Source organism: Kitasatospora sp. NPDC051702 (genome assembly GCF_040681575.1).
GTDB lineage: Bacteria > Actinomycetota > Actinomycetes > Streptomycetales > Streptomycetaceae > Kitasatospora.
The window spans coordinates 1-56,555 of record NZ_JBFAZB010000055.1; the positions used below are offsets into that span (position 1 = coordinate 1).

A 56,555-nucleotide genomic window follows, 5' to 3' on the forward strand; every position below is an offset into this window, starting at 1 on the left:
TCCGCCGCGAACGGAGCGATCTTCGCCTCGGCCAGCGAACGCACCGCCTCACGGAGCATCCCGTGCTCCTCGGAGATACGGAAGAGATCGAAGTCAGCCGCGCCTGCGCCGCCCGCCATGTTGCCCGCCTCGCCAGTGGTCGAAGTCAATTCGGGTTAACTACCGTTCAGTAGAGATCCTAGGGCTCCGACCTGCGGCTGCCTAGCGTTCCCCGTGACCGGGCGATCCCTGCCGACTCCGGCGGGCGGATAGCATCAGGTGCACCCGTACAGGTCGAGTCCGCACAAAGGGGAACCCGTGACCCTCCGCATCTCCGTGATCGGCACCGGCTACCTCGGCGCCACGCACGCCGCCGCGATGGCCGAGTTCGGCTTCGAGGTGCTGGGCCTGGACATCGACCCCGACAAGATCGCCACGCTGACCGCCGGCCGGGTGCCGATGTACGAGCCGGGCCTGTCGGAGCTGTTGCTCAAGCACGTGGCCGGACACGAGGGCTCGACCGGCCGGCTGCGCTTCACCAGCTCCGTCCAGGAGGCCGCCGAGTTCGGCGACGTGCAGTTCATCTGCGTCAACACCCCCCAGCGCAAGGGCGAGTTCGCGGCCGACATGTCCTACGTGGACACCGCCATCGACGACCTCGCGCCGTACCTGACCCGCCCGGTCCTGGTGGTCGGCAAGTCCACCGTGCCGGTCGGCTCGGCGAGCCGGCTGGCCGAGCGGCTGGCCGCCCTGGCTCCGGTCGGCGCGGGCGCCGAACTCGCCTGGAACCCGGAGTTCCTGCGCGAGGGCTTCGCCGTCCGGGACACCCTGCGGCCGGACCGGATCGTCGTCGGCGCCCACAGCGAGAACGCCGAGCGGCTGCTGCGCGAGGTGTACGCCGAGCCGATCGCGGCCGGGGTGCCGTTCATGGTCACCGACTACGCGACCGCCGAACTGGTCAAGGCCGCCGCCAACTCCTTCCTGGCCACCAAGATCTCCTTCATCAACGCGATGGCCGAGGTCTGCGAGGCGGCCGGCGCGGACGTCACCCAGCTCAGCAAGGCCCTCGCCCACGACGAGCGGATCGGCGGCAAGTTCCTCAACTCCGGCCTCGGCTTCGGCGGCGGCTGCCTGCCCAAGGACATCCGCGCCTTCATGGCCCGGGCCGGCGAGCTCGGCGCCGACCAGGCGCTGACCTTCCTGCGCGAGGTCGACTCGATCAACATGCGCCGCCGCTCCCGGATGGTCGAACTGGCCCGCGAGCAGTGCGACGGCGGCTTCCTGGGCCGCCGGGTGGCCGTCCTGGGCGCCGCGTTCAAGCCCAACTCGGACGACATCCGGGACTCCCCCGCGCTCAACGTCGCCGCCCAGATCCAGCTCCAGGGCGCCCAGGTCACCGTCTACGACCCCAAGGCCGTGGACAACGCCCGCAAGATGTTCCCCTCGCTCGCCTACGCCTCCTCGGCCCTGGAGGCCGCCGAGGGCGCCCACGTCGTCCTGCACCTGACCGAGTGGAGCGAGTTCCGCGAGCTGGACCCGGCGGCGCTGGGCGCCGTCGTCGCCGAGCGGCGACTGCTCGACGGCCGCAACGTGCTGGACGCCGAGGCCTGGCGCGCCGCGGGCTGGACGTACCGCGCCCTCGGCCGCCCCAGCTGACGGCGCCCCCACCGCCGGTCGCGGGGGCGGCCGGATGGCTCATCCTCGTTGGCACCGCCGCCCGGCGCGCCGGATGCTCGTCGCACCGGGCGTCGGCTCCACCGTCACCGGAGCGGGCCGGATGAGGTGAGGGCATGGCCGCAGCGGACGCGTCGAGCGTCGTCCACGACGTGGTGACGTCGGCGCTCCCGGCCGTCGTGGCCGCGCTCCTCGGCGCCGCGGGGCTCTGGTTGCGGGACTGGCGCGCCCGGCGGAGCGCCGCGACCAGGCGGCGGCAGCAGCTGGACGAGGCGCAGGCCTACCTCGGCTTCCTCGGCCAGTGGTTCAGCACCTACGCGGCCGTCGCCCCGGGGGCGGACGCCGCCCAGGCACGGGCCTGGGCCGCCGGGTACCTGGAGGACCAGCTCCGGGCCCTGCAGACACCGGAGGCCGAGGCGCCGCGGGGCGAACCGACCCCGTTCCGGACGAGGACGAGGCTGGTGCTCCTCCTCTACCCCCTGCACTCCTTCGCCGGCTCGATGGTGCGACTCCTGTACTACGCCGCGCTGGGGCTCACGGTCGAGTTCACCTCGGCCTCCCTCGTGACCTCCGACGAGTGGCTCGTCAGGGTCGCGCTGGCCGCGTTCTTCCTGGTGGCCGGGCTCGTGGTGCTCGGCGTCCTGTGGCGGCTCGCCGTTCAGCTCTCGCCCGGGAACGCCGTCCCCGGGAGCCGTCACGAGGACCGCGCGCGGCGGGCCGGCCCGGCGCCGGACGGGAGCGGTGCAGACCACGACCGGGCGCCTCCCCCGCCGCCGTCCGCACCGCCGCCCGGGCCGCCGCGCTGATCTCCGGGATCCGCCCGCGTCCGCCGGACGGGCGCTAGCCGAACCGGCCGGCCAGGCCGAGGCGGGGGATCTCGATGGCGGGGCACTTGTCCATCACCATCGCGAGCCCCGCCGCCCGCGTCCGCTCGTACGCGGCCTCGTCGACCACGCCGAGCTGGAACCAGACGGCCGCGGCGCCGATCGCGGCCGCCTCGTCCGCGACCCCGCCGGCGAGGTCCGAGCGGACGAAGACGTCCACCACGTCGACCTCGAACGGGACGTCCGCGAGCGAGGCGTACCCCTGCTCGCCGTGCACCGTCTCCGCCTTCGGGTGCACCGGCACGATCCGCTTGCCGAAGCGCTGCAGCACCTCGGCGACGCCGTACGCCGCTCGCCGCCGGTTGGACGAGAGGCCCACGACGGCCCAGGTGTCACCCAGCTCGGTAAGGATCCTCCGGACCGTCTCCGGGTCGCCGTACATGTCCTGCCTCCTCGCAGCCGGGAACTCACCGGAGCCAGCGCCACCGCGGCCCCGGCCATTCCCGGCCGCCGTCAGCACGGGTCGGCGCGGGTCGGCACCGTCGACCCGGACGGTCGGGTCAGGCCTCCCCGTCCCCGGCGCCGTCCAGCTGCGCGATGGTGGCGATGGACGGGCGGCGGCGCGCCCGCAGCCCGGCGGCGGCCGACTCGGCGTCGCGCAGCACGCGGACGGCGTTGTGCCAGGTGAGCTTGGCGAGGTCGCCCTCGGACCAGCGGCGGCGCAGCAGCTCGGCGACCAGGTTGGGGTAGCCGGCCACCGAGTCCAGGCCCTCGGGCAGGAAGGCGGTGCCGTCGAAGTCCCCGCCGATGCCGATGTGGTCGATGCCGGCGACCTCGCGCATGTGGTCGAGGTGGTCGGCGACGGTGGCCGGGGTGGCGGCCGGCCGCGGGTTGTCGGCCTCGAAGGCGCGCTGGCGGTCCATCGCGGCCGGCGTGGTGTCGAGCGGGTGGAAGCCGTGGGCACGCATGTTGGCGTCGGCGGCGAGGGTCCACTCGATGGCGGCGGGCAGGATGAACTTGGGCACGAAGGTGGCCATCGCCACGCCGCCGTTGGCGGGCAGCTGGGCGAGCACGTCGTCGGGGACGTTGCGCGGGTGGTCGCAGACGGCGCGGGCGGAGGAGTGCGAGAACACCACCGGGGCCTCGGTGACCCGCAGGGCGTCGCGCATGGTGTCGGCGGAGACGTGCGAGAGGTCGACGAGCATGCCGAGCCGGTTCATCTCCCGGACGACCTCCTCGCCGAAGCGGGTCAGGCCGCCGGCCGCCGGCTCGTCGGTCGCGGAGTCCGCCCACGGGGTGTTGTCGTTGTGGGTGAGCGTCAGGTAGCGCACGCCGAGCTCGTACAGGGCCCGCAGGGTGGCGAGCGAGCAGTCGATGGAGTGGCCGCCCTCGGCGCCCATCAGGGAGGCGATCCGGCCCTCGGCGCGGGCGGCCTCCATGTCGTCGGCGGTGCGGGCGAGCCGGAGCCGGTCGGGGTAGCGCTCGACCAGGGCGTGGACGAAGTCGATCTGCTCCAGGGTGGCGCTCACCGCGTGGTCGCCGGCCAGCCGGGTGGGCACGTAGACGGACCAGAACTGGGCGCCGACCCCGCCCTCCGCGAGGCGGGCGAGGTCGGTGTGCAGGCGGTCGCTCTGGTCGGCGGCGAGGTCGAGCGCGCCGAGGTCGTACCCGGCCTGTTCGCGCATGGCCCACGGGAGGTCGTTGTGGCCGTCCACCACGGGGGCGGTGCGCAGCAGGGCCCGGGCGCGGTCCAGCGGGGCGGGGGAGTCCGGCTCAGAAGTCATGTGAGCCGTTCTACCCCACCCGCCCCGGTGGTCGGACTACTTGCCGAAGCCGAAGGAGGAGGATCCGGCCACCTTGGCCCGGAGCTTCTTGCCCTTCTCGGTGGCCTGGTTGTTCAGCTCGGCCTGGAACTCGGTCATCCGCTCGGTCAGCTCGGGGTCGAAGGCCGCGAGCATGCGCACGGCGAGCAGGCCGGCGTTGCGCGCGCCGGCCACCGAGACGGTCGCGACCGGCACGCCGGCCGGCATCTGGACGATGGAGAGCAGGCTGTCCATGCCGTCGAGGTAGCGCAGCGGCACCGGCACGCCGATGACCGGCAGCGGGGTGACGGAGGCGAGCATGCCGGGCAGGTGGGCCGCGCCGCCGGCGCCCGCGATGATCGCCTTCAGGCCGCGCCGGTGGGCGTTCTCGCCGTAGGCGACCATCTCGCGCGGCATCCGGTGCGCCGAGACGACGTCGACCTCGTAGGGGATCTCGAACTCGTCGAGGGCCTGGGCGGCGGCCTCCATGACGGGCCAGTCGGAGTCCGAGCCCATGACGATGCCAACAACCGGGGATGTCATTCGGTGATCGTTCCTCGCAGGTAGGCGGCCGCGTGGCGGGCTCGCTCGCGGACGTCGTCGAGGTCGTCCCCGAAGACGTTGACGTGGCCGACCTTGCGGCCGGGCTTCACGTCCTTCCCGTACATGTGGATCTTCAGCCCGGGGTCGCGGGCCATGCAGTGCAGGAAGGCGTGGTACATGTCCGGGTAGTCGCCGCCCAGGACGTTGACCATCACGGTCCACCGGGCGCGCGGCCTCGGGTCGCCGAGCGGGAGGTCGAGGACGGCCCGCAGGTGGTTCTCGAACTGCGAGGTGACCGCGCCGTCCTGGGTCCAGTGCCCGGAGTTGTGCGGGCGCATGGCGAGCTCGTTGACCAGGATCCGGCCGTCCCGGGTCTGGAACAGCTCGACGGCGAGGTGGCCGACGATGCCGAGTTCGCCGGCGATCCGCAGGGCGAGCTGCTGGGCCTCGTCGGAGAGGGCGGGGTCGAGGTCGGGCGCGGGGGCGGTGACCTCGGCGCAGACGCCGTCCTCCTGGACGCTCTCCACCACCGGGTAGGCGACGGCCTGGCCGCTGGGCGAGCGCACGACGTTGGCGGCGAGCTCGCGGACGAAGTCGACCTTCTCCTCGGCCAGCACGGCGACGCCGGCGAGGAACGGCGCGGCCGCCTCCTCCTCGCCGTCGACGACCCAGACGCCCTTGCCGTCGTAGCCGCCGCGGACGGTCTTCAGCACGACGGGGTAGCCGTCGCCCTCCGCGGCGAACGCGGTGACGTCGGCCGGGTCGGCGACGATCCGGTGCCGGGGGCAGGGCACGCCGATGGAGTCGAGCCTGGCCCGCATGACGCCCTTGTCCTGGGCGTTGACGAGCGCGTCCGGGCCGGGGCGGACGGCGATGCCGTCGGCCTCCAGGGCCCGCAGGTGCTCGGTGGGGACGTGCTCGTGGTCGAAGGTCACCACGTCGCAGCCGGCCGCGAAGCGGCGCAGCGTGTCGAGGTCGCGGTAGTCACCGAGGACGACGTCGGAGACCACCTGCGCGGCGGAGTCCTGGGGCGTGTCGGCGAGGAGTTTGAACCTGACTCCGAGCGGGATGCCCGCCTGGTGTGCCATGCGGGCCAGTTGCCCGCCGCCGATCATGCCCACCACTGGAAAATTCACATTGCCCGGGGAAGTCACGCCGCCAGGATATCCGGGCCGGTCGGGGGTGGTGGAGCCGCTGGTGGGCGGCATGGAGCGGACGCGCGTAGATGTCAACCCGGCGCCCTCGCGGCTGAGCCGTTCGGCGGAAGCGGGTAGCCTGGACGGCTAGGTCCTGGTCTACGCGGTCCGATCATGTGCGTGCACGCAGGGCTCAAGGGACGACCGCGATGCCGCGATCCGCCCTCTCGACCCGCACGCACATGGAGGCAGCCCGGTATGGCGACGACCGCAGCTTCGAGCACCTCGCTCGCGCAGAAACTGCGCGGGCTCTCGGGCGAAGTGGTGAAGTTCGGCCTGGTCGGCCTGAGTGGCGTGGTGGTCAACTTCGCCGTCTTCTGGATCTGCATCAACGGCCTGCACCTGGCCTCGCTGCGGTCCAACATCGCGGCCACCCTGGTCGCCATCGCCAGCAACTACCTCGGCTACCGCTACTGGCTGTACCGCGACCGCGACGCCGCCTCGCGCAAGCGCGAGATCACCCTCTTCCTGGTCTACAGCGGCATCGGCATGCTGATCGAGACCGGCGTGCTCGGCTTCTCGGTGTACGTGCTGGGCCTGGACTCGCACTACGAGCAGCTGGGCGCCAAGGTCGCCGGCCTCGCGGTGGCCACCGTCTTCCGCTTCGTCTCCTACCGGACCTGGGTGTTCAAGGAGCTGCCCGGGACGGGGCAGCCGGCGGACGCCGCCAGCGGGCAGGAGCTCGCCGAGCAGGCCGAGATGATGCTGGCCGCCGAGCAGATCCGGTACGCCAAGGCCGAGTAGGCCCCCCGCTTGCCGGACCGCCGTCCGCCGGAGGACAGTGGTGACCGAGGGCGAGCGCGGCAGGCGGACGATCGAGGCCGAGGGGGGTCCCCGGGAGGATCGCCATGGCGTTCGTCCAGATCATCGACTGCAGGACCGACAGGCTCGACGACCTCAACCGGCTGATGGACAGCTGGGCCGAGCAGACCAGGGGCCGGCGGACGGCCGGCCACGCGGTGGTCGCCACCGACCGCGCCGACAGCAAGCACGTCGTGGAGATCGTCGAGTTCGCCTCGTACGAGGAGGCGATGAGGAACTCGGGCCTGCCCGAGACCGATCGGATCTTCCGCGAGATGGTCGCGCTCTGCGACGCACCGCCGACCTTCACCGACCTCGACGTGGTCCGTGACGCGGCGTTCAACAAGGCCACCGCGGGCCGGGTGCTCGACGGGCTGGCCGCGGGCGACCTCGGCGTGATCGACGAGTGCATGACCGCCGGCTACCGCGACCACGACTACGCCAGCGAGGGCGACGCCGTCGGCCGGGCGGCCTTCAAGGAGCGCTGCAGCGGCTACCTCGCCGCCTTCGACTTCACCTTCGACGTGGAGAGCCAGATCGCCGAGGGCGACGAGGTCGCCACCCGGTGGACCTGGCGCGCCACCCAGAAGGCCGACTTCATGGGCACCACGAACACCGGCCGGTCCGTCACCGGCCGCGGCACGACGACCTTCCGCTTCGAGCAGGGGATGATCTGCGAGGGCTGGTGGCAGTGGGACGTCATGGGCCTGATGCGCCAGCTCGGCATGATGCCCGGCTGACGGCCGCGGCTCCCGCCCCGGTGATCAGTCCGTCTGGCTGCGGCCGAGGAAGATCGCGAACACCGGCGGCCGCAGCGAGAGCAGTTCGAGCCGGCCGCCGTCCGCCTCCGCGAGGTCGCGGGCGACGGCGAGGCCGATGCCGGTCGAGTTGCGGCCGCTGACCGCGCGTTCGAACACCCGGTTGCCGAGGTCCGGCGGCACGCCGGCGCCCTGGTCCTGCACCTCGACCACCACCGAGGTGCCGGAGGGCCGCACCCGCAGGGTGATCGTCCCGGCGCCGTGCATCAGCGAGTTCTCGATCAGGGTGGCCAGCACCTGGGCGACCGTCCCCGGGGTGCCGACCGCGGTGACCCCGTGCAGGCCCTCCAGGGACAGCACCCGGCCGGTCTCGCGCAGCGACGGGCCCCACTCCTCCACCTGCTGCTTGATCACCTCGTCCAGGTCGAAGGCGACGGCGGTGGGGCTGCGCGGGTCGCGCTGGGTGGTGAGCAGCCGCTGGACGACGTCGGTGAGCCGCTCGACCTGCTGGAGGGCGATGGTCGCCTCCTCCTTGACGGTCTCCGGCTCCTCGGCGAGGGCGGTGATCTCCTCCAGCCGCATGGAGAGCGCGGTGAGCGGGGTGCGCAGCTGGTGCGAGGCGTCGGCGGCGAGCCGGCGTTCGGCGGTGAGCATCCGGGCGATCCGTTCGGCGCTGGTGTCCAGCACCTCGGCGACCCGGTCGAGCTCGGGCACCCCGTAGCGGCGGTCGCGCGGTCGCGGGTCCCCCGAGCCGAGCCGTTCGGCGGTCTCGGCGAGGTCGGTGAGCGGGCGGGCGAGCCGCTTGGCCTGCCAGACGGCGAGCGCCACCGCGGCCTGGACGGCCAGCAGGGCGACCACGCCGAGCAGCAGCAGCATGTTGGCGATCTGGTGGTCGACGTCCTCGCGGGACTGCTCGACGGTGACGACCTCGCCGCTGTTGCCACGCTCGACGGCCTTCAGCAGGTGGTCCCCGGCCGGCCGCTCACCGGTGGAGACGACCTCCTGGCCGGGGATCTGCACCTCGACGTAGCTGCCCTCGGTGACCTGGTTGTCGAAGGCCCGGCCGGTGACCGGTTCGCCGGCGTTCAGCCGGTTCTCGACGAGCGCGAGCACCCGGACGGCGGCCGCGTCCACCCGGTCCTGGGCCGAGTTGACGATGGTGCGCTTCTCGACGAGGGCGAGCGGGACGCAGAACACCACGACCACCACCAGGACGACGCCCAGCAGCGAGTTGATCATCCGGCGTTTCACGCTGCCGCTCCCCGAGGTGTGCTGCTCCACCGGCCGGTGCCCGGCCGCGATCTCCGTACGGGGCTAATTCTTCTCGAACCGGAAGCCCACCCCGCGCACGGTGGCGATGTAGCGCGGGTTCGCCGCGTCGTCGCCGAGCTTCTTGCGGAGCCAGGAGATGTGCATGTCGAGGGTCTTGGTGGAGGTCCACCAGGTGGTGTCCCAGACCTGCCGCATGATCTCCTCGCGGGTGACCACCCGGCCGGCGTCCCGGACGAGCACGCGCAGCAGCTCGAACTCCTTGGCGGAGAGGGTGAGCTCCTCCTCCCCGAGCCAGGCCCGGTGGGACTCGATGTCGATCTTGACGCCGTGCGCGCCGGTGGTGAGCTGGTCGACGTTGCCGCGCCGGAGCAGGGCCCGGACCCGGGCGAGCAGTTCGGCCAGCCGGAAGGGCTTGGTGACGTAGTCGTCGGCGCCGGCGTCCAGGCCGACCACGGTGTCGACCTCGTCCGCACGGGCGGTGAGCACCAGAACGGGGCAGCTCTTGCCGTCGGCGCGCAGGCGGCGGCAGACCTCCAGGCCGTCCATCTCGGGCAGCCCGAGGTCGAGGACGACGAGGTCGACCTCCTCGGTCAGGCCGGCGGCGAGTGCGGTCGGACCGTCCTCGCGGACGAGCACCTCGTAGCCCTCACGTCGCAGGGCCCGGGCGAGCGGTTCGGAGATCGCCGGATCGTCCTCGGCGAGCAGCACACAGGTCATGTGGTGATGGTAGTCCGCCGGGGTATGCCCGACCGCCTTGTGAGGTAGTTCACAGAGTGTGATCGTTATACAAGGACTTCCTAGCACTCAACAGACCGTTGCCAACCGCCCGTTCGGCGAAGAATTCACCTTTGGATCTTGAAACCGAAGGAAGAGGTGCCCATCTACCATGGATAGACCGGGCAGATCTTCTGCAGGCTTTACCATTCCCATACCTAATTCGTGGCTTTTGTCATCCGATAACTCCAAATATGGCCACGTAGAGTGGTTCCGTCCACGTCCGCCGCCACCCCCCTTGGCGGACGCTGTCAGGCAAGGAACCCCTACACATGGCGTCTACGACCCTGGACGCCGACCTCGCGTCGGCCTCTCCCAGCGGCAAGACCTTCCTCGGCCACCCCCGAGGTCTCGCCACTCTCTTCATGAGCGAGATGTGGGAGCGCTTCAGCTACTACGGCATGCGCGCCCTGCTGGTGCTCTACATGACCGCCTCCATCGCGGACGGCGGCCTCGGCATGAAGATGGCCGTCGCCACCGCCATCTACAGCGTCTACACGGCGATGGTCTACCTGCTCGCCCTCCCCGGCGGCTGGATCGCGGACCGCTTCCTCGGCGCCCGCAAGACCGTGGCGGTCGGCGGCACGATCATCATGATCGGCCACTTCCTGCTGGCCGTGCCGTTCAGCGGCTCGTTCTTCGCCGGCCTCGCCCTGATCGCGATCGGCTCCGGCCTGCTCAAGGCCAACATCTCCACGATGGTCGGCCACCTGTACGACGGCCCGAACGACCCGCGCCGTGACGGTGGCTTCACCGTCTTCTACATGGGCATCAACCTCGGCGCCTTCGCGGCCCCGCTGGTCATCGGCACCATCGGCCAGAACGTCAGCTGGCACCTCGGCTTCGCCCTGGCCGGCGTCGGCATGGCCCTCGGCCTCGGCCAGTTCCTGCTCGGCACCCGCCACCTGAGCCCCAAGAGCGACGTCGTCGCCTCGCCGATCTCCGCGGCCGAGAAGCGCGCGATCTTCACGAAGGCCGGCATCTGGCTGGGCATCGCCGCGGTCATCTACGGCGCGCTCGTCGCGAGCGGCTCCTTCACCATCGACTGGGTGCTCTGGCCGCTGTCCATCGCGGGCATCGCGATCCCGGTCTTCGTCTTCGCCAAGGTGAAGCGCGACAAGGACCTCGACGCCACCGAGCAGTCCCGGATGAGCGGCTACATCTGGTTCTTCGTCGCCGCCGCCGTGTTCTGGATGATCTACGACCAGTCCGGCTCGACGCTGAGCATCTTCGCGGACGACCACACCGCGTCCACGCTGTTCGGGTTCGACTTCCCGTCCAGCTGGTTCCAGTCGCTCAACCCGCTGTACATCATGGCGCTGGCCCCGGTCTTCGCCTGGTTCTGGGTCGCCCTGGCCCGCCGGTCGAAGAACCCCAGCACCACCACGAAGTTCGCCTTCGGCCTGCTGATGATCGGTGCCTCCTTCATCGTCATGATGCTGGCGATGGCCGCCGCCACCGGCGGCACCAAGGTCACCCCGCTCTGGCTGGCCATGGTCTACCTGGTCCAGACCGTCGGTGAGCTCACGCTCTCCCCCGTCGGCCTGTCCGTCACCACCAAGCTGGCGCCCACCAAGTACGCCAGCCAGATGATGGGCGTCTGGTTCCTCGCCGTCACCGCGGGTGACTGCGTCGCCGCCATCTTCCAGCTCGTGCTGGGCGACGACGTGGTCGGCAGCACCTCGTACTTCGCGGTGCAGGGCGCCATGGCGATACTCGCCGGTGTCGCGCTGTGGCTGTACCGCAAGAGGGTCGTCAAGCTCATGGGCGACGTCCACTGACGTCCTGACGACCGGGCACACGCTCCGGGGCCGGTGCGGATTCCTGAGATCCGCGCCGGCCCCGGCCGTTTTCCCCCACCTCCCGCAGCCCCCCGCACGGCCCGACCGGCGGGTCCGGAAATCCACTCGACCGCGGCGGGCCCGGTCTGCCTATGGTGCCCGCCATGCCGACCGACTCCCTCCCCCGCCAGCTCGCCCGCACCCGGCGCCTCACCCTGGGCGCGCCCACCCAGCCCCTGATCACCGCCGACGGCACCACCGTCCTGTTCCTGCGCAGCCGGGGCGGCACCGACCCGGTCGCCCGGCTCTGGGCGCTCGACACCGCCACCGGCGCGGAACGCCTGGTCGCCGACCCGGCCGCGCTCGGCGAGGGCGGCGGCGGGCTCCCCGAGGCCGAACGGATCCGCCGCGAACGCGCCCGCGTCGCGGGCTCCGGCATCACCGCCTTCAGCACCGACGCCACCGGCCGGCTCGCCGCCTTCACCCTCGGCGGCTCCCTCTGGCTCGCCGACACCGCCGCGGGCACCGTCCGCGCCGTGCCGACCGCCCCCGGGGTGTACGACCCGCGGATCGACCCGACCGGCCGCCGGATCGCCTACTCCTGCGACGGCGCCCTGCGGGTGGCCGACCTCGACGGCGGACCAGATCGGGCGCTCGCCGAACCGGAGGCCGAGGAGGTGACGTACGGCGTCGCCGAGCACGTCGCCGCCGAGTCGATGCACCGCGACCGCGGCCACTGGTGGTCCCCGGACGGCACCGCGCTGCTGGTCGCCCGCGTCGACCCGCGCCCGGTCGGCCGGCTCTTCCTCGCCGACCCGGCCGAGCCGCAGCGGCCGCCGCGCGCGATCCGCTACCCGCTGGCCGGCACCGCCAACGCGGAGGTCTCGCTCTGGCTGCTCGGCGTCGACGGCGGCCGCACCGAGGTCCGCTGGGACCGCGAGGCACACGAGTACCTCACCGCCGCCGGCTGGGACGCGCACGGCCCGTACGCCGCCGTCCAGAGCCGTGACCAGCGCACCCTGCGCACCCTCGCCGTCGAACCGGACGGCACCACCCGGCTGCTCGCCGAACGGCGCGACGAGCACTGGGTCGAACTCGTCCCCGGCCTGCCGGTGCGCACCGCCTCCGGAGCACTCGTCGACGCCGCCGACGTCGACGGCACCCGGCACCTCACCGTCGACGGCGTGCCCGTCACCCCGCCCGGGCTGCAGCTGGCCCGGGTGCTCGGGACGGACGGCGAGCAGGTGCTCTTCACCGCCCAGGACGATCCCGTCGAGACCCACCTCTGGAGCCACCACCCGGCCGAGGGCGTCCGGCGGCTCAGCGAGGGCCCGGGGCTGCACACCGGCACCCGGCGCGCCGGCACCCTGGTGCTCACCACCCGCCGGGCGGGCCACCCCGCCGGCCTCGGCACCGTCCACCGCGACGGCCGGGCCTTCCCGCTCACCTCGTACGCGCAGCCGCCGGTGCTCACCGCCCGGCCCGAGCTGCTCCGCCTCGGCCCGCGCGACCTGCGCGCCGCGCTGTACCTGCCCACCGGCCACCGGGCCGGTGCGGGGCCGCTGCCCGTCCTGCTCGCCCCGTACGGCGGGCCCGCCCAGCAGATCGTCGACACCGGCGGCCAGTGGTACGACCTGCTCGCGCAGTGGTACGCCGACCAGGGCTTCGCGGTGCTGGTCGTCGACGGCCGCGGCACCCCGGGGCGCGGCCCGCACTGGGAGAAGAGCGTCCGGGGCGACAAGGCCGGCCCCGCCCTGGAGGACCAGGTCGACGGCCTGCGGCAGGCCGCCCGGCTGCGGCCCGGCCTGCTCGACCTCGACCGGGTCGGCATCCGCGGCTGGTCCTACGGCGGCTACCTCGCGGCGCTCGCCGTGCTGCGCCGCCCGGACGTCTTCCACGCGGCCGTCGCCGGCGCGCCGCCCACCGACCAGCGGCTGTACGACACCCACTGGCAGGAGCGCTTCCTCGGCCACCCCGCCGAGCACCCCGAGCACTACGACGCCTGCTCGCTGATCGCCGACGCGCCGCGGCTGGTCCGCCCGCTGCTGCTGGTGCAGGGCCTCGCCGACGACAACGTCCTGCCCGTCCACGCCCTGCGGCTGTCCGGCGCCCTGCTCGCCGCCGGCCGCCCGCACGAGGTCCTCCCGCTCTGCGGCACCACCCACACCCCGAGCGACGAGTCGGTGGCGGAGAACATCCACCACCACCAGGTGGAGTTCCTGAAGCGCTCGCTGGGGCTCGCCCGCGGCTGACCGGCCCCGGGCGTGACGGAGCCCCCGCGCCGGCCACCCCGGCGGCGCGGGGGCTCCCCCGTGCGGTGCTCAGACCTCCCGCACGCCCGACCGCCAGACCGCCGCCGTCAGCGGCACGCCCGGCCGGTAGGCCAGGTGGACGTGCGAGGGGGCGTCCAGCAGCAGCAGGTCGGCGCGCGCACCGACGGTGACCGACCCGACGTCGGTGCGCCGCAGCGCGTGCGCACCGCCGGCCGTGGCCGCCCAGACCGCCTCGTCCGGCGTCATGCCCATCTCGCGCACCGCGACCGCGATGCAGAACGCCATCGAACTCGTGAAGCTGGAGCCCGGGTTGCAGTCCGTGGAGAGCGCCACCACGGCGCCCGCGTCGAGCAGCCGCCGGCCGCTCGGGTACTCGGCGCGGGTGGAGAACTCGGCGCCCGGAAGCAGCGTCGCCACCGTCCCCGAGCCGGCCAGGGCCGCCACGTCCTCGTCCGTCAGGTGGGTGCAGTGGTCCGCCGAGGCGGCACCCAGCTCGACGGCGAGCTGCACGCCGGGGCCGTGGGAGAGCTGGTTGGCGTGCACCCGGGGGGTGAGGCCGCGCTCGATGCCCGCGGTCAGCACGGCCCGTGCCTGGTCGCCGTCGAAGGCGCCCTTCTCGCAGAACACGTCCACCCAGCGGGCGTGCGGCGCACAGGCGTCCAGCATCTCGCCGGTGACCAGGTCGACGTACCCGGCCGGGTCGTCGGCGTACTCGGGCGCGACCACGTGCGCGCCCAGGTAGGTGGTCTCCGGGGTGTACTGCGCGGCGATCCGCAGCGCCCGGGCCTCGTCCTCGACGGTCAGCCCGTAGCCGGACTTGCACTCGATGGTCGTGGTGCCCTGCCGCAGCGCCTCCCGGACGAACCGGGCCAGGTTGGCGTCGAGTTCGGCGTCGCTCGCGGCCCGGGTGGCCGCCACCGTGGTGCGGATGCCGCCCGCGCTGTACGACTGCCCGGACATCCGGGCGTTGAACTCGGCGGTGCGGTCGCCCGCGAACACCAGGTGCGCGTGCGAGTCGACGAAGCCGGGCAGCAGCGCCCGCCCGGCCGCGTCGAACCGCTCGTCGGCGGCCGGTGCCTGGGCCGCCGGGCCGACCCAGGCGACGGTGGCGCCGTCCAGCACCACGGCCGCGTCGGTGAGCAGGCCGAGCGGCCCGGTGCCGGACCCGGGGTCGTTGGTGACCAGGCTGCCGATGCCGGTGATCAAGGTGCTCAAGACAACGCCTTCCGAACGGGGTTGGGGATACGGATCAGCAGCTCAGCGCGCCGATGGCGGCGCCCAGGGCGCCCGGCACGTCCGCGACCAGCTGGTGCACGCCGTCCCGGACGACCTGCCGGCCGCCGACCACCACGTGCCGCACGTCGGCGGCGGAGGCCGCGAAGACGGCCGTCTCGGCGCCCAGCCGGGGCGGCGGCCCTGCGGTGCGCACCGAGTCCAGCGCGATCACGGTGAAGTCGGCCAGGGCGCCGGCCTCGACCCGGCCGGCCTCCGGCCAGCCGAGCGAGGCGTGCCCGTCCTCGGTGCCGGCCCGCAGCAGGGCGGCGGCCGTCCAGTGCCCGCGGGTGCGGGTGCGCAGCCGCTCGTCCAGCTCCAGGGCGCGGGCCTCCTCGAACGGGTCGATGACGGCGTGGCTGTCACTGCCCAGGGTGACCGGGCAGCCCGCCGAGGCCAGCCGGCGGGCCGGGCCGATGCCGTCCGCGAGGTCCCGCTCGGTGGTGGGGCACATGCAGATGGTGGTGGACGTGTCGGTGAGGAGCCGGACGTCCTCGTCGGTGAGGTGGGTGGCGTGCACCGCCGAGGTCCGCGGGCCGAGCGCGCCGTGGTCTGCCAGCAGCCGGGTCGGGGTGACGCCGTGCGCGGCGAGGCAGGCCTCGTTCTCGGCGGTCTGCTCGGACAGGTGGACGTGCAGCGGCGCCTTGCGCGCCGCCGCCCACTGCGCGACGGTGCCCAGCTGCTCGGCCGGCACGGCCCGCACCGAGTGGATGGCGGCGCCGATCCGGGCGTGCTCGCGGGGCTTGAGCGCGTCCGCCCGCTCGGCCCAGGCGTCGGCGTCGCCGTCGCTGAACCGCTGCTGGGGCTTGGTCGGCTCGGCGCCGAAGCCCGCGGACAGGTAGCAGGTGTCGAGCAGGGTGATCCGGATGCCGGCCCGCGCGGCGGCCTCGATCAGCGCCTCGCCCATCGCGTTGGGGTCGTCGTACCGGGCGCCGCCGGGCGCGTGGTGCAGGTAGTGGAACTCGCCGACGGCGGTGATCCCGGCCAGCGCCATCTCGGCGTAGACGGCGGTGGCGAGCGCCAGGTAGCGGTCCGGGTCGAGCGCCCCGGCGAACCGGTACATGGTGTCGCGCCAGGTCCAGAACGTGCCGGAGCCGACCTGGACGTGGCCGCGCAGCGCCCGGTGGAAGGCGTGCGAGTGGGCGTTCGCCTGGCCGGGCAGCAGCAGCCCGTCGAGGCGGACGGCGCCGGGCGGGCAGGGCCCGCTCTCCGGCGTCACCGCGGTGGTCCGGCCGTCGGGGCCGACGGCGATCAGCACGTCCCGCTCGACCACCGGACCGTTCGGGTGGGGCAGCCAGGCGTACTGCGCCCAGTAGGTCACTGACACGCCAGGTCCTCCAGTACGTCGGCGAGGGCGGTGACGCCGGCCAGGCAGTCCGCCTCCTCGGCGTGCTCGGCCGGGGAGTGCGACACCCCGGTGGGGTTGCGCACGAACAGCATGGCGGTCGGGATCGCCGACGCCAGGATCCCGGCGTCGTGTCCCGCCCCGGTGGGCAGCACCGGGGCGTCCAGCAGCTTGGCGAGCCTGTCGCGCAGCGGGCCGTCGAAGTCCACCACCGGGGTGTAGGACTCCCGGGTCAGCTCGACCCGGACACCGTCGCGCTCGCCGCGCTCGGCGGCGGCCTGCTCGATCTCGTCGACCAGCGCGGCCAGGGTGCGCTCGTCGGCGGCCCGGGAGTCCAGCCAGCCGCGCACCAGCGAGGCGATCGCGTTGGTGCCGTTGGGCTCGACCGCGACCTTGCCGAAGGTGGCCAGGGCACCCGCCAGCCGCGCCTTCTTGCGGGCGGAGAGCACGGTGTTGGCGTACGTCAGCATCGGGTCGCGGCGGTCCTCGATCCGGGTGGTGCCGGCGTGGTTGGCCTCGCCGTGGAAGTCGAACCGCCAGCGGCCGTGCGGCCAGATCGCGCTGGCCACGCCGACCGGCTGCTCCTCGGTGAGGAGGCGGCCCTGCTCGACGTGGAGTTCGACGAAGGCGCCGATCCGGGCCAGCCGGTCGTCGTCCGCGCCGAGCGCGGTCGGGTCGTAGCCGGCCCGCTCCATCGCGTCGGGCAGCCGGACGCCGTCGGCGTCGCGCAGCTCGTACGCCTGCTCGCGGGAGAGCACGCCGGCGGAGAGCCGGGAGCCGATGCAGGCCACGCCGAACCGGGCGCCCTCCTCGTCACCGAAGTTGACGATCGCCAGCGGCCGGTCGAGCTCCGCTCCCCGGCCGCGCAGCTCGTCCAGCGCGGCGAAGGAGGAGACCACGCCGAGCGGGCCGTCGAAGGCGCCGCCGTCCGGGACGGAGTCCAGGTGCGAGCCGGTGACGACCGCCCCGCCCGCGGCCGGATCGCCCAGCCAGGCCCACTGGTTGCCGTTGCGGTCCAGCTCGTAGGTCAGGCCGCGGTCACGGGCCTGCTGTTCGAACCAGGCGCGGCACTCGGCGTCGGCGGAGTTCCAGGCGAAGCGGCGGTAGCCGCCGGAGGCGGCGGAGCGGCCCACGGGGAGCAGCTCCGCCCACATCTCTTCGAAGGAGGACGTCACGCGACCGCCTCGCCGCGCCCGGCACCCGTGTCGCGCACCGCGCGGCTCTTCAGGCTCCGCTCGCTCACAGCTCGCCCATCGGGACGCGCACGCCGCGCTCGTCGGCGACCTCGACGGCCCGGTCGTAGCCGGCGTCGACGTGCCGGATGACGCCCATGCCCGGGTCGTTGGTGAGCACCCGGCGGATCTTCTCGCCGGCCAGCGCGGTGCCGTCGGCGACGGTGACCTGACCGGCGTGGATCGAGCGGCCGATGCCGACGCCGCCGCCGTGGTGGATGGAGACCCAGGACGCGCCGGAGGCCACGTTGACCATGGCGTTGAGCAGCGGCCAGTCGGCGATGGCGTCGGAGCCGTCCAGCATCGCCTCGGTCTCGCGGTACGGGGAGGCGACCGAGCCGCAGTCCAGGTGGTCGCGGCCGATCACGAGCGGTGCGGACAGCTCGCCGGAGGCGACCATGTCGTTGAAGCGCTCGCCGGCCTTGTCGCGCTCGCCGTAGCCGAGCCAGCAGATGCGCGCCGGCAGGCCCTGGAAGTGCACCTTCTCCTGGGCCATCTTGATCCAGCGGGCGAGCGACTCGTTCTCCGGGAAGAGGTCGAGGACGGCCTTGTCGGTCTTGTGGATGTCCTGCGGGTCGCCGGACAGCGCCGCCCAGCGGAACGGGCCCTTGCCCTCGCAGAACAGCGGGCGGATGTACGCGGGGACGAAGCCGGGGAAGGCGAACGCCCGGTCGTAGCCGGCCAGCTGGGCCTCGCCGCGGATCGAGTTGCCGTAGTCGAAGACCTCGGCGCCGCGATCCTGGAAGCCGACCATGGCCTCGACGTGCCTGGCCATCGACTCGCGCGAGCGGGTGGTGAACTCGGCGGGCTTCTCGGCCGCGTAGGTCGCCATGTCGTCGAAGTCGACGCCCACCGGCAGGTAGCTCAGCGGGTCGTGCGCGCTGGTCTGGTCGGTGACGATGTCGATCGGCGCGTCCATCGCGAGCAGCTGCGGGAACAGCTCGGCGGCGTTGCCCAGCAGGCCGATGGAGAGCGGCTGGCGCTTGTCGCGGGCGGCGGTGGCGAGCTCCAGGGCGTGGGAGAGGTTCTTGGCCTCGACGTCCAGGTAGCGGTGCTCGATCCGGCGGGAGATCCGGGACGGGTCGCAGTCGATGCAGATCGCCACGCCGCCGTTCATGGTGACGGCCAGCGGCTGGGCGCCGCCCATGCCGCCGAGGCCGGCGGTGAGGGTGATGGTGCCCTCGAGGGTGCCGTCGAAGCGCTTGTTGGCGACGGCCGCGAAGGTCTCGTAGGTGCCCTGCAGGATGCCCTGGGTGCCGATGTAGATCCAGGAGCCGGCGGTCATCTGGCCGTACATGGTGAGCCCGAGGCTCTCCAGGCGGCGGAACTCCTCCCAGTTGGCCCAGTCGCCGACCAGGTTGGAGTTGGCGATGAGCACCCGCGGCGCCCACTCGTGGGTCTGCATGACGCCGACCGGGCGGCCGGACTGGACCAGCATGGTCTCGTCCTGCTTGAGGGTCTCCAGGGTCCGGACCATGGCGTCGAAGGAGCGCCAGTCCCGGGCCGCCTTGCCGGTGCCGCCGTACACCACCAGCTTGGAGGGGTGCTCGGCGACCTCGGGGTCGAGGTTGTTCATCAGCATCCGCAGGGCAGCCTCCTGCTGCCACCCCTGCGCCGTCAGCCCCGTACCGCGTGCCGCACGCACCTCGCGCGGACCGCTCACCTGCTGCTGCACCATGTCCTGGCCTCCCTGCGGATGATTTCATTCAGACTTGGTTCGACTGAATATATCCAAACATTCAGTCCTCGACCAGACCCCTGGGCAATCCGATCAGCCCCGGCCCGCACCGGCCCCCAGGCACGCCGAAGCGCCCGTCCCGACACGTCGGAACGGGCCTGCCGGGCGGGCCTCAGGCGGCCGCGCCGCCGTCCCAGTCGATGCCGATCTCGGCGAGCCAGCGGCGGTCGTCGGCGTCGGGCGCGGGCGGGGACGGCGGGCGGGGGATGTTCTGCACCGGGCCCAGGCCGTACTTCTCGACCGCCTCCGCGGCGGCCCGGGCGTCCGGCTCGATGACGCCGACGTGGACGGCGGAGTCGTCTCCCGGATCGAGGACGGTCAGTTCGGGATCGGGCAGGCGCCGCAGGGTGACGCGGCGTCCGCAGGTGGGGCAGGACCATTCGTCGGCCCCCGAGGCCAGGCGGGCGACGAACTTCATCTCGTGGATCACGCGCATGGGCGGCACCCCCTGCAGTAGGGGATGCCCGGGTTCGTGACGACTACTCACGATCCGGCCCACTGCGGGCGCGCCCACCGGGCGGAGCCGGCGCCCGGGCGGGGTCGCGCCTACTCCAGGAACAGGCCGCGCGCCGCCGCCGACTGCTCGATGGCCTCCAGCCTGGCCTCCGCGCCCGGGATCTCGTCGCACATGCTCTGCAGCAGCACCCGGCCGAGCATCATCGGCGCGCACGCCGTGTCGAAGACCAGCCCGGTGCCGACGGCGGCCGGCAGCATCAGGTCGGAGAGCTTGGCGACCGGCGCGAAGGCGCTGTCCGCGACGGTCAGCACCGTCAGACCGCACTCGCGGGCCACCGCCAGCGCGTCCATCAGCTCCCGCGGGTAGCGCGGCAGGGCGAAGCAGAGCAGCGCGGTGGCGCCGGCGGCGCTCGCCTGCTCCAGCCGGTCGGCGAGCATGCTGCCGCCCTCGTCGAGCAGCCGGATGTCGGGGTGCACCTTGGCGGCGAAGTAGGCGAAGCCGCGCGCCTGCGCGGAGGCCGCCCGCAGTCCGAGCACCGGCAGCGGGCGCGAGGCGGCGAGCAGCCGGGCGGCCCGGATGATCGGCTCGGGGTCGGCGAGCAGTTCGGCGAGGTGGCGCAGGTGGGCGATCTCGGCGAGCACCGCCTGCTGGTGCTCGTTGCGCACCGCGTCGTCCGGGGTCTCCGGGGCGACGGCCTCGCCCGCGCCGAGTTCGCGCAGCTGCCGGCGCAGCGCCGGGTAGCCGTCGTAGCCGAGGGCGACCGCGAAGCGGGTGACGGAGGGCTGGCTGACCCCGGCCAGCTCGGCGACCTCGACGCTGGAGAGGAACGGCGCCTCGGTGGCGTGCCGGACCAGGGAGTGCGCGATGCGCCGCTGGGTCGGGGTGAGCCGGTGGCCCTCGAACAGCTGGAGCAGCCGGGAGGAGGGGCCGACCGAGCCGGCCTCGTCGATGGCGGTCATCAGCGGTACCTCCGGGTGCGAGCGGTTCGGACGACGACTGTGCAGCAGCGCGTCGCGCCTGGCAAAGACGTCTCGTACGGCGGAACGTCGCGTGGGACGTCCCGAGGGGTGGACGGCGGCTCGGGGTAACCCTGATTTCCCCCTGAGCCCGCCCGGATTCCCCGGCGAACGGATGGACCCGGCTCCGCCGCGGATTGCAGGCTTGCCCGTATGAACACTCGCCAGGACGAACTGCGCCGCGACCTCGACGCCACCCTGCAGGCCCGCAAGGAACTCGGCAAGGAGTACGAGTCGGAGCTGGTCGACTCGTTCCTGAGCCGGATGGAGTCCCGGATGGACGCCCGTCTGGACCGCCGGGTGGACGAGCGGATGGACGAGTACGGGCCCGCCCACCGCCACCACCCCCGCCGACAGGGCCGGGTGCCCGGCCGCCCGGGGACCAGGCTCGCGGTGATCTCGCTGGTCCTCGGCATCCCGCTGACCGGGATCGCGAGCAGCCCGTCGGGCGGCGGCTTCGTCGGGATCCTGGTCAGCTGGGCGGGCATCGTCGGGGTCAACTTCGCCGCTGCCTTCGCCGACCGCCGGGAGCACCGCGACGAGGCGCGGCGCTCCCCGCGGAGCGACTGGGACTGACGGGGCGGGGCCGGTCGGCCTGTTCAGCGCCCCGGCGGGTGGTCAGGCCAGCGGCCCGGTGACCCCCTCCACCGCCCGGACCAGCCCGCCGGAGGCGACCAGCGCGGCGGCGGCCTCCAGGTCCGGCGAGAGGAAGCGGTCGCGGCCGGCGCCGCCGACGCCCGCCTCCCGGGCGGCGGCCATGGCGGCCGCGGTGGCCGGGGCGACGCGGCCCGACTCGTCGGCCTGCTGACGGATCTCCAGCGCCCGGGCGGCCGCGGTGAGTTCCACGGCGAGGATCCGGCCGAGGTTGTCGACGGCCTGGCGCAGCTTGCGGGCGGCCGACCAGCCCATCGACACGTGGTCCTCCTGCATCGCGGAGGACGGGATCGAGTCGACCGAGGCCGGGACGGCGAGCCGCTTGTTCTCGCTGACCAGTGCCGCCTGGGTGTACTGCGCGATCATCAGGCCGGAGTCCACGCCCGGGTCGTCGGCCAGGAAGGCCGGCAGGCCGTGCGAGCGGGCCTTGTCGAGCAGTCGGTCGGTGCGGCGCTCGGAGATCGACCCGAGGTCGGCGGCGGCGATGGCCAGGAAGTCCAGCACGTACGCCACCGGGGCGCCGTGGAAGTTGCCGTTGGACTCGACCCGGCCGTCCGGCAGCACCACCGGGTTGTCGACCGAGGCGGCCAGTTCGCGGGAGGCGACGAGCTGGGCGTGCGCCAGGGTGTCGCGGCCGGCGCCGGCCACCTGCGGGGCGCAGCGGATCGAGTAGGCGTCCTGGACGCGCGGCGCGTCGTCCTGGTGGTGGCCGGTGAGGCCGGAGTCCTTGAGGACGGCCAGCATGTTGGCGGCGCTCAGCGCCTGGCCCGGGTGCGGGCGGATCGGCGCGTGCAGCTCGGGGGCGAGCACCTTGTCGGAGCCGAGCAGCGCCTCCAGGGTCATCGCGGCGGTGATGTCGGCGGTGGTGAACAGGCGCTGGAGGTCGGCGATCGCCATCACGAGCATGCCGAGCATGCCGTCGGTGCCGTTGATGAGGGCCAGGCCCTCCTTCTCCAGCAGCTCGACCGGCTCGATGCCGGCGGCGGCGAGCAGCTCGCCGGCGGGCTTCTCCACGCCGTCCGGGCCGGTGGCCACGCCCTCGCCCATCAGGGCCAGCGCGCAGTGCGACAGCGGCGCGAGGTCACCGGAGCAGCCGAGCGAGCCGAACTCCCGGACCACCGGGGTGATGCCCGCGTTGAGCAGGGCGGCCATGGTCTGCGCGACCAGCGGGCGGACCCCGGTGCGGCCGGAGGCCAGCGTCTTCATCCGCAGGAACATCAGCGCCCGGACGACCTCGCGCTCGACCGCGGGGCCCATGCCGGCGGCGTGCGAGCGCACCAGCGAGCGCTGCAGCTGCGCACGCAGTTCGGGGCTGATGTGCCGGACGGCGAGCGCGCCGAATCCGGTCGACACGCCGTAGACGGGGCGCGGCTCGGCCGCGAGGGCGTCGATCCGGGCCCGGGCGGTCGCCATCTCGGCCAGGGCGTCGGGGCCGATCTCGACCCGGGCGTTGCCCCGGGCGACGGCCAGCACGTCCTCCGCACTGACGTCGGCCTTGCCGACCTGGACCAGCGGAGCGTCGGGGGCCACAGCACTGTGCATATCCATATACACTATCACATCAGGTGAATGGGAATATGACAACAGCTGCTCGCCATTCGGATTTTCCGCCGCCCCGTCCCGCGCCGCACGCCGGGCCGGGACGGGGCCGTTGGCCGGCGGCCGCCGCCATGCCGCAGGCTGGTGGTCACGGGACACGTACGGAGGTGGCGGGGCGATGACGCGGGCGACGGCGAGGCGGCGCGTGGTGCGGCTGCGGGGGGACGGGCGCGGAGTGCGGCCGGACGCCCTGGCGGCGGAGGAACCGCTGGAGATCAGGCTCGGCGGCGAACCGCTGACCGTCACCATGCGCACCCCCGGGCAGGACTTCGACCTGGTGGCCGGGTTCCTGGTCGGCGAGGGGCTGGTGCACACCGCGGAGGAGCTCGCCGCGCTGCGCTACTGCGCCGGGACGGACGAGGCCGGCGCCAACACGTACAACGTCGTCGACGCCACCCTGCGCGGCGCGGCCCGCCCCCTGCCGCTCTCCGCGCACCGCAACCTGCTCACCACCAGCGCCTGCGGCCTCTGCGGCCGGGACACCGTGGACGCGGTGCGCACCCACGTCCGCCACCCCGTCGGCGAGGACCCGCTGACCGTCCCGCCGTCCCTGCTGTACGGCCTGCCGGACCGGCTGCGGGCCGCCCAGCGCACCTTCGAGTCCACCGGCGGCCTGCACGCGGCCGGCCTGTTCGACGCCGCCACCGGGGAGCTGCTCTGCGCCCGCGAGGACGTCGGACGGCACAACGCGGTGGACAAGGTGGTCGGCTGGGCCCTGCGCGAGGGCCGGCTGCCGCTGACCGGGCACGTCCTGCTGGTCAGCGGCCGGGCCTCGTTCGAACTGACCCAGAAGGCCGCGCTGGCGGGCGTGCCGCTGCTGGCGGCCGTCTCGGCCCCGTCCTCGCTCGCGGTGGACCTGGCCGAGGAGCTGGGCCTCACGCTGGTCGGCTTCCTGCGCGGGGAGAGCGCGAACGTGTACACCCGGCCGGACCGGATCAGCGAGCCCGCCGCCGCCCCGCCCGTCCCGGCCTGAGCCCGGACGGGCCCCGGGGGGCGCCGGCCCGGGGAGGCCCTAGGACCGGCCGTCCCGGCGCCTGAGCCGCACCACCAGGACCACCAGCACGGCGACCAGCAGGAGCACCACGAGGAAGCCGATGACCTTGCCGATCACCCCGGCGAAGAAGCCCTTCTTCTTCTTGCTCTTCGACTTGGACTTGGAGCCGGCCAGGTCCGAGATCCGGTGCGCCCCGGCCACCACCCGCACCTGTCGGGCGCCCTCCGCCGGCGTACCCGCCGCGCTGCCCGCACCCGCACCCGCTGTCAGCGCGTCCGCCGTCCGCACCACCGGCGCCGCCGAGGCGGGCGCGGCCAACGCCACCCCGCCACCGAGCACCAGCGCCCCGGCCACCGCCACGCCCACCAGTCGTCTGCCCACGGCCCGCACCCCGTCCCCGGCGCGCCCGCCGCGCCGATCCAGCGGACACCGTCCCACCACCGGGCGGCCCCCACCACCCCCCGGGCGCGGACCGCGACCCACCCGCAACACGGCGGTCACCGAACCGGCACAGAACCGCCGGGGGCCGGCTCCCGCGGCCCGCCGTCAGCCCGCCGGCGGCGAGGTCGGCCCGGACAGCGCCACGGCCACGAGGGCCCGCATGGCGCAGGCGGCCTGACCGAGCGGGAGGGTGGCGTCGTCGGCGAAGAGCTCGACCAGCCAGCCGCCCGCCGGGTTCTGGCCGCCCGCCGCGACCATCCCGCGGTAGCCGGAGACGACGAGCATGGCCTCCTCGGCCGGGTCGTTGCCGGCCGCGCCCGCCCGCAGGGCGAAGGCGCCGCCGCGGACGGCCCGCCGGGTCATCGGGTAGTGACGCAGGTCGAAGACGGCGTCGGGGGCCTCGATCTGGGCGCGCTGGGTCTCGGCCCGGACGCTGCTGGGGCCGCTGGTCATCCGGTAGACGGCGTGCTGGGCGGTGCGCATGAGCTGGGAGCCGGGCGGGACGTAGGAGATCCACCAGCCGACGGCGTCGAGCAGCCGGGCGGAGGACTCGGCGACGACCACGAGCTTGGCGAGGGTGTCGGCGGGGTGGACGGCCCTGGCGCCGGCGGCCCGGTCCAGGCCGGCGAGGACGGCGGTGAGCAGCTGGCCGGGGTCGGCGCTGTGGGCGGCGCCGCGGAACCGCCGCCGGTCGCCCGCGCCCGCCCGGCCGCCGCCGCGGGGCCGCCCGTCGGCCCGGTGGTGCGGGTCGGCGGCGTCGGCCAGCAGCACGGTCGGGTCCGGGGCGAAGCCGGGGCCGTGGCTGCGCCCGGCGACGACGGGGTGGGCGGCGCGGGCGGCCTTGGCCCGGTACTGGGCGGCGTCGGCGAGCCGGAAGAGCCGGTCGGGGGTGGTGACGGGGCCGATGGAGTCGCCGGTGGAGGCGACGCCGCAGGCGACCCCCTCCCCCTCGGACAGGGCGAGGGCGCGGGCGCACAGCTCCTCGGCGACGACGACCACCTCGTCGGCCTTCTGCCCCTCCGCCAGCAGGCAGAACTCGTCGCCGCCGAGCCGGGCGGCGAGGCTGCCGGGCAGCTTGGCGGCGGCCAGCGACAGCTGGTGGGCGAACCGTTCCAGCAGCCGGTCGCCCATCTCGTGGCCGAGCTGGTCGTTGACCCGCTTGAGCCCGTTGACGTCGCAGACCACGAGCGAGACCACGGTGTTGTCGCGGTTGTGGGCGGCGAGGGCGCTCTCCAGCCGGGCGTCGACGGCGCGCCGGTTGGCGAGGCCGGTGAGCGGGTCGGAGAAGGCGAGCTTGCGCAGGTCGGCGAGGCGTTCGGTCTGGGCCAGACCGGCCGACACCTGGGCGGCCAGCAGGGTGGCGTAGTCGGCGTCGGCCTCGGTGAACTCGGGCATCCCGACGCTGCGGGCGAGGTAGAGCTCGCCCCAGGCCTGCCCGTGCAGGACGATCGGCGCGACCACGCAGCAGGCCCGACCGCGCCGGCGCAGCGCCGCGGCGCGCTCCTGGCAGTACGCGCCGGCGGTGGGGTGCGCGTGCCCGGTGTGCGGTTCGGTGTTCTCGGCGGTCTGCAACCAGGCGCGCGGAAGGCGCCCGGTGGTCCAGCGCTCCTCCAGGTAGGTGACGATCTCGGGGAAGTCGGCGACCGGGTAGGACTCGTCCTCGGGCAGTTCCTCCTCGCCCGGCGCGAGCTCCCCGTGGTTGACGAGGACCCTCAGCCGGCCCGATTCGCGGTCCCAGACGGAGACCGCCGTCATGGTGGCGCCGAGCGCCTCGGTGGCCCGGACGGCGGCGGCCCGGACGGCCTCCAGCGGGGTGAGCGCTCCGGCCATGTCCTGGGCGAGCTCGACCACGGACTGCAGCCGCAGGTCGGGCAGCGGGTCGGGGTGCCGCGAGCCACCGCAGTCGCAGCCGCGGTCCGTCATGATCGCCTCGCCGCCCACCGGTTCGCCTCGCTCCCTGTGTCCGGTCCTGCCAGACCCCCGTCACGACCGCACCCGTCCGGCCGCTTGCAACCAAGACTATGGCGGTTTCGTTCGGTTATGCCCCGTTTGCGGGGACGAACCCGCACCAGGCCGTACGGGTTTCAACCATTCGGCACCGGGAGCACGCAACCCCCGGACCTACTCCGGCTTGAGCCGCCGCGACAGCAGCCACGGCTCGACCAGCCCGAGCCCGCGCACCGGCCGGCGCCACATCGGCTGGAGGTGGAAGCGGTGCCCGGCGTCCGGGCCCGGCACCGGCAGGCCGGAGGCGGGCATCCCGGCCGCCGCGGACAGCGCCTCCGCCAGGCCGGGCCCGTCCACGTCGGCCGGGGCGACGCTGCCGTTCTGCTCCAGCGCGGCGGCGAACTCGCCGTCGATCAGCACCGCGTCCTTGGGCGCGATCGAGGTGAGCCGGCTCGCCAGGTTGACGGTGGTGCCGAAGACGTCGCCCATCCGGGAGGTGACGGTGCCGAAGGCCATGCCGACCCGCAGCGCGGGGATGGTGTCGTCCTCGGCGAGCGCCTCGATCAGGCTGAGCGCGATCTCGGCGGCGGTCACCGGGTCCTCGGAGACGTAGAGGATCTCGTCGCCGAGCGTCTTGATGACCCGGCCGCCCTGACCGGCGATCAGGTCGGAGCAGGTGTTCTCGAAGGTCTCGACGAGCTCGCCGAGCTCCTCCTCCTCCAGCCGGCGCGACAGCCGGGTGAAGCCGACCAGGTCGGCGAAGCCGACCGCCAGCCGGCCGCTGGTGATCTCGTGGTCCTCGGCGGCCTGGACGACCCGGCCGGTGACGGCGGCGAGCTGCCGGCGCCAGACGTAGACCAGGAACTGCTCCAGCTCCGGAAGCAGCAGCTCGACCAGCGGGTACGCCACGTCGGCCCGGGTCAGCCCGGGTTCGACGGACTGGGTGAGGTTCTCCAGGAAGGTGTCCATCTGCCAGCCGGCCAGCCGCGCGGTGGTCTGCCCGGTGGACCGGGCCACCTGGATCGCCATCGACTCGCTGAGCAGACCGGACTCGACCAGGCCGGCCAGGCGGCGCAGCGCGATCACGTCGCCGTCGGTCAGCGCCCGGGACTGCCCGATGTCGGGGAAGCCCATCGCCCGCCAGAACCGGGTGGCCAGCTCCATCGGGACGTCGGCGGCGCGCGCGGCCTGGTACGGGGTGTAGCGGCGTGGCGCGTCCAGGATCAGACGTTCCAGTTCGAGCGCGACCGTGGGGTCGTGGGTGCCCGCCGTTCCGCCGCTGCTGCCGTCCTCTGCCACCGGTCCGTCCCCGTGCGGTCGCCGCACTCGCCTCGTGTCCTGCCTGTCCGGGCGCGCCCGCCACCCGGCGGGCAGTGGCGCGCCTCACACCGCTGCCAGGTGGAATGTTCGCACGGAATCACGTGATCCGGGGCATCAGCCCGGGTCAAGGGGAGGTGAAGAGTGCCGTTCAGCGGGGCTCGGGGCGCACGTGGACGACGTCCCCCGCGCCGACCGCCTGCCGTGCGCCGTCGGGGGTGCGGACCACCAGCCGTCCGTCGCCGTCGATCGCCACCGCCTCGCCGGTCAGCTCGCGGTCCCCCGGCAGGTGCACCCTCACCTGCCGGCCGAGCGTGGTGCAGCGGTCCGCGTAGGCCCGGAGCAGTTCGCTGGCGTGCGGGTCCCCGGCGGCCGCCGTCCAGTCGCGGTACAGCTCGGCGAACTCGCGCAGCAGCGCCCGCAGCAGGACGGACCGGTCGGTGACCGCGGCGCCGGCCAGCGCCAGCGAGGCCGCCGCGGGGACGGGCAGCTCCGCCTCGCGCAGCGAGACGTTGAGGCCGAGGCCGGCGACCACGGCGCCGCCGCCCAGCTCGGTGAGGATGCCGCCGAGCTTGCGCTCCCGGCCGTCGATCTCCACCTGGAGGTCGTTGGGCCACTTCAGCCCGACCTCGACCCCGGCCACCCGGCTCAGCGTGCTGGCCGCGGCCACCCCGACCAGGATCGGCAGCCAGCCGTACCGCTCGACCGGCACCTCCTCGGGGCGCAGCAGCACCGACAGGAACAGCCCGGAGCGGGCCGGGGCGGTCCACTGCCGCTCCAGCCGGCCGCGCCCGGCGAGCTGCTCCTCGGCGACCAGCACCGCGCCCTGCGGGGCCCCGGCCCGGGCGCGGGCGGCGAGGTCGCTGTTGGTGGAGCCGGTCTCGGGGACGACGTCCAGCGAGGTCCAGAGCCCGCCCGGCAGCAGCAGGTCGCGGCGCAGCGCCGCCTCGTCCAGCGGCGGGCGGTCCAGGTCGGCCCAGGGCGACGGCCCGGTGCGGCCGAAACCGCGCAGTCCACTGCGGCGGGGGGTGTCGGGTGCGGTCATGGGGGCCACCCTAGGACCTGGCCGCGGGCAGGGGGCGTAGGCCGCCCCATCGTCCCTCAGAACGGCCGTTGACACACTGTGTCGATGGCCATAACGCCAGGACGTGCCCTACCGCCCCGCGTGCTGGCTACGCTACTCAACGGTAGTTCGCAGCGCCGCCCTGCCCTCATGCCCGGGACCCACTCCGGCCCGCGCGCACTCGAACAGGTCGCGGCCCATGGATCAGGGAGAGCCACCGGATGACCGAGGCGCCGTACGACCCCCACACCACCGCCGGCAAGCTCGCCGACCTGCGGCGCAGGCTCGACGAGGCGGTGCACTCCGGCTCCGCCAAGGCCGTGGAGAAGCAGCACGCCAAGGGCAAGCTGACGGCCCGCGAGCGGGTGGTCGAGCTGCTGGACGAGGACTCCTTCGTCGAGTTCGACGAGTTCGCCCGGCACCGCTCGACCAACTTCGGGCTGGACCGGACCCGCCCGTACGGCGACGGCGTGGTGACCGGCTACGGCACCGTGGACGGCCGCCAGGTCGCCGTGTTCGCGCAGGACTTCACCGTCTTCGGCGGCTCCCTCGGCGAGGTGTTCGGCGAGAAGATCGTCAAGGTGATGGACTTCGCGCTGAAGACCGGCTGCCCGGTCATCGGCATCAACGACTCCGGCGGCGCCCGGATCCAGGAGGGCGTGGTCTCGCTCGGCCTGTACGGCGAGATCTTCCGCCGCAACGTGCACGCCTCGGGCGTGATCCCGCAGATCTCGTTGATCATGGGCCCCTGCGCCGGCGGCGCGGTGTACTCCCCCGCGATCACCGACTTCGTGGTGATGGCCGACCAGACCTCGCACATGTTCATCACCGGCCCGGACGTCATCAAGACCGTCACCGGCGAGGACGTCGGCATGGAGGAGCTGGGCGGCGCGCGCACCCACAACACCAAGTCGGGCAACGCGCACTACCTCGCCACCGACGAGAAGGAGGCCGTCGAGTACGTCAAGAGCCTGCTCTCGTACCTGCCCTCCAACAACCTCTCGGACCCGCCGTCCTACCCCGAGCAGGCGGACCTCACGGTCACCGACGAGGACCTCGAACTCGACACCATCGTCCCGGACTCGGCGAACCAGCCGTACGACATGCGCAAGGTGATCGAGCACGTCGTCGACGACGGCGAGTTCCTGGAGACCCAGCCGCTGTACGCGGGCAACATCATCACCGGCTTCGGCCGGGTCGAGGGCCACCCCGTCGGCGTCGTCGGCAACCAGCCGATGGACCTGGCCGGCTGCCTGGACATCGCCGCCAGCGAGAAGGCCGCCCGCTTCGTGCGGACCTGCGACAGCTTCAACATCCCGGTGCTGACCTTCGTCGACGTGCCCGGCTTCCTGCCCGGCACCGGCCAGGAGTGGGACGGCATCATCCGCCGCGGCGCCAAGCTCATCTACGCCTACGCCGAGGCGACCGTCCCGCTGATCACCGTGATCACCCGCAAGGCCTTCGGCGGCGCGTACGACGTCATGGGGTCCAAGCACCTGGGCGCCGACCTCAACCTGGCCTGGCCGACCGCGCAGATCGCGGTGATGGGCGCGCAGGGCGCGGTGAACATCCTGCACCGGCGCGAGATCGCCGAGGCCGAGGCCGCCGGGAACGCCGAGGAGCGCCGGGCCGAGCTGCTCGCCTCGTACGAGGACACCCTGCTCAACCCGTACCTGGCGGCCGAGCGCGGCTACGTGGACGCGGTGATCGCACCGAGCGAGACCCGCCGGCACATCGTCCGGGGCCTGCGGGCGCTGCGCGGCAAGCGCGAGGTGCTGCCGCCGAAGAAGCACGGCAACATCCCCCTCTAGGCCCCGTCGGGAGAGAATCTAGCCATGGCCCCGATCCACGTGCTGCACGGGCAGCCGACCCCCGAGGAGCTGGCCACCGTCCTGGCGGTGGTCCAGGCCCGGGCCGCCGCCGCGCAGGCCGCCGCGGAGGCGGCGCGCCTGGCCGGTGTCGGCCCGGCCTCCCCCTGGAACGACCGCTCCCGCCTGCTCCGACCCGCCGTCCACCCGGGCGTCAACGCCTGGCGGACGTCCGGGTGGGCGGGCTGATCCGAGCCGAGCCGAGGTGTGCGGAGTGGGAAGTCGACCCGGTCGACTTCCCACTCCGTACGCGTTCCACCGCCGTCCCCGCCGCCCTGACCGCCGGAAACTGAGTACGGATACTCAGGCGCCCGGGCCCCGGCGCGGCGCACTCTGGACGGGTGCTCTGGTCAGACCCTCGCGACGAGCCCTCCCCGGAGGCCCGCCGGATGCTGGAGCGGCTGCACCGGGCCGGCCGGGTGCTCGCCGCCCTGTTGCTGGTGGGCGCCGTGCTGCTCATGATCTTCCCCTCGTTCACCTGACCGGCGGACACCCGCACCCCCTACCCTGGTGGGCATGACCGACCAGCGCCCCCTCGTCCTCGCCTCCGCCTCCCCCGCCCGCCTCGGGCTGCTGCGCCAGGCGGGCCTCGACCCGCGCGTGGTGGTCAGCGGCGTCGACGAGGACGCGATCAGCGCCCCCACCCCGGCCGAACTCGCGCTGGTCCTGGCCGAGGCCAAGGCCAAGGCGGTCGCCGCCGCACTGACCGGCGCCGAGCTGGTGATCGGCTGCGACTCCGTCCTGGAGCTGGACGGCCTGGCGCTCGGCAAGCCCGCCGACGCCACCGAGGCGCTGGCCCGCTGGCAGTCGATGCGCGGCCGGTCCGGGGTGCTGCGCACCGGCCACTGCGTGATCGACACCGCGACCGGCCGGCAGTCCTCGGCCACCGCCTCCACCACCGTCCGCTTCGGGACCCCGGACGACGCCGAGATCGCCGCCTACGTGGCCTCCGGCGAGCCGCTGCACGTCGCCGGGGCGTTCACCCTGGACGGGCGCTCCGCGCCCTTCGTCGAGGGCATCGACGGCGACCCGGGCAACGTCATCGGTCTCTCGCTGCCGCTGCTGCGCACCCTGCTCGCCGACCTCGGCGTCCGGATCACCGACCTCTGGAGCCGGTAGCCCGCCCGGCGGCCCGCCCGGGCCGGTGACCCGCCCGGGCCGGCGGCTCACCCGGCGGGGGCGTTCCTCGCCAGGAAGGCCAGCACGTCCGGCAGGGCGCCGTCCGCGAGCAGGTCGGCGCCGTGGTCGCCGCCCGGGTAGATCTTGAGCTCGTTCACGGGGGACCTCCCGAAGTCGTGCATCTGCCGGGCGTTCCCGGCGAACGGGGAGTCGTCCTCCTCGGCCGCGAAGAACTCCGGGGCCCGGAGGGCCTTCAGGGCCTCGTGCGCGTCCTCGCCGTCCCAGGACCACGGGCCGCTGAGCGAGACCACCGCCGCCACCGGCAGCGGGGTCGGCGCGCCCGCCGCGACCAGCGAGCCGGTGGCCCCCTTGGAGGCCCCCAGCAGCACCACCGCGGTGACGCCCTTGGTGCCCAGCCAGCTCAGCGCGGCCGGGATGTCCCTGGACGGGCTGCCCCCGACGGTGGCGGCCAGCACCGCGTAGCCCGCCCGGGTGAACGCGGGCAGGTAGGGCAGCCAGTCGCAGAGCGAGCCCTCCGCCTGGTGCGAGAACACCACGGCGACCTTCGCCGCCCCGCCGTCCGCCTGCTGGAAGTACGCCGGCCGGACGCCCGAGGCGCCCTGCAGGTCGATGCTGCCGGCCCTGGCCCGGTCCTCGCCGAGGCAGCCGTCCGTCCGGTCCGGCCGCGGGGTCGCCCCGCCCTGCACCGCCCCGGCCGCCGTCGTGCCGCCCCGGGCCGACGCGGTCGCCGCCGCGTCCCCTCCCGGCCCGGGACCGCCGCACCCCGCCAGGGCGAGCAGTGCCAGCAGTGCCACCGCCTTCGCCGACTTCCCCGTTGTGTAGGTCATGTGACGAACGCTAGGGAGACCGTCACGCACGGTCAATGGTCGTGCGGGGCGGGCGCCGCTAGGGTGATGGCCGTTCGAACGGGGAGGGGACGCGGCGATGACCGACGGCGTGCTCAACGTGCTGCTGGGGCTGGTGGCCAGTGCCATCAGTGCCGCGCTCGGCTGGCTGGGGCAGGCGCTGCGGCGCCGCCGCCGGGTCGAACGGGTCCGGGAGTTCCTCGGGCTGCCGGCGGGCGGCGAGTGCCTGATCGTGGTGCCGCGCAGTGTCGGGACGGGCTCGCACGCCAACACCGTGACCCGCCGGGACGCCTACGCGCTGATGTGGTTGGCCGGGCTGGTCGAGGAGTGCGGGGCGCGCCCGGAGCTGGTCGCGCACGACGCGGCGCACCGGGGGCTGGGCGTCAAGACCGAGCTGTGCCTGGGCGGCCCGGTCAGCAACGACCGGATGGCCGCGCACCTCGCCTGGGGCCTGCCGGGGGTGCTGGTGACCTCCGGTCCCGGTCCGGGGAGCAACGTCATCGTGGTGGGCGAGCGCGAGTTCGCCGCCGACCGCGACCAGGTGCACACCCTGCTGGCCCGGATCGCCACCCCGGAGGGCGGGCGCCCGGTGTTCCTGATCTCCGGCCAGACCGGCACCGCCAACCAGGCGGGCGTCCGGTACCTCGTCGCCCACCACCGCGAACTCGCCCGGAAGTACGGCCGCAACGGAAGCTTCGCGATCGTCCTGCGGGCGCTCAACCCGGAGGCGTACGGGCCGGACATGGTGGAGGTCGCCGCGGACGTCACGGCCGAGGCCCTGCAGCGCCCGGCCGCCCGCACGACCGCCGCTTGAGCCCGCCGGGCGAGAGTGTGTCCGATGCCACCGGGGCGCCACGCCGCCGCACCGTCACCCGCAGCGAACCGGGCCTCCCCGGCGGCACCGGCCGCGACCTGCGACGTCACTCGGAGGGCGGCCGCGGAGGCCGCGAAATCCATCACCGTCCGTGTGGGATAGTTCACAACCTGGGGCTACTCGCCGGTACCGCCCAGGAATCCATAAACTCGACCAGGTTCAAGAAGGGAGCCACAGTGCGCAAGGTGCTCATCGCCAACCGCGGGGAAATCGCCGTCCGCGTCGCCCGGGCCTGCTCGGACGCCGGTATCGCCAGCGTCGCCGTCTACGCCGAGCCGGACCGGGACGCGCTGCACGTCCGCGCGGCCGACGAGGCTTATGCGCTGGGAGGCGACACCCCCGCTACCAGTTACCTGGACATCAGCAAGGTCCTGAAGGCCGCCGAGGACTCCGGTGCCGACGCGGTCCACCCCGGCTACGGGTTCCTGTCGGAGAACGCCGAGTTCGCCCAGGCCGTGCTCGACGCCGGTCTCACCTGGATCGGCCCGCCCCCGCAGGCCATCCGCGACCTCGGCGACAAGGTGACGGCCCGGCACGTGGCGCAGCGCGCCGGCGCGCCGCTGGTCGCCGGCACGCCGGACCCGGTCTCGGGTGCCGACGAGGTCGTCGTGTTCGCCCGCGAGCACGGCCTCCCGGTCGCCATCAAGGCGGCCTTCGGCGGCGGCGGCCGCGGCCTCAAGGTCGCCCGCACGCTCGAGGAGATCCCGGAGCTGTACGAGTCCGCGGTGCGCGAGGCGGTCGCCGCCTTCGGGCGCGGCGAGTGCTTCGTCGAGCGCTACCTGGACAACCCGCGGCACGTGGAGACCCAGTGCCTCGCGGACAAGCACGGCAACGTGGTGGTCGTGTCCACCCGTGACTGCTCGCTGCAGCGCCGGCACCAGAAGCTCGTCGAGGAGGCGCCCGCGCCGTTCCTGACCGCCGAGCAGAACGCCGAGCTCTACCGGGCGTCCAAGGCCATCCTCAAGGAGGCCGGCTACGAGGGCGCCGGGACCTGCGAGTTCCTGGTGGCGCTGGACGGCACGATCTCCTTCCTGGAGGTCAACACCCGTCTGCAGGTCGAGCACCCGGTCACCGAGGAGGTCACCGGGATCGACCTGGTCCGCGAGATGTTCCGGATCGCCGACGGCGAGGAGCTCGGCTACGGCGACCCGGAGGTGCGGGGTCACTCCTTCGAGTTCCGCATCAACGGCGAGGACCCGGGCCGCAACTTCCTCCCCGCGCCCGGCACCGTGACGCTGTTCGCCCCGCCGTCCGGCCCGGGCGTCCGGCTGGACTCCGGCGTGGAGAGCGGCTCGGTCATCGGCCCGGCCTGGGACTCCCTGCTGGCCAAGCTGATCGTCTCCGGCCGCGACCGCAAGCAGGCCCTGGAGCGGGCCCGCCGCGCGCTGAACGAGTTCAAGGTCGAGGGCATGGCCACCGCCATCCCGTTCCACCAGGCGGTCGTCACCGACCCGGCGTTCGCGCCCGAGGTGCACGGCGACGAGGGCCCGTTCAAGGTCTTCACCCGGTGGATCGAGACCGAGTTCGACAACACCATCCCGCCGTTCGCGGGTGCGGCCGGCGACGGTGAGGAGGCCGAGGGCCGCGAGACCGTCGTGGTCGAGGTCGGCGGCAAGCGGATCGAGGTCTCGCTGCCGTCCTCGCTGGGCGTCGCGGCGGCGCCGGCGGCCGGTGCCACGGGTGCCGCGAAGGCCAAGCGCCGGGTGGGTGCCAAGAAGGCCGGTTCGGCGGTCAGCGGTGACACCCTGGCCTCGCCGATGCAGGGCACCATCGTCAAGGTCGCCGTGGAGGAGGGCCAGGTCGTCGCCGAGGGCGAGCTGATCGTGGTCCTGGAGGCGATGAAGATGGAGCAGCCGCTGAACGCGCACAAGGCGGGCACGATCGTCGGCCTCAAGGCCGAGGTGGGTGCCAGCGTCAGCAGCGGTGCCGCGCTCTGCGAGATCAAGGACTGACGCCCGCAGGGGCTTCACCCGGCCGGTCCGTACGCCCCTCGGGGTGTGCGGACCGGCCGCGTTCCCGGGCCCGTCCGGCCGGGTCGCGGGCCCGTCCGAGCTGCCTCCCGGGCCCGTCCGGCCGTGGCTCAGCGCCCGCGCGGCAGGCCCATCTCGGCCAGCCGGACGGGCATGCCGCCGCCCGGGCCGGCCGGGCCCCCGTGCGCTCCGGGCCGCCGCTGGCCGGGCAGCGGGGCCCCGCCGGGGGGCGGGCCGGCCCGCCGGGGCAGCGGCCCGGGCTGGGTCTGGTGGACGGGGCCGCTGCCGGTGCCGTGCACCGGGGCGTCGCCGGTGGGGGCGGCGCCGAGCGGCGCCAGGTCGATCTGCACCCCGCAGTCGGCGAGCGCGTCCAGTTCGCGGGCGGTTGCGTCGTCCGCGGTGGCGTGCTCGTCGGTGACCAGCCGGGTGATGGTCTCGGTGGGCACGGTCTGGAACATGGTGTCCGCGCCGAGCTTGGTGTGGTCGGCGAGGACGATGACCTCGGAGGCCGACTGCACCAGCGCCCGGTCCACGCTCGCGGACAGCATGTTGGTGGTGGACAGGCCCCGCTCGGCCGTCAGCCCGCTGCCGGAGATGAAGGCCTTGGACACCCGCAGGCCGTGCAGGGACTGCTCGGCACCGCTGCCGACCAGTGCGTAGTTGGAGCCCCGCAGGGTGCCGCCGGTCATCACCACCTCCACCCGGTTGGCGTGCGCCAGCGCCTGGGCGACCAGCAGCGAGTTGGTGACGACGGTGAGGCCGGGCACCCGCGCGAGCCGGCGGGCCAGCTCCTGGGTGGTGGTGCCGGCGCCGACCACCACCGCGTCGCCCTCCTCCACCAGGCCGGCGGCGAGGTCCGCGATGGCGCTCTTCTCGGCGGCGGAGAGGTGGGTCTTCTGCGGGTAGCCGGGTTCGCGGCTGAAGCCGCCGGGGAGCACCGCGCCGCCGTGCCGGCGGTCGAGGAGCCCTTCTGCCTCCAGTGCCCGTACGTCGCGGCGCACGGTCACTTCGGACGTCTGGACGACGCGGGCCAACTCCCGGAGCGAGACCGCTCCGTTGGCGCGCACCATTTCGAGGATCAACTGGCGACGTTCTGCTGCAAACACAGAACCGACGGTAACCTGCGTGACCGTCTGCTTTCAGGCGTTTGCAGCTAGTAGCGGGAATTGCTCGCGTCCGAGCGGCGCGTGACCGTACAATACGCGCCGTCAGCAACCCGGCACTGCGCCCGCCGTCCGGGTGACGATCACTCCTGCGCGAAGGGCGGCCGCCGGTCGGCAGCCGCCCTCAACTGTGCGCCGGAGGCTCAGGATTCGCCGCCGGCCCGCTTGCGGATGTGCAGCTGCCGGGCGGCCTCGGCGGTCGAGCCGGAGACGGACGGGTAGACCGTGAAGGCGCTGGCCACCTGTTCGACCGTCAGATTGGCGTCCACCGCGAGCGAGATCGGGTGGATCAGTTCGCTGGCGCGCGGGGCGACGACCACGCCGCCGACCACGATGCCGGTGCCCGGGCGGCAGAACAGCTTCACGAAGCCGTCCCGGATGCCTTGCATCTTGGCCCGCGGGTTGCCGCGCAGCGGCAGCTTGACCACGACCGCGTCCATCTTGCCGCACTGCACGTCCGCCGCGGTGTAGCCGACGGTGGCGATCTCCGGGTCGGTGAAGACGTTGGAGGCGACGGTCTTCAGGTTCAGCGGCTGCACCGCGTCGCCCAGCGCGTGGTACATCGCGATCCGGCCCTGCATGGCCGCCACCGAGGCGAGCATGAAGACGCCGGTGCAGTCGCCGGCCGCGTACACGCCCGGGGCGCTGGTGCGGGAGACCCGGTCGACCTGGATCTGGCCCCAGTCGTTGAGCTTGACCCCGGCCTCCTCCAGGCCCATCTCGGCCGTGTTGGGGATCGAGCCGACCGCCATCAGGCAGTGCGTGCCCTCGATCACCGTGCCGTCGGAGAGGGTCACCTCGACCTTGTCGCCGATCCGCTTGGCGCTCTCGGCGCGGGAGCGGCTCATCACGTTCATGCCGCGGCGGCGGAAGACGTCCTCCAGCACCTCGGCGGCGTCCGGGTCCTCGCCGGGCAGCACCCGGTCGCGCGAGGAGACCAGGGTGACCTTCGAGCCGAGCGCCTGGTAGGCGCCGGCGAACTCGGCACCGGTGACACCGGAGCCGACGACGATCAGCTCGCGCGGCAGCTCCTCCAGGTCGTACACCTGGGTCCAGGTCAGGATCCGCTCGCCGTCCGGCTGGGCGTCCGGCAGCTCGCGCGGGTGGGCGCCGGTGGCGATCAGCACCGCGTCGGCGCGCAGCGACTGCACGGTGCCGTCGGGAGCGTCCACCAGCACCTCGCGGGAGCCGTCCACGGCCTGCCCGCCGGAGCCGAGCCGGCCGCGGCCGCGCAGCACGGTGACGCCCGCGCGGGTGACCGACTGGGTGATGTCGTGGGACTGCGCGATCGCCAGGCGCTTCACACGGCGGTTGACCTTGCCCAGGTCCACGCCGATGACCCGCGCCGCCTGCTCGGCCGGCGGGGTGTCGTCCGCGACGATGATGCCCAGCTCCTCGAACGAGCTGTCGAAGGTGGTCATCACCTCCGCGGTCGCGATCAGGGTCTTCGACGGCACGCAGTCGGTGAGCACCGCCGATCCGCCAAGACCGTCGCGGTCGACGACGGTCACCTCCGCGCCGAGCTGAGCGGCCACCAGGGCCGCCTCGTAGCCGCCGGGTCCGCCACCGATGATCACGATCCGAGTCACGCTCACCATTGTCCCGCACGCCGGGAGCGCCGCCACGCCGGGGTCGGGGCTCCGGTGCGATCGTCCAGGAGCCCCGGAGCGTCCGCCGACCGGGCTACTCTTCCCCCCATGCCCCTTTACGCCGCGTATGCCACCAACCTCGATGCCCGGCAGATGACCCGCCGCGCCCCGCACTCCCCGCTGCGCGGCACCGGGTGGCTGGACGGCTGGCGGCTCACCTTCGGCGGTGAACACCTCGGCTGGGAGGGCTCGCTGGCCACCGTCGTCGAGGACGAGAAGGAGCGGGTCTTCGTCTCGCTGTACGACGTCTCGCCGATGGACGAGGAGGGCCTGGACCGCTGGGAGGGCGTCCAGCTCGGCATCTACCGCAAGACCAAGCTGCGCGCCCAGACCCTGGACGGCGACATCCAGGTCTGGACGTACGTGCTCAACGACTACGAGGGCGGCCTGCCCGCGGCCCGCTACCTCGGCCTGATCGCCGACGCCGCGGAGAGCGCCGGCGCCCCGCACGACTACGTCATGGACCTGCGCCGCCGCCCCTGCTAGGTCCACTCCTTCGGGCCCGCCACCGCTAGCCCGCCGCCCAGCCGCGCGCCGTCCGCGCCAGCACCCCGGCCACCTCCGCGCGGCGGGCCGGCTCGGTGCGCAGCGCGTTGCCCAGCTCGACGTGCAGCCACGGCACCGCCAGCCCGGCGGCGAACCGGCCCTCCACGTTGGTGGTGCCCCCGAGCTGCCCGCACTTCTCCCGCCAGGCCCGGCAGACCGCGAAGCCCGCCCGGTCAAGCCCGGCCGCCGTCGTGTCGGCGGCCGGCCCCGGCTGCCCGGCGCCGCTGGAGACCACCGCGTCCTGCCCGGGCAGGCTGCCCTCGTCGAAGCCGTGCACCTGGATGCCGGGCAGTCCGCGCCCGGTGAGCGCCTCCACCACCGCCGCGAAGACGGTGTCGGCCCGGTGGGCGACGTCCGAGGCGCCGTCCGGCCCGGCCCTGCGGTGCGCCCCGGCCAGCACCAGCACCCCGCCGGGCGCGGCCCGGAAGAGGTCCACCCCGAGCGCCTCGGTGCGCGCGTCCGACACCGGGTGCGGCACCTGCACCGACCAGCCGGCCCGGACCGAGAGGTCCAGGTAGACCCGGCCCCAGCCACGGCCGTCCGCCGCGGTGGCGTCGGCGATCTCGGCCACCCGCCGGCCGGTCGCCGCCTCGGTGAACTCGGTCAGCCGGTAGCCCACCCGCGCCAGAGCCCGGCCCGCCTGGTCGGGGTGGCCGTCCAGCGCGCCGAGCACGCCGTCGGCGATCGCCCGGCGCTGCCCGGCGTCCGGCACGGCGTACGGGCCGGACGGGCCGAAGCCCTCGGTGTACGCGTCCACCAGGGCCGCCAGGTCCACCGGGCCGGGCCCGGTCGGGCCGGTCGGGCCCGCGGGGGCGTCCCGCACCGCCGCGGGCGGGCCGGCCGTCCCGCGCGCGGCGAGGGTCAGCACGACCGCGAGCGCCGCGAGCACCAGCAGCACCGCCACCGGCAGCAGTGGTGTGCGTCGCGAACCCCGAGTCTCCATGGCCGTCGAACCTACCCTGCCGGCCACCGTGTCCATGATCCACACCGGGTGGACGAAAAGAGATCCCGAAGCGACATCCGACCGCAACCGAGACGTGACAACTTTTGCGATTCCTCTTCGTACGCTGATTCGGCTTGACCCATTCTTGATCAGCGCTTGACCGAGGAGGCCGGCGGAGCTTCCCGGGGGGGGGCGGGCCGCGCCGGGCCTTCGGAGGAGAACGAGGCCCCCGTGAGCACGGCACCCAACCCGCCGCGACAGCACCGCTATCGCCGCCGGGCCGACATGCCGCTGCTCGGAGGCATCCGGCCGCCCATCGTGCTGCTCCTGGTGCTGCTGCTCGCGGTCGCCGCGATCACCGCGCTCGCCGTCGGCGGACTGCGCGTCGACGACACCCCGCAGGCCGTCCGGGAGTCCCACCAGTACGCCGCCGAGGACACCGCGGCCTCGCTGCGCGCCGGACTCCACGAGAGCGCCACCGACCTGCGCCGCGCCGCGGCCCGGTACGACGCCGCGCCCGCCGAGCCCTCCGCCGTGCTGACCGCGCTCGGCCAGGCGTACCACAAGTGGCGCGGCACCGTCGTGGTCCGCCCCGACACCGGCCGGCTGCTCGCCGCCCGCGGCGAGACCGTTCCGCTGGCCGGCCTGGACCTCGGCAGGGTCACCGACACCGCGCCCGCCCCCGTGCTGGTGCCCTCGACGACCGGCACCCGGCTGCTCACCTTCGCGCTCGTCACCACCAAGGCCGACGGCCGGGCCCTGCTGGTCGCCTCCGACAACCTTCGGCTGCCCGGCATCGCGACCCGCAAGGAGCAGACCATCCAGGTCCTGGACGCCGCCGGCGCCGTCCTGGACACCACCGGCGCCGAGCTCGGCGCCGAGGCCGACCGCAAGCTCGTCTCCGGCGCCCGGGAGCGCGCCGCCCGCGAACGCCCCCTCCCCGGCGGGACGGCCTCCGGCAGCCTGGCCGGCAGCCCGGACGCCAAGGGCGTGCGCCGGGTGGCCGGCTACGCCGCCGTCGGCACCGCGGGCGGGCACGACCTCGCCACCCCGCTCGGCCTGACCGTGGTCTCCACCAGCACCGTCGACGGCAGGCCCGGCAGCCTGCGGCACCCCCTGCTCGGCCTGGCCGCCGCCGGCGCCCTGACCGCCCTGGCCCTGCTGCTCGCCTGGTACCTCGTCCGCAGCCTCCAGCGCCCGCTGCTGCGGCTGTTCCTGGAGTCCCGCCGGCTCACCCGCGGGGACCGCCTCGACCAGCCCGTCCACGGCCCCGCCCGCGGCGAGGCCGGCCGGATCACCCGCGCCCTGGAGGAGCTGCGCCTGCAGCTGCTCGACCCGGCCCGCCCGCCGGCCCCCGTCCGGCCCGACCGCCGCCGACCGGGCACCGCGCTGCCGCTGGCGCTGTGCGCCGTCCTGGTGCTCGGCTGGTCCGGCCCGCTGCTGCTGCTCGGCGGCAACGACCCGACCGTCCGGGTCCCCACCCAGGTGGTGGCCGGCCAGCGCGACCGCACCGACACCGCCGCCGACCGGGTCCGCCAGGCGCTCAACGAGGGCTACGCCGACCTGCGCTCGCTCGCCCCGGAACTCGCCGGTGCCTCCGTCGGCCAGGCCGACGCCCTGCTGCGCGCGACCCTGGCCGAGCACGACCGCTACCGCGCGCTGTACGTCCTCGGCGCGGGCGGCGAGCTCCTGGCCCACGTCGGCGAGCCGCCGCACCGCACCGGCCCGGAGGCGCTCGGCGCGAGCGGCGTGCTGCTGCTCAACAGCTCCGGGAAGGAGCCGCGGATCGCCGCCCGCGCCTCACTCGTTGCGGCGCCCGCGGACGCCGAGGCGGAGGGCGCCGCCGAGCCGGCGGGGCCGGTGCTGGTCGGCGAGTTCAAGACGGACTTCCTCAGCGCGCTGCTGGTCCGCCCCGGACTGGGCCGGGTCTGGCTGGTCGACGACCGGCAGCGGGTGCTGGCCGCCAACGCGGGCTACAGCTCCTTCGGCGACCTGCCCGAGGGCCGCGCCAAGGCCCTGCTGGCGGGCGCCGGGAAGTCGGCCGCCGCCGACGTGCTGCGCGGCGGCGGCGACCCGGCCCTGCTCGCCGCCGCCCCGCTCGGCGGCAACGGCAGCGTGGCCAAGCTCGGCTGGTCGGTGGTCACCGCCCACCCGGTGGCCTGGCTGCACCTGGACCAGAACCGGGCCGACCGGCGGGCCGTACTGGCCGGCATGCTCGGCCTGGCCGCGGCCGCGCTCTGCCTCGGCTGGCTGTTCATCGCCGTCGGCCTGCCGCTGCGCCGGCTGGCGGCGAGCGCCGAGGCGCTGGCCACCGGTGACCGCCGGACGGTGCTCTACCCCGTCCACCACGACGAGGTGGGCGCCGTCGCCCGGAGCCTGGAGCTGATCCGCCAGGAGCTGGCCCGCCCCCGCCGTACCGCCACCGCTCCCGCCCCCGCGCCCGCGTCCGCGTCCGCCCGCTGAGCCCCGCCCGAAGGACCTCCCGTGCTCTTCCTCTACGTCGTGCTGCTGGTCTGCTGCGCCGTGCTGCTGGTGGCCGGCATCGTCGAGCAGCGCCGGCACTTCGCCGCGCTGGAGCAGATCCCCGCCCGGGTGCTGGTCAACGGCATCCGCGGCAAGAGCTCGATCACCCGGCTCTGCGCGGGTGCGCTGCGCGGCGGCGGGCTGGTGACGGTCGCCAAGACCACCGGCACCGCCGCCCGGTTCATCCACCCGGACGCCACCGAGGAGCCGGTCTACCGCAAGTTCGGCATCGCGAACGTGGTGGAGCAGATCGGCATCGTCCGCCGCGCCGCCACCTACCGGCCGGACGCCCTGGTCATCGAGTGCATGGCCGTCATGCCGGCGCTCCAGGAGGTCAACCAGACCAAGCTGATCCGCTCCACCATCGGCGTGCTGTGCAACGTCCGCGAGGACCACCTCGCCGAGATGGGCCCGACCCTGGACGACGTCGCCCGCTCGTTGTCCCGCTCGATGCCGGTCGGCGGCGTCTGCGTCACCGCCGAGCAGGAGCGCGCGCACATCCTTCGCGAGGAGGCGGCCCGCCGGGACTGCCGGCTGATCGTGGTGGACCCGGAGTCGGTCACCGACGAGGAGCTGCGCGGCTTCAGCTGGTTCACCTTCAAGGAGAACGTCGCGATCGCCCTGGCCGTCGCCGAACTCCTCGGCGTGGAGCGGCGGACCGCGCTGCAGGGCATGTGGGCGGCCCCGCCGGACCCGGGCGTGCTCTCCGTCGAGCGCTACCGCACCGAGGACGGCAAGCGGCTGCGGTTCGCCAACGTCTTCGCCGCGAACGACCCCGAGTCGACGCTGATGAACGTCCGCCAGCTGGAGGACCTGGGCGCGATCCACCGCCCGCTGAACGTGGTGGTGAACTGCCGCCCGGACCGGGTCGAGCGCAACGGGCAGATGGGCCAGATCGTGCCCGACCTCGACCCGGACACGGTGTTCCTGATCGGCCACCCCACCAAGAGCGCCCGCGACGGCATCCCGGCCGGCTGGTCCGGCCGGGTGGTCGACCTCGGCGGCGACCGGCGCGACCCGGCGCAGCTCACCGCCGAGCTGCTGGCCGAACTCGGCCCGGACTCCTCGCTGGTGGCCGTCGGCAACATCCACGGCCAGGGCGAGCTGTTCCTGGAGGAGCTGGCCCGGCTCGCCCCCGACGAGGACCCGGACGCCCCGGACGCCCCCGAGTCCGCCTACCGGGAGCCCGAGCCGCTCTACCCCGAGCCGGACTACGGCGACCCGGGCTACCACCGGCCCTGGCCGTACGAGGCCGGCGCGTACGAGCCGGTCGCGTACGAGCCCCGGCCCTACGAGGCCCAGCCGTACGAGGCCCAGCCGTACGAGGCGGGCGCGTACCGGTCCGGGCCGCAGGCGTACCGCCCGCACCCGTACGAGCCCGGCCCCGCGGTGCCCGTCCACGTCCCCGAGCCGATCCCCGACTCCTGGTACGACCCCCTCCCCCGCACCACCGACCACGGAGACCAGCAGTGATCCCCACCGAGCTCACCCCCGAGATCGCCGCCATCGGCATCGCGCTCGGCCTGGTCTTCTCGCTCGTCTGCTACCTGACCACCAACCTGTCCCCCGGCGGCATGATCACCCCCGGCTGGCTGGCCCTCACGCTGGTCGAGGACCTCCAGCGGGTGGCCATCGTGATCGGCGTGACGGTGCTGACCTACCTCGCCACCCGGCTGGTCCAGAAGCTGGTGATCCTCTACGGCAAGCGGCTGTTCGCCGCCGTGGTGCTGATCGGCGTGCTGCTGCAGGCGACGGTGATGCTGGTGCTCCAGCGCGAGCTGCCGACCCTGTACGCCAACCAGACGCTCGGCTTCATCGTCCCCGGCCTGATCGCCTACCAGCTGGTCCGCCAGCCCCGGGCCGCCACCCTGATGGCCACCAGCACGGTGACCCTGGCCAACTACGTGGTGCTCACCGCCGGCGTCCTGCTCGGCGCCCTGCCCGGCACCTGATCCCGCACGCGCCGGACGCGCCGGAACCACCCGGAAGCCCGGCCCCCGGACCACCCGGACCCCAGGACCCCAGGAAGGAAGCGAGCGAGCTCCCGATGCCCGTCACCCGCAAGTCCCTGCTCAGCGGCGGCCTCGCCGTCACCCTGCTCGCCGCCAGCGGCTACCTCACCGTCCAGCTGCGCGACCGCGACCGGCAGCCGGCCGCGGGCGGCACCGCGCCGCTGATCACCACCACCGCCACCCCGGGCCCGGTCGGGGACACCGCCGCGGCGGCCGCCGGGTACCGCTACGAGCGCCTGACGGGGCCCGACCGGACCGTCGTCCGGGACGCCCGCGGCGGCGTGGTCGCCACCCTGACCGACAACGCCCGCACCGCCGTCCTGGCCGGCCCCAGCCGGACCTTCGCCGAACCGGGCACCACCGCGGCAACCGTGCTCTCCGACAACTGGGTGCGGCTGATGCCGCAGCCGTGGCGGCCGGGCGCGGAGCAGGAGGCCTGGTTCCGCACCTGGTTCCGGCAGTCGCTCGGCTCCACCGCGGACGACGTGCTGGCGGTGGCCGTCCAGTACCTGGCCGGCGCGGCGCCCGAGAAGGACGGCAAGGGCGTGCGGTTCAAGGGCGACGCCTCCTTCGGCCCGCTCAACCCCAACGGTTCGGTCGGCAACGACCTGCGCCTGGAACAGACCGACTTCCTCGACTACCTGGGTGTTCCGTACACGTTCGCGGACAAGGTCGCCAAGCAGCCCGACCGAGCCCGTTACGGCGCCTTCGACTGCTCCGGGTACGTCCGGATGGTCTACGGCTACCGGTCGGGTTATCCGCTGCTCTCCAAGGACGCGGCCGGCCCCGGCCTGCCCCGCACCGCCAACGGCCTGGCCCGGCTCGGCCCCGGCGTCCCGGTGCTGCCGCTGACCACCGCGCCGGGCTCCGACACCACCGTGCGGCCGGCCTCGATCGACCCGCTCCAGCCCGGTGACCTGGTCTTCTTCGAGATCGACGCCCGCACCGGCGCCCGGCTCGACCACACCGGCATCTACCTGGGCCTGGACACCGACGGCCACCCCCGGTACGTCTCCAGCCGGGAGGAGGCGGACGGCCCGACCTTCGGCGACAAGGGCGGCACGGCGCGGCTGGACGACAACGGCCTGTACGCGAAGGGACTGCGCAGCGCGAAACGGCTCTGACGAGCGGCCCGGCCCCCTGGAGGTACCGACGAGTGACATCACCCGAAAGGCCTCATCCAGCTGTGCTTTCGGGTCAACCGGGTAACGATCCGGCACGCCGCGCCCGATTTTCTACGCGCGTAGCCGATTCCCGTCTATCCTCGGACCCGTGAACGCAACCCCTCAGTCGGTCGTCTCCGCCGACCCCTACGCCGCCGCCCAGGCCGCCGCCGAGCGCCTCCGCGAGCTGACCGGTGCCGAGCGGCACGACGTCGCCCTGGTGATGGGCTCCGGCTGGGTGCCGGCCGCCGACGCCCTGGGCGAGACCGTGGCCGAGTTCCCGGTCACCGAGCTCCCGGGCTTCCCCGCCCCCGCCGTCGCCGGCCACGCCGGCAAGATCCGCTCGGTGAAGATCGGCGACAAGCGCGCCCTGATCTTCCTCGGCCGCAACCACTACTACGAGGGCCACGGCGTGGCCACCGTCGTCCACGGCGTGCGCACCGCCGCCGCGGCCGGCTGCGGCATCATCGTGCTGACCAACGGCTGCGGCGGCCTGCGCCAGGGCTGGGTGCCCGGCCAGCCGGTCCTGATCAGCGACCACATCAACCTGACGGCGGACTCCCCGATCGTCGGCGCCAACTTCGTCGACCTCACCGACCTCTACTCCAAGCGCCTGCGCGAGCTGTGCCACGAGGTCGACCCGACCCTCGACGAGGCCGTGTACGTGCAGTTCCGCGGCCCGCACTACGAGACCCCGGCCGAGGTCAACATGGCCCGGGTGATCGGCGGCGAGCTCGTCGGCATGTCCACCACCCTGGAGGCCATCGCCGCCCGCGAGGCCGGCTCCGAGGTGCTCGGCATCTCCCTGGTCACCAACCTGGCCGCCGGCATCACCGGCGAGCCGCTCAACCACGAAGAGGTGCTCGAGGCCGGCAAGGCCTCCGCCGAGCGCATGGGTGAGCTGCTGGCGAAGGTCCTCGAGCGGATCTGACGCCCACCGGGCGCACGACGCACGAGCGACGGGGCCCGTGGGCGGGCGTGATCCGCCGATCACACCCGCCCGCGGGCCCCGTCCGCATGCGCACCCCCTGATTGCGGAACCCTCCGGCAGACAACCGACGAACTCCCCGATGGAGAACGCAGCGATGACGCAGGCACCCACCACCGACCTCCTCGCCCGGGCCCGGACCTGGCTGGCCGAGGACCCCGACCCGCAGACCCGCGAGGAACTGACCGCCCTGCTGGCCCGGGCCGAGGGCCCGGACGCGGAGTCGGACAGCAAGACCGCCTGGGCCGAGCTCGCCGAGCGCTTCTCCGACCGGCTCCAGTTCGGCACCGCCGGCCTGCGCGGTGAACTCGGCGCCGGCCCCATGCGGATGAACCGCGCCGTGGTGATCCGGGCCGCCGCCGGCCTGGTCGCCCACGTCCGCAAGCAGGAGCTCGGCGACCTCGTCGTCATCGGCTACGACGCCCGCCACAAGTCCTACGACTTCGCCCGCGACACCGCCGCCGTCGTGGTCGGCGCCGGCCTGCGCGCCGCCCTGCTGCCCCACCCGCTGCCCACCCCGGTGCTCGCCTTCGCCATCCGCCACCTGGGCGCGGCCGCCGGCGTCACCGTCACCGCCAGCCACAACCCGCCGCAGGACAACGGCTACAAGGTCTACCTGGGCGACGGCTCCCAGATCGTCCCGCCGGCCGACGCCGGGATCGCCGCCGAGATCGACGCCATCGGCTCGCTCGCCGAGGTCCCGCTGGCCGAGGACGGCTGGGAGGTGCTCGGCGACGAGATCGTCGACGCCTACCTGGACCGGGCCGTCACCATCGTCGACCGGCACAGCCCGCGCGACCTCGACGTCGTCTACACCCCGATGCACGGCGTCGGCCGCGACACCCTGGTGGCCGCCTTCCGCCGGGCCGGCTTCCCGGCGCCCACCGTGGTCGCCGAGCAGGCCGAGCCCGACCCGGACTTCCCGACCGTGGCCTTCCCCAACCCGGAGGAGCCGGGGGCGATGGACCTCGCCTTCCGCACCGCCGCGTCGGTCGGCCCCGACATCGTGATCGCCAACGACCCGGACGCCGACCGCTGCGCGGTGGCCGTCCCGGTCAACGCCAACGCGGCCGGCAGCGGCAACGGCACCTCCGGCTGGCGGATGCTGCGCGGCGACGAGGTCGGCGCCCTGCTCGGCGCGGCCCTGGTCGCCAAGAAGGCCGAGGGCACCTTCGCCACCACCATCGTCTCGGCCACCCTGCTCGGCCGGATCGCCGAGGCCGCGGGCCTGGGCTACGCGGAGACCCTCACCGGCTTCAAGTGGATCTCCCGCGCCGAAGGCCTGCGCTACGGCTACGAGGAGGCCCTCGGCTACTGCGTCGACCCGCAGGGCGTCCGGGACAAGGACGGCATCACCGCCGCCCTGCTCGTCGCCGAGCTCGCCGCCACCCTCAAGCAGTCCGGCCGCACCCTGAGCGACCTGCTGGACGACCTGGCGCTGGAGCACGGCCTGCACGCCACCGACCAGCTGTCCGTCCGCGTCCAGGACCTCTCCCTGATCGCCGACGCCATGGGCCGCCTGCGCGAGCAGCCCCCGACCGTCCTGGCCGGGCTGGCCGTCACCCGCGCCGACGACCTCAGCGCGGGCTCCGCCGAGCTGCCGCCCACCGACGGCCTGCGCTACTACCTGGCCGGCGAGGGCGTCCGCTCCGCGCGCATCGTGGTCCGCCCCTCGGGCACCGAGCCCAAGCTCAAGTGCTACCTGGAGGTCGTCCTCCCGGTCGCCACCGCGGCCGACCTCGCCACCGCCCGCGCCCGCGCCGCCGAGCTCCTCGACGCGATCAAGCGCGACCTGGCCGAGGCCGCCGGCATCACCGCCTGACGCCCGGCCCCGCCCCGCACGAGTGCCTCCCGCCCCACCCGGGCCGGGAGGCACTCCCGCACCCGGCCCTCCCGGGACACCCGGCCCGGAACGCGCGAGGGGCCCGCCGAGCGGTCGGCGGGCCCCTCGTGGCGCGTCGTCGTCAGGCGGCGATCACCGCGATCAGCGCGACCAGGCCGACCACGGTGGGGGCGATGATCCACCAGCACCAGCGGACGCTGATCCCGCCGGCGGCCTCCGGGCGGGCGGCGTTGCGCTCGGCCATCTCCTGGAGGACGTTGGTGACCTGGTCGGACCAGGCCCGGGTCGGGTCCGGGGCGCCCTGCACGCCGGGGCCGGTGGTGGCCGGGCGGCCGAAGGCCAGGCCCATCCGGGAGACGTGCTCGGCGCCGCCGTTCTCCCGGGCCCGGTTGGCGCGCTTGCGCTGGCGCAGCGACACCGGCACCGCCCAGATCTGGAACTTCCGGCCCTCGGCCAGCAGCTCGACCGAGTACCCGGCGCGCAGTGCGTCGACCGAGGCCCACGGCGCGGTGATCGTCCGCCACGGGTTGCGCACGACCAGTCGCCGGTCGTTGGCGAGCACGGCCGGGCGCAGCGTGTAGGCGGCCACCGGGAACGCGAAGACCAGCGCCGCGGCGAGCGAGACGTACGGCGTCTTCCCGGTCCCGTTCAGCGCCGCGTCGCCGATCAGCCAGGCGGCCACGCCCAGCAGCAGCACGCCGGAGATCACACCGGGGACTGAGCGGTACACGCGGTCCGCGTACACGGTCTCCCCGTCGGGGGCGGCCGAGCCCTGGTGGGGCTTGCCGTCGGAATCGGTCATGCCGTCGATTCTGCCCCATGCCCCCCACGGTGAGGTCTCGGTCCGGCCACGAAAGGTGTGCCCCCTAGCGGTCGGCTACGCGCGTAGATATGCTGGTCTGGTGACTATGTCCACTGTTGCAGCCAATGCCCCCGGCGTTGCGGGCAGCGGCCTTCAGGACGTTGCGGCGTCCGAGGCCTCGCTCCGCCGCTTCCTGCACGGCCTGCCCGGCGTCGACCAGGTCGGCCTGGAGGCGCGTGCCGCCACCCTCGGTACCCGCTCGATCAAGACCACGGCGAAGGCGTACGCCATCGACCTCGCGATCTCGATGATCGACCTGACCACGCTGGAAGGCGCGGACACGGTCGGCAAGGTGCGCGCTCTGTGCGCCAAGGGCAGGACCCCCGACCCGACCGACCCGACCACCCCCCGCGTGGCCGCCATCTGCGTCTACCCGGACATGGTCGCCACCGCCAAGGACGCCCTCCGGGGCACCGACATCCAGGTCGCCTCGGTGGCCACCGCCTTCCCCGCCGGCCGCGCCGCCCTCCCGGTGAAGCTCGCCGACACCGCCGACGCGGTCGCCGCGGGCGCCGACGAGATCGACATGGTGATCGACCGCGGCGCCTTCCTCTCCGGCCGCTACCTCGACGTCTTCAACGAGATCGTCGCCGTCAAGGAGGCGTGCAAGCGCGCCGACGGCAGCTACGCCCACCTCAAGGTGATCTTCGAGACCGGCGAGCTGCAGACCTACGACAACGTGCGGCGCGTCTCCTGGCTGGCGATGCTGGCCGGCGCCGACTTCATCAAGACCTCCACCGGCAAGGTCGCCGTCAACGCGACCCCGCCGGTCACCCTGCTGATGCTGGAGGCGGTCCGCGACTTCCGCGCGCAGACCGGCGTCCAGGTCGGTGTGAAGCCCGCCGGTGGGATCAAGACCACCAAGGACGCCATGAAGTACCTGGTGATGGTCAACGAGACCCTCGGCGACGACTGGCTCTCCCCGCACTGGTTCCGCTTCGGCGCCTCCAGCCTGCTCAACGACCTGCTGATGCAGCGCCAGAAGCTCACCACCGGACGCTACTCCGGCCCCGACTACGTGACGGTGGACTGATCACCATGGCCAAGAAGAAGATCATCGAGGAGCCCGCGGCCAAGCCCGCCGGCGGCCTCTTCGCCTACGCCCCGGCGCCCGAGTCCCCCGCCGCCGCGGGTGACATCGCCACCTCGTACGGCCACTTCATCGGCGGCGAGTTCGTCGACTCCTCCGGCAGCGAGGCCCTGAAGACGGTCAACCCGGCGACGGAGCAGGTGCTCGCCGAGTTCGCCCAGGGCACCGACGAGGACGTCGACCGCGCCGTCGCCGCCGCCCGCGCGGCCTTCGCCGACTGGTCGGCGCTGCCGGGCAGCGAGCGCGCCAAGTACCTGTTCCGGATCGCCCGGATCATCCAGGAGCGCAGCCGCGAACTGGCCGTGCTCGAGTCGATCGACAACGGCAAGCCGATCCGCGAGACCCGCGACGTCGACCTGCCGCTGGTCGCCGCGCACTTCTTCTACTACGCGGGCTGGGCCGACAAGCTGGACTTCGCCGGCTTCGGCGCGGCCCCGAAGCCGCTCGGCGTGGCCGGCCAGGTCATCCCGTGGAACTTCCCGCTGCTGATGCTGGCGTGGAAGATCGCGCCCGCCCTGGCGACCGGCAACACCGTCGTCCTGAAGCCGGCCGAGACCACGCCGCTGACGGCCCTGCGCTTCGCCGAGATCTGCCGCCAGGCCGGTCTGCCCAAGGGCGTCGTCAACATCGTGACCGGCGACGGCCGCACCGGTGCCGCGCTCACCTCGCACCCGGACGTCAACAAGGTCGCGTTCACCGGCTCCACCCCGGTCGGCCGGGCGATCGCCAAGCAGCTGGCCGGCACCCGCAAGAAGCTGTCGCTGGAGCTGGGCGGCAAGGCCGCCAACATCGTCTTCGACGACGCGCCGCTCGACCAGGCGGTCGAGGGCATCGTCAACGGCATCTTCTTCAACCAGGGCCACGTCTGCTGCGCGGGCTCGCGCCTGCTGGTCCAGGAGTCGGTCCAGGACGAGCTGCTGGACGCCCTGAAGCGCCGGATGGCGACCCTGCGGGTCGGCGACCCGCTGGACAAGAACACCGACATCGGCGCCATCAACTCGGCCGAGCAGCTGGCCCGGATCACCGCGCTGACCGACGCCGGCGAGGCCGAGGGCGCCGAGCGCTGGTCGCCGGCCTGCGAGCTGCCGGGCACCGGCTTCTGGTTCAAGCCGACCCTGTTCACCGGCGTCAGCCAGGCCCACCGGATCGCCCAGGAGGAGATCTTCGGCCCGGTCCTGTCGGTGCTGACCTTCCGCACCCCCGAGGAGGCGGTCGCGAAGGCCAACAACACCCCGTACGGCCTCTCCGCCGGCATCTGGACGGAGAAGGGCTCGCGCATCCTCTGGATGGCGAACAAGCTCAAGGCCGGCGTGGTCTGGGCCAACACCTTCAACAAGTTCGACCCGACCTCGCCGTTCGGCGGCTACAAGGAGTCGGGCTACGGCCGCGAGGGTGGCCGCCACGGTCTGGAGGCCTACCTCGATGTCTGATGTCGCGACGCGTCTTGACGTCTTCAAGACCTACAAGCTGTACGTCGGCGGGAAGTTCCCGCGCTCCGAGAGCGGGCGGGTGTACGAGGTGACGGACTCGAAGGGCGAGTGGCTCGCCAACGCCCCGCTGGGCACCCGCAAGGACACCCGGGACGCCGTCCTGGCCGCCCGCGCGGCGGTCAAGGGCTGGGCCGGCACCACCGCGTACAACCGCGGCCAGGTGCTGTACCGGGTCGCCGAGATGCTGCAGGGCCGGCGCGAGCAGTTCGCCGCCGAGGTGGCGCTCGCCGAGGGCGTCGGCCCGAAGAAGGCCGCCGCCCTGGTGGACGCCGCGATCGACCGCTGGGTCTGGTACGCGGGCTGGACGGACAAGGTCGCCCAGATCGCGGGCGGCGCCAACCCCGTCGCCGGGCCGTTCTTCAACCTGTCGACCCCGGAGCCGACCGGCGTGGTCGGGATCGTCGCCCCGCAGGCCGGCTACGGGCACTCGCTGCTCGGCCTGGTGTCGGTGGTCGCCCCGGCGGTCGCCACCGGCAACACGGTCGTGGTCGCGGCCGCCGCGGACGCCCCGCTGCCGGCCCTGTCGCTGGGCGAGGTGCTCGCCACCTCGGACGTCCCGGGCGGCGTGGTCAACATCATCTCGGGCCGGACGGCGGACATCGCGCCCACCCTGGCCTCGCACCAGGACGTCAACGCGGTGGACCTCACCGGCGCGATCGCCGCCGACGGGCCCGGCGCGGCGAAGGCCCTGGAGGAGGCCGCCGCGGATACCCTGAAGCGGGTGGTCCGTCCGGAGCTGGACCCGTTCGCCCAGGACTGGACCAATGCGCCCGGTACGGACCGGCTACTCTCCTTCCTGGAGACGAAGACGGTCTGGCACCCGATGGGGATCTGACCCTCCCCGTCTCCACCGGGTGAACAACTCCACAAGCTGGCCGTCCCCCGTGCCCTCTCCCCCCCCAGGGCCCGGACGGTCATTGGACGGACCCGCGCCTCTCCCCCCCTGGCGCGGGTCCGTCGACTTTCGTCGCCGCGACGTCCGCCTTTCGGCGCTCCCCCGGGAGCCCGCCGCCGGGCGAGGATCGTGGCGGAGGAAGACGATCGAGGAGGGACGCCGTGGGAGAGTTCGTCGGCGAGCTGATGGCGCTGTTCGCGGACGGTTTCGTCCGCCGCCTGCACGTGGCCCGCACCCGGCGCCGGCTGGCCGCCGGCCGGACGGTACGGGTGCCCTGCTCGGCGCGGTCCGACCGCCCCGGCTGGCAGCCCGCCTACGTCAACGGCCGGCTGCGCATCACGCCCGGGGCCGCCACCGTGACCTTCGACACCCGCCCGGGCCGGATCGAGCTCCCCGCCGGCGGCACCTTCCACGACCCCGAGCCCGACGTGTGGCACGACCAGGACTGGGCCGCCACCGCCTACCGGCCGCCCGGCGACGGCACCCCGGTCTTCCTCCAGGTCGACAGCCGCTACCTGCCGGTGGTCCACGCCGCCCTCGCCGACCCGAACTCGCAGCAGCCGCAACAGAAGGTGTGACCCGACCGGTTTCGGCATCGGGCCCCGATGCGTCAGACTGGTGTCCCGTGAGTGACGCCCCGCTGAACCCTGTGCCGATGACCCGCGCCCGGGTCGTCCTGTTGTCCGGTCCCTCCGGTTCCGGGAAGTCCTCGCTCGCCGAGCGCAGCGGACTGCCGGTGCTCCAGCTTGACGACTTCTACAAGGACGGGGACGACCCCACCCTGCCGCTGCTGCCGGACGGCGCGGTCGACTGGGACTCCCCGCTCGCCTGGCACCGCGACCAGGCCGTCGCCGCGATCCGCAGCCTCCACGAGACCGGCCGGGTCGACGTCCCGGTGTACTCGATCCCGGACAACGGCCGGATCGGCACCCGCCCCCTGGACCTCGCCGGTGCCCCCGCGTTCATCGCCGAGGGCATCTTCGCCGCCGAGATCACCGCCGAGTGCGCCGCCGAGGGGCTCCTCGGGGACGCCCTGTGCCTGCGCAACGGCGCGCTCACCACGGCCTGGCGCCGGTTTCGCCGGGACGTCCGGGAGGGCCGCAAGTCGCTGCCGGTGCTGGTGCGCCGCGGCTGGCGGCTGATGCGCGCCGAGCGGTCCATCGTCGGACGGCAGGTCACCCTCGGCTCCTACCCGTGCGCGGGCCCGGAGGCCGAACGCCGGATCCGCGCGGCCGCGGGGCGGCGGGAGCTGTCCGCCGTCTGAACACCCGGGCGGGCCCGCCGCCCGGCGGCCCGGGCAGCGGAACGGGCCGGCGGCCCGGCAACGCGAACAGCAGAACGACGGGCCCGGTGCGTCTCCCCCGCACCGGGCCCGTCGCCTTCCCCGGACGGCCCGGGCCGCGTGGTCACCGCTCCCCCGAGCCGGCGTTCACGCACCTCGACCGTCCGCTACCCGTCCCCCGACGGGAGTCCCTCTCCTCGCGCGCCCCGCGTCAGGCGACCAGCTCGCCGAACGCCCGGACGGTGTCGCCCGACTTGTTCAGGTGCTCGTCCTCGCGCAGGCGGCGCAGCGCGCGCCAGATGCTGCTCTTGACCGTGCCGACGCTGATCGCCAGCACGTCGGCGATCTCCGGGTCGGTCTTGCCCTCGTAGTACCGCAGCACCAGCATGGTCCGCTGGTTCTCCGGCAGCTTCGCCAGCGCCTGCCAGAGCACGGTGCGCAGCTCGGTGCCGCCCATCGCGTCGGTGTCGCCGGCCGTCTCCGGCAGCTCCTCGGTCGGGTACTCGTTGACCTTGCGGCGCCGCCAGGCGGAGATGTGCAGGTTGGTCATGGTGCGGCGGAGGTAGCCCCCGACCGCGGCCTTGTCGGTGATCCGGCCCCAGGCCCGGTAGGTGCTGAAGAGCGCGCTCTGCAGCAGGTCCTCGGCCTCGTAGCGGTCACCGGTCAGGTGGTACGCCGTGGCGTACAGGGAGGCGCGGCGCTCGCGCACGTACGCGGTGAACTCCGTGATGTGGTCCTCCGCGACGGCCGGGTGCTCCCCCTGCGCGTCTCCCTGTCCCGCCTCGTCGGCGCGGGCCGGTGCGGGGTTCAGCCGCAGCAGCGTCGCACCGGCGGCCGCGCGTCCGGCCGACTCCCCCGAGCCGACCGTCCGCAGGCCGTTCCCTCCGGTACCCCGGTTCCCCCCGGTACCCCGGTTCCCCCCGGTACCCCCCAGGGCGTCCTTGCCCTCGACGCGGACGGGGAGGATCCCCCGCAGCGTGAGGGTGTTGGCGGAGTCGGCCGCGTTCCCCACCCGGCCGATCCCGTACAGCTCCCCCGTCCTGCCGCCGCCGCTCACCCGGCGGGCGACAGGGTTTCCACCGGTGCTGTGCGCGCACCCCCGTACGGTCACGGCACCGGAGTTCTCGTCGGTCCTGACCTCGTACCGGGTCCGGTGGGTGGACACTGACGAACGCGCGGTGCGGACAGCCGGGTTGGTCCGGGTCTGAAGCATGGCGTTCATGGTGCGCCCCCTGGGTCGGTACGAGCGGTTCCTGTTGCCGCCTTCCAGCCGGCCGGGTTGGCCCGCTGTCCTGCGGCGACATGGAAAATCCTGCCCGGCGGTTGTGATGGCGCTGTCCGCCGACTGTCACAGGGGTGTCACAGGGGCGGGCCTTTCGTCCCGGTCCGCCTCCCTCCGTACCGGACGCCGGTGGCGGTGGTTCCGGTTCCCGGGCGCCCGGGGGCCCGTCCGGGGGGTGATTCGACGCTTCCGGTGGGCCAAAATGGGGCCGTGCCTTTCCTCCTACTGATCGAGGACGACGACGCCATCCGGACCGGCCTCGAACTCGCCCTCACCCGCCAGGGCCACCGCGTGGCCACCGCCGCCTCCGGCGAGGACGGTCTGAGGCTCTTCAAGGAGCAGCGGCCCGACCTGATCGTGCTGGACGTGATGCTGCCCGGGATCGACGGCTTCGAGGTCTGCCGCCGGATCCGGCGCACCGACCAGCTGCCGATCATCCTGCTGACCGCACGCTCGGACGACATCGACGTGGTGGTCGGCCTGGAGTCCGGCGCGGACGACTACGTGGTCAAGCCGGTGCAGCCGCGGGTGCTGGACGCCCGGATCCGGGCGGTGCTGCGCCGCGGTGAGCGGGAGAGTTCCGACTCCTCCGCGTACGGCACCGTGGTGATCGACCGCGCGGCGATGACCGTCACCAAGGACGGCCAGGACCTCCAGCTCACCCCGACCGAACTGCGCCTGCTGCTGGAACTCAGCCGCCGGCCCGGCCAGGCGCTCTCCCGCCAGCAGCTGCTGCGGCTGGTCTGGGAGCACGACTACCTGGGCGACTCCCGGCTGGTGGACGCCTGCGTCCAGCGGCTCCGGGCGAAGGTCGAGGACGTGCCGTCCGCGCCGACGTTGATCCGCACCGTGCGCGGGGTGGGCTACCGGCTCGACCCGCCGGCCTGAGCGCCCGGTGCGGCCTCCCGCGCCCTCCCCCGCACCACCCCGGCATGAACTCCCGTACGACGACAGGCTCCCGTGACTGACCAACAGACGACGACCCGGCGCTTCGCCACCGGCCGGTGGCGCCGGCTGCGCTCCCTGCGGGTGCGGCTGATCGCGGTGTTCGCCGCGGTCGCGCTGCTCGCCGCCGTGTCGGCCTCCGGCATCGCCTACTGGCTGAACCGCGACGCGGTGCTCAAGCGCGCCCAGGACACCGCACTCAACGACTTCCGCGTCTCGCTCAGCCGCAACGTCTCCGAGCTGCCGCTGAACGCGAGCTGCCCGGACCTCGTCTCGCTCGCGACCAGCGTCGCCAGCTCCGGGCTGAGTTACGACGTCGTGGTGGTCGATCCGGCGCACCCGGAGTGCAGCGCCTCCTCCGACCCGGGGCGCTTCACGCTGGCCGACGTCCCGACCCCGCTGCAGTCCACCGTCGCCAAGCCCCGCGAGA

General features: G+C 74.0%; 50 protein-coding genes and 2 pseudogenes (1 of these 52 running past the window's edge). 28 read left to right on the plus strand and 24 right to left on the minus strand.

What is annotated here, in order from left to right:
• Positions 1–119, minus strand: a pseudogene (locus AB0N04_RS32860) (acyl-CoA dehydrogenase); the annotation flags it as partial.
• 178 nt (positions 120–297) lie between these two features.
• On the opposite strand from AB0N04_RS32860, the gene AB0N04_RS32865 reads away from it, so the two are divergent.
• A complete protein-coding gene (locus tag AB0N04_RS32865) occupies positions 298–1,635 on the plus strand; it encodes a UDP-glucose/GDP-mannose dehydrogenase family protein (protein WP_360216237.1) in 1,338 nt (445 codons plus the stop codon).
• Between the two features lie 134 nt (positions 1,636–1,769).
• Positions 1,770–2,459 (plus strand): hypothetical protein, encoded by a 690-nt coding sequence (locus AB0N04_RS32870; RefSeq protein WP_360216240.1) that lies wholly within the window; start codon positions 1,770–1,772, stop codon positions 2,457–2,459.
• A gap of 34 nt (positions 2,460–2,493) precedes the next feature.
• On the opposite strand, the gene AB0N04_RS32875 is transcribed toward AB0N04_RS32870, so the two are convergent.
• The 4 genes from AB0N04_RS32875 to AB0N04_RS32890 all read right to left on the minus strand — a co-directional run bounded on the left by AB0N04_RS32875 (position 2,494) and on the right by AB0N04_RS32890 (position 5,958).
• Positions 2,494–2,919, minus strand: coding sequence for a CoA-binding protein (locus tag AB0N04_RS32875; protein WP_360216243.1), 426 nt, complete (start codon positions 2,917–2,919; stop codon positions 2,494–2,496).
• Between the two features lie 118 nt (positions 2,920–3,037).
• Positions 3,038–4,261 (minus strand): dipeptidase, encoded by a 1,224-nt coding sequence (locus AB0N04_RS32880; protein WP_360216246.1) that lies wholly within the window; start codon positions 4,259–4,261, stop codon positions 3,038–3,040.
• A 36-nt stretch (positions 4,262–4,297) separates the two neighbouring features.
• Positions 4,298–4,822, minus strand: coding sequence for a 5-(carboxyamino)imidazole ribonucleotide mutase (gene purE / locus AB0N04_RS32885; protein WP_360216248.1), 525 nt, complete (start codon positions 4,820–4,822; stop codon positions 4,298–4,300).
• A complete protein-coding gene (locus AB0N04_RS32890) occupies positions 4,819–5,958 on the minus strand; it encodes a 5-(carboxyamino)imidazole ribonucleotide synthase (protein WP_360216250.1) in 1,140 nt (379 codons plus the stop codon). The genes purE and AB0N04_RS32890 overlap by 4 nt, the downstream gene beginning before the upstream one ends.
• Positions 5,959–6,216: 258 nt before the next feature.
• On the opposite strand from AB0N04_RS32890, the gene AB0N04_RS32895 reads away from it, so the two are divergent.
• Together AB0N04_RS32895 and AB0N04_RS32900 are read left to right on the plus strand one after the other, a co-directional pair.
• On the plus strand, positions 6,217–6,762 hold the full coding sequence (locus AB0N04_RS32895; protein ID WP_360216252.1) for a GtrA family protein: 546 nt from the start codon (positions 6,217–6,219) through the stop codon (positions 6,760–6,762).
• 104 nt (positions 6,763–6,866) lie between these two features.
• Positions 6,867–7,559 (plus strand): ester cyclase, encoded by a 693-nt coding sequence (locus AB0N04_RS32900; protein WP_360216254.1) that lies wholly within the window; start codon positions 6,867–6,869, stop codon positions 7,557–7,559.
• A gap of 24 nt (positions 7,560–7,583) precedes the next feature.
• On the opposite strand, the gene AB0N04_RS32905 is transcribed toward AB0N04_RS32900, so the two are convergent.
• Positions 7,584–8,828: an ATP-binding protein gene (locus tag AB0N04_RS32905; RefSeq protein ID WP_360216257.1), complete on the minus strand. Its 1,245-nt coding sequence runs from the start codon at positions 8,826–8,828 to the stop codon at positions 7,584–7,586.
• 63 nt (positions 8,829–8,891) lie between these two features.
• The gene (locus AB0N04_RS32910; protein WP_030290974.1) at positions 8,892–9,566 is read right to left on the minus strand and encodes a response regulator transcription factor; all 675 of its coding nucleotides are present in this window, start codon (positions 9,564–9,566) and stop codon (positions 8,892–8,894) included.
• A gap of 329 nt (positions 9,567–9,895) precedes the next feature.
• On the opposite strand from AB0N04_RS32910, the gene AB0N04_RS32915 reads away from it, so the two are divergent.
• Both AB0N04_RS32915 and AB0N04_RS32920 read left to right on the plus strand, forming a co-directional pair.
• The gene (locus tag AB0N04_RS32915; protein ID WP_360216260.1) at positions 9,896–11,404 is read left to right on the plus strand and encodes an oligopeptide:H+ symporter; all 1,509 of its coding nucleotides are present in this window, start codon (positions 9,896–9,898) and stop codon (positions 11,402–11,404) included.
• Positions 11,405–11,568: 164 nt separating this feature from the next.
• Entirely contained in the window at positions 11,569–13,656 is a 2,088-nt protein-coding gene (locus AB0N04_RS32920) for a prolyl oligopeptidase family serine peptidase (RefSeq protein WP_360216263.1), read from the plus strand.
• A gap of 69 nt (positions 13,657–13,725) precedes the next feature.
• On the opposite strand, the gene hutI is transcribed toward AB0N04_RS32920, so the two are convergent.
• From hutI to AB0N04_RS32950, 6 genes are all read right to left on the minus strand, one after another.
• Positions 13,726–14,892 carry an imidazolonepropionase gene (gene hutI / locus AB0N04_RS32925; RefSeq protein ID WP_360216266.1) on the minus strand — a complete coding sequence of 389 codons (1,167 nt, stop codon included), beginning with the start codon at positions 14,890–14,892 and terminating at the stop codon, positions 13,726–13,728.
• 34 nt (positions 14,893–14,926) lie between these two features.
• Complete coding sequence (locus AB0N04_RS32930; RefSeq protein WP_360216269.1) at positions 14,927–16,276, minus strand: formimidoylglutamate deiminase; 1,350 nt, start codon at positions 16,274–16,276, stop codon at positions 14,927–14,929.
• On the minus strand, positions 16,267–17,448 hold the full coding sequence (locus tag AB0N04_RS32935; RefSeq protein ID WP_360216381.1) for an allantoate amidohydrolase: 1,182 nt from the start codon (positions 17,446–17,448) through the stop codon (positions 16,267–16,269). Before AB0N04_RS32935 ends, AB0N04_RS32930 begins: the two co-directional genes overlap by 10 nt.
• Positions 17,449–17,533: 85 nt before the next feature.
• Positions 17,534–19,189: a urocanate hydratase gene (hutU, locus tag AB0N04_RS32940; protein WP_360216384.1), complete on the minus strand. Its 1,656-nt coding sequence runs from the start codon at positions 19,187–19,189 to the stop codon at positions 17,534–17,536.
• A 187-nt stretch (positions 19,190–19,376) separates the two neighbouring features.
• On the minus strand, positions 19,377–19,700 hold the full coding sequence (locus AB0N04_RS32945; protein WP_360216272.1) for a hypothetical protein: 324 nt from the start codon (positions 19,698–19,700) through the stop codon (positions 19,377–19,379).
• A 110-nt stretch (positions 19,701–19,810) separates the two neighbouring features.
• Entirely contained in the window at positions 19,811–20,680 is an 870-nt protein-coding gene (locus tag AB0N04_RS32950) for a MurR/RpiR family transcriptional regulator (protein ID WP_360216275.1), read from the minus strand.
• Between the two features lie 210 nt (positions 20,681–20,890).
• Between AB0N04_RS32950 and AB0N04_RS32955 the strand changes: the two genes are divergently transcribed.
• Complete coding sequence (locus AB0N04_RS32955) at positions 20,891–21,313, plus strand: hypothetical protein (RefSeq protein ID WP_360216278.1); 423 nt, start codon at positions 20,891–20,893, stop codon at positions 21,311–21,313.
• A gap of 42 nt (positions 21,314–21,355) precedes the next feature.
• On the opposite strand, the gene hutH is transcribed toward AB0N04_RS32955, so the two are convergent.
• Positions 21,356–22,939 carry a histidine ammonia-lyase gene (gene hutH / locus AB0N04_RS32960; protein WP_360216281.1) on the minus strand — a complete coding sequence of 528 codons (1,584 nt, stop codon included), beginning with the start codon at positions 22,937–22,939 and terminating at the stop codon, positions 21,356–21,358.
• A gap of 169 nt (positions 22,940–23,108) precedes the next feature.
• On the opposite strand from hutH, the gene fdhD reads away from it, so the two are divergent.
• Complete coding sequence (fdhD, locus tag AB0N04_RS32965; protein WP_360216284.1) at positions 23,109–23,963, plus strand: formate dehydrogenase accessory sulfurtransferase FdhD; 855 nt, start codon at positions 23,109–23,111, stop codon at positions 23,961–23,963.
• Positions 23,964–24,002: 39 nt separating this feature from the next.
• On the opposite strand, the gene AB0N04_RS32970 is transcribed toward fdhD, so the two are convergent.
• The 4 genes and pseudogenes from AB0N04_RS32970 to AB0N04_RS32985 all read right to left on the minus strand — a co-directional run bounded on the left by AB0N04_RS32970 (position 24,003) and on the right by AB0N04_RS32985 (position 28,734).
• Positions 24,003–24,365: a hypothetical protein gene (locus AB0N04_RS32970; RefSeq protein ID WP_360216287.1), complete on the minus strand. Its 363-nt coding sequence runs from the start codon at positions 24,363–24,365 to the stop codon at positions 24,003–24,005.
• Between the two features lie 864 nt (positions 24,366–25,229).
• Positions 25,230–26,348, minus strand: a pseudogene (locus AB0N04_RS32975) (sensor domain-containing diguanylate cyclase); the annotation flags it as partial.
• A 198-nt stretch (positions 26,349–26,546) separates the two neighbouring features.
• Positions 26,547–27,671: an adenylate/guanylate cyclase domain-containing protein gene (locus AB0N04_RS32980; protein WP_360216290.1), complete on the minus strand. Its 1,125-nt coding sequence runs from the start codon at positions 27,669–27,671 to the stop codon at positions 26,547–26,549.
• 169 nt (positions 27,672–27,840) lie between these two features.
• A complete protein-coding gene (locus tag AB0N04_RS32985; protein WP_360216293.1) occupies positions 27,841–28,734 on the minus strand; it encodes a biotin--[acetyl-CoA-carboxylase] ligase in 894 nt (297 codons plus the stop codon).
• Positions 28,735–28,973: 239 nt separating this feature from the next.
• Between AB0N04_RS32985 and AB0N04_RS32990 the strand changes: the two genes are divergently transcribed.
• The 4 genes from AB0N04_RS32990 (at position 28,974) to AB0N04_RS33005 (ending at position 31,739) form a co-directional block, all read left to right on the plus strand.
• Entirely contained in the window at positions 28,974–30,563 is a 1,590-nt protein-coding gene (locus AB0N04_RS32990; RefSeq protein ID WP_360216296.1) for an acyl-CoA carboxylase subunit beta, read from the plus strand.
• Positions 30,564–30,587: 24 nt separating this feature from the next.
• A complete protein-coding gene (locus AB0N04_RS32995; protein ID WP_360216299.1) occupies positions 30,588–30,809 on the plus strand; it encodes an acyl-CoA carboxylase epsilon subunit in 222 nt (73 codons plus the stop codon).
• Positions 30,810–30,961: 152 nt separating this feature from the next.
• Positions 30,962–31,102: a hypothetical protein gene (locus AB0N04_RS33000; protein WP_360216302.1), complete on the plus strand. Its 141-nt coding sequence runs from the start codon at positions 30,962–30,964 to the stop codon at positions 31,100–31,102.
• A 34-nt stretch (positions 31,103–31,136) separates the two neighbouring features.
• Entirely contained in the window at positions 31,137–31,739 is a 603-nt protein-coding gene (locus AB0N04_RS33005) for a nucleoside triphosphate pyrophosphatase (protein WP_360216305.1), read from the plus strand.
• A 47-nt stretch (positions 31,740–31,786) separates the two neighbouring features.
• Here AB0N04_RS33005 and AB0N04_RS33010 read toward each other — a convergent pair whose 3' ends face one another.
• Complete coding sequence (locus AB0N04_RS33010; RefSeq protein WP_360216308.1) at positions 31,787–32,587, minus strand: hypothetical protein; 801 nt, start codon at positions 32,585–32,587, stop codon at positions 31,787–31,789.
• Between the two features lie 97 nt (positions 32,588–32,684).
• Between AB0N04_RS33010 and AB0N04_RS33015 the strand changes: the two genes are divergently transcribed.
• Positions 32,685–33,419: a hypothetical protein gene (locus AB0N04_RS33015; RefSeq protein ID WP_360216311.1), complete on the plus strand. Its 735-nt coding sequence runs from the start codon at positions 32,685–32,687 to the stop codon at positions 33,417–33,419.
• A 236-nt stretch (positions 33,420–33,655) separates the two neighbouring features.
• The gene (locus AB0N04_RS33020; protein WP_360216314.1) at positions 33,656–35,431 is read left to right on the plus strand and encodes a biotin carboxylase N-terminal domain-containing protein; all 1,776 of its coding nucleotides are present in this window, start codon (positions 33,656–33,658) and stop codon (positions 35,429–35,431) included.
• A 128-nt stretch (positions 35,432–35,559) separates the two neighbouring features.
• On the opposite strand, the gene AB0N04_RS33025 is transcribed toward AB0N04_RS33020, so the two are convergent.
• Together AB0N04_RS33025 and AB0N04_RS33030 are read right to left on the minus strand one after the other, a co-directional pair.
• Positions 35,560–36,555, minus strand: a complete 996-nt coding sequence (locus AB0N04_RS33025) for a DeoR/GlpR family DNA-binding transcription regulator (protein WP_360216318.1) — start codon at positions 36,553–36,555, stop codon at positions 35,560–35,562.
• A gap of 200 nt (positions 36,556–36,755) precedes the next feature.
• Entirely contained in the window at positions 36,756–38,210 is a 1,455-nt protein-coding gene (locus tag AB0N04_RS33030; RefSeq protein ID WP_360216321.1) for an NAD(P)H-quinone dehydrogenase, read from the minus strand.
• Positions 38,211–38,309: 99 nt separating this feature from the next.
• Between AB0N04_RS33030 and AB0N04_RS33035 the strand changes: the two genes are divergently transcribed.
• Positions 38,310–38,747 carry a gamma-glutamylcyclotransferase gene (locus AB0N04_RS33035; RefSeq protein ID WP_360216324.1) on the plus strand — a complete coding sequence of 146 codons (438 nt, stop codon included), beginning with the start codon at positions 38,310–38,312 and terminating at the stop codon, positions 38,745–38,747.
• 25 nt (positions 38,748–38,772) lie between these two features.
• Here AB0N04_RS33035 and AB0N04_RS33040 read toward each other — a convergent pair whose 3' ends face one another.
• On the minus strand, positions 38,773–39,750 hold the full coding sequence (locus AB0N04_RS33040; RefSeq protein ID WP_360216327.1) for a hypothetical protein: 978 nt from the start codon (positions 39,748–39,750) through the stop codon (positions 38,773–38,775).
• 231 nt (positions 39,751–39,981) lie between these two features.
• On the opposite strand from AB0N04_RS33040, the gene AB0N04_RS33045 reads away from it, so the two are divergent.
• From AB0N04_RS33045 to AB0N04_RS33070, 6 genes are all read left to right on the plus strand, one after another.
• On the plus strand, positions 39,982–42,213 hold the full coding sequence (locus tag AB0N04_RS33045) for a HAMP domain-containing protein (RefSeq protein ID WP_360216330.1): 2,232 nt from the start codon (positions 39,982–39,984) through the stop codon (positions 42,211–42,213).
• A 21-nt stretch (positions 42,214–42,234) separates the two neighbouring features.
• Positions 42,235–43,746, plus strand: coding sequence for a poly-gamma-glutamate synthase PgsB (gene pgsB / locus AB0N04_RS33050; RefSeq protein WP_360216333.1), 1,512 nt, complete (start codon positions 42,235–42,237; stop codon positions 43,744–43,746).
• Positions 43,743–44,225 carry a poly-gamma-glutamate biosynthesis protein PgsC/CapC gene (locus tag AB0N04_RS33055; protein WP_360216336.1) on the plus strand — a complete coding sequence of 161 codons (483 nt, stop codon included), beginning with the start codon at positions 43,743–43,745 and terminating at the stop codon, positions 44,223–44,225. The genes pgsB and AB0N04_RS33055 overlap by 4 nt, the downstream gene beginning before the upstream one ends.
• Before the next feature lie 95 nt (positions 44,226–44,320).
• Entirely contained in the window at positions 44,321–45,409 is a 1,089-nt protein-coding gene (locus tag AB0N04_RS33060; protein ID WP_360216339.1) for an NlpC/P60 family protein, read from the plus strand.
• Between the two features lie 148 nt (positions 45,410–45,557).
• Positions 45,558–46,379 carry a purine-nucleoside phosphorylase gene (locus tag AB0N04_RS33065; RefSeq protein ID WP_360216342.1) on the plus strand — a complete coding sequence of 274 codons (822 nt, stop codon included), beginning with the start codon at positions 45,558–45,560 and terminating at the stop codon, positions 46,377–46,379.
• Positions 46,380–46,533: 154 nt separating this feature from the next.
• The gene (locus AB0N04_RS33070; protein WP_360216345.1) at positions 46,534–48,258 is read left to right on the plus strand and encodes a phospho-sugar mutase; all 1,725 of its coding nucleotides are present in this window, start codon (positions 46,534–46,536) and stop codon (positions 48,256–48,258) included.
• Between the two features lie 142 nt (positions 48,259–48,400).
• Here AB0N04_RS33070 and AB0N04_RS33075 read toward each other — a convergent pair whose 3' ends face one another.
• Entirely contained in the window at positions 48,401–49,081 is a 681-nt protein-coding gene (locus AB0N04_RS33075) for a PH domain-containing protein (RefSeq protein ID WP_360216348.1), read from the minus strand.
• Between the two features lie 106 nt (positions 49,082–49,187).
• On the opposite strand from AB0N04_RS33075, the gene deoC reads away from it, so the two are divergent.
• The 5 genes from deoC to AB0N04_RS33100 all read left to right on the plus strand — a co-directional run bounded on the left by deoC (position 49,188) and on the right by AB0N04_RS33100 (position 53,880).
• Complete coding sequence (gene deoC, locus AB0N04_RS33080; protein ID WP_360216351.1) at positions 49,188–50,174, plus strand: deoxyribose-phosphate aldolase; 987 nt, start codon at positions 49,188–49,190, stop codon at positions 50,172–50,174.
• Positions 50,175–50,179: 5 nt separating this feature from the next.
• Positions 50,180–51,661, plus strand: a complete 1,482-nt coding sequence (locus AB0N04_RS33085; protein ID WP_360216353.1) for an aldehyde dehydrogenase family protein — start codon at positions 50,180–50,182, stop codon at positions 51,659–51,661.
• Positions 51,654–52,556 (plus strand): aldehyde dehydrogenase family protein, encoded by a 903-nt coding sequence (locus AB0N04_RS33090; RefSeq protein WP_360216356.1) that lies wholly within the window; start codon positions 51,654–51,656, stop codon positions 52,554–52,556. The genes AB0N04_RS33085 and AB0N04_RS33090 overlap by 8 nt, the downstream gene beginning before the upstream one ends.
• 221 nt (positions 52,557–52,777) lie before the next feature.
• A complete protein-coding gene (locus tag AB0N04_RS33095; protein WP_360216359.1) occupies positions 52,778–53,194 on the plus strand; it encodes a hypothetical protein in 417 nt (138 codons plus the stop codon).
• A gap of 77 nt (positions 53,195–53,271) precedes the next feature.
• Positions 53,272–53,880 (plus strand): ATP-binding protein, encoded by a 609-nt coding sequence (locus AB0N04_RS33100; RefSeq protein WP_360216363.1) that lies wholly within the window; start codon positions 53,272–53,274, stop codon positions 53,878–53,880.
• Between the two features lie 229 nt (positions 53,881–54,109).
• Here AB0N04_RS33100 and AB0N04_RS33105 read toward each other — a convergent pair whose 3' ends face one another.
• Positions 54,110–54,874: a SigE family RNA polymerase sigma factor gene (locus AB0N04_RS33105; protein WP_360216387.1), complete on the minus strand. Its 765-nt coding sequence runs from the start codon at positions 54,872–54,874 to the stop codon at positions 54,110–54,112.
• Between the two features lie 516 nt (positions 54,875–55,390).
• Here AB0N04_RS33105 and AB0N04_RS33110 point away from each other — a divergent pair.
• Positions 55,391–56,068, plus strand: coding sequence for a response regulator transcription factor (locus AB0N04_RS33110; protein WP_063349065.1), 678 nt, complete (start codon positions 55,391–55,393; stop codon positions 56,066–56,068).
• A gap of 72 nt (positions 56,069–56,140) precedes the next feature.
• Positions 56,141–56,555, plus strand: partial view of a HAMP domain-containing sensor histidine kinase gene (locus AB0N04_RS33115; RefSeq protein ID WP_360216366.1) — the start only. 1,130 nt of this gene lie beyond the right edge of the window; the window shows 415 of its 1,545 coding nt (coding positions 1–415); it begins with the start codon at positions 56,141–56,143; its stop codon lies off the right edge, out of view.

What these genes read in the sequence shown, in the direction of transcription:
- AB0N04_RS32870 (WP_360216240.1), top strand. Translation starts at nt 1,770, where the DNA reads ATGGCCGCAGCGGACGCGTCGAGCGTCGTCCACGACGTGGTGACGTCG.
- AB0N04_RS32875 (WP_360216243.1), bottom strand. Translation starts at nt 2,919, where the DNA reads ATGTACGGCGACCCGGAGACGGTCCGGAGGATCCTTACCGAGCTGGGT.
- AB0N04_RS32880 (WP_360216246.1), bottom strand. Translation starts at nt 4,261, where the DNA reads ATGACTTCTGAGCCGGACTCCCCCGCCCCGCTGGACCGCGCCCGGGCC.
- purE (WP_360216248.1), bottom strand. Translation starts at nt 4,822, where the DNA reads ATGACATCCCCGGTTGTTGGCATCGTCATGGGCTCGGACTCCGACTGG.
- AB0N04_RS32895 (WP_360216252.1), top strand. Translation starts at nt 6,217, where the DNA reads ATGGCGACGACCGCAGCTTCGAGCACCTCGCTCGCGCAGAAACTGCGC.
- AB0N04_RS32900 (WP_360216254.1), top strand. Translation starts at nt 6,867, where the DNA reads ATGGCGTTCGTCCAGATCATCGACTGCAGGACCGACAGGCTCGACGAC.
- AB0N04_RS32910 (WP_030290974.1), bottom strand. Translation starts at nt 9,566, where the DNA reads ATGACCTGTGTGCTGCTCGCCGAGGACGATCCGGCGATCTCCGAACCG.
- AB0N04_RS32915 (WP_360216260.1), top strand. Translation starts at nt 9,896, where the DNA reads ATGGCGTCTACGACCCTGGACGCCGACCTCGCGTCGGCCTCTCCCAGC.
- AB0N04_RS32920 (WP_360216263.1), top strand. Translation starts at nt 11,569, where the DNA reads ATGCCGACCGACTCCCTCCCCCGCCAGCTCGCCCGCACCCGGCGCCTC.
- AB0N04_RS32935 (WP_360216381.1), bottom strand. Translation starts at nt 17,448, where the DNA reads ATGTGGGCGGAGCTGCTCCCCGTGGGCCGCTCCGCCGCCTCCGGCGGC.
- AB0N04_RS32945 (WP_360216272.1), bottom strand. Translation starts at nt 19,700, where the DNA reads ATGCGCGTGATCCACGAGATGAAGTTCGTCGCCCGCCTGGCCTCGGGG.
- AB0N04_RS32950 (WP_360216275.1), bottom strand. Translation starts at nt 20,680, where the DNA reads ATGACCGCCATCGACGAGGCCGGCTCGGTCGGCCCCTCCTCCCGGCTG.
- AB0N04_RS32955 (WP_360216278.1), top strand. Translation starts at nt 20,891, where the DNA reads ATGAACACTCGCCAGGACGAACTGCGCCGCGACCTCGACGCCACCCTG.
- hutH (WP_360216281.1), bottom strand. Translation starts at nt 22,939, where the DNA reads ATGGATATGCACAGTGCTGTGGCCCCCGACGCTCCGCTGGTCCAGGTC.
- fdhD (WP_360216284.1), top strand. Translation starts at nt 23,109, where the DNA reads ATGACGCGGGCGACGGCGAGGCGGCGCGTGGTGCGGCTGCGGGGGGAC.
- AB0N04_RS32985 (WP_360216293.1), bottom strand. Translation starts at nt 28,734, where the DNA reads ATGACCGCACCCGACACCCCCCGCCGCAGTGGACTGCGCGGTTTCGGC.
- AB0N04_RS32990 (WP_360216296.1), top strand. Translation starts at nt 28,974, where the DNA reads ATGACCGAGGCGCCGTACGACCCCCACACCACCGCCGGCAAGCTCGCC.
- AB0N04_RS32995 (WP_360216299.1), top strand. Translation starts at nt 30,588, where the DNA reads ATGGCCCCGATCCACGTGCTGCACGGGCAGCCGACCCCCGAGGAGCTG.
- AB0N04_RS33005 (WP_360216305.1), top strand. Translation starts at nt 31,137, where the DNA reads ATGACCGACCAGCGCCCCCTCGTCCTCGCCTCCGCCTCCCCCGCCCGC.
- AB0N04_RS33010 (WP_360216308.1), bottom strand. Translation starts at nt 32,587, where the DNA reads ATGACCTACACAACGGGGAAGTCGGCGAAGGCGGTGGCACTGCTGGCA.
- AB0N04_RS33015 (WP_360216311.1), top strand. Translation starts at nt 32,685, where the DNA reads ATGACCGACGGCGTGCTCAACGTGCTGCTGGGGCTGGTGGCCAGTGCC.
- AB0N04_RS33030 (WP_360216321.1), bottom strand. Translation starts at nt 38,210, where the DNA reads ATGGTGAGCGTGACTCGGATCGTGATCATCGGTGGCGGACCCGGCGGC.
- AB0N04_RS33035 (WP_360216324.1), top strand. Translation starts at nt 38,310, where the DNA reads ATGCCCCTTTACGCCGCGTATGCCACCAACCTCGATGCCCGGCAGATG.
- AB0N04_RS33040 (WP_360216327.1), bottom strand. Translation starts at nt 39,750, where the DNA reads ATGGAGACTCGGGGTTCGCGACGCACACCACTGCTGCCGGTGGCGGTG.
- AB0N04_RS33060 (WP_360216339.1), top strand. Translation starts at nt 44,321, where the DNA reads ATGCCCGTCACCCGCAAGTCCCTGCTCAGCGGCGGCCTCGCCGTCACC.
- AB0N04_RS33070 (WP_360216345.1), top strand. Translation starts at nt 46,534, where the DNA reads ATGACGCAGGCACCCACCACCGACCTCCTCGCCCGGGCCCGGACCTGG.
- AB0N04_RS33075 (WP_360216348.1), bottom strand. Translation starts at nt 49,081, where the DNA reads ATGACCGATTCCGACGGCAAGCCCCACCAGGGCTCGGCCGCCCCCGAC.
- deoC (WP_360216351.1), top strand. Translation starts at nt 49,188, where the DNA reads ATGTCCACTGTTGCAGCCAATGCCCCCGGCGTTGCGGGCAGCGGCCTT.
- AB0N04_RS33085 (WP_360216353.1), top strand. Translation starts at nt 50,180, where the DNA reads ATGGCCAAGAAGAAGATCATCGAGGAGCCCGCGGCCAAGCCCGCCGGC.
- AB0N04_RS33090 (WP_360216356.1), top strand. Translation starts at nt 51,654, where the DNA reads ATGTCTGATGTCGCGACGCGTCTTGACGTCTTCAAGACCTACAAGCTG.
- AB0N04_RS33100 (WP_360216363.1), top strand. Translation starts at nt 53,272, where the DNA reads ATGACCCGCGCCCGGGTCGTCCTGTTGTCCGGTCCCTCCGGTTCCGGG.